Source organism: Methylobacterium sp. A52T, from assembly GCF_053346095.1.
On the sequence record NZ_JBKFBI010000037.1, the window covers coordinates 1 to 43765 of the forward strand.

General features: G+C 72.1%; 45 protein-coding genes, 1 other RNA gene and 1 pseudogene. 21 read left to right on the forward strand and 26 right to left on the reverse strand.

From position 1 onward, the window contains the following. Positions 1-1683 (reverse strand): sigma 54-interacting transcriptional regulator (locus ACLBYE_RS11510; RefSeq protein WP_447694302.1); only part of this gene is annotated, 1683 nt, incomplete at its 3' end. Between the two features lie 310 nt (positions 1684-1993). Between ACLBYE_RS11510 and cynS the strand changes: the two genes are divergently transcribed. Beyond that, complete coding sequence (gene cynS / locus ACLBYE_RS11515; protein ID WP_447694303.1) at positions 1994-2482, forward strand: cyanase; 489 nt, start codon at positions 1994-1996, stop codon at positions 2480-2482. Positions 2483-2578: 96 nt separating this feature from the next. Here the strand turns inward: cynS and ACLBYE_RS11520 are convergent, their stop codons facing one another. The 5 genes from ACLBYE_RS11520 to ACLBYE_RS11540 all read right to left on the reverse strand — a co-directional run bounded on the left by ACLBYE_RS11520 (position 2579) and on the right by ACLBYE_RS11540 (position 9348). After that, entirely contained in the window at positions 2579-5875 is a 3297-nt protein-coding gene (locus ACLBYE_RS11520) for an efflux RND transporter permease subunit (protein WP_447694304.1), read from the reverse strand. A gap of 277 nt (positions 5876-6152) precedes the next feature. Next, the gene (locus ACLBYE_RS11525; protein WP_020091280.1) at positions 6153-6587 is read right to left on the reverse strand and encodes a tellurite resistance TerB family protein; all 435 of its coding nucleotides are present in this window, start codon (positions 6585-6587) and stop codon (positions 6153-6155) included. Positions 6588-6693: 106 nt separating this feature from the next. Next, on the reverse strand, positions 6694-6894 hold the full coding sequence (locus ACLBYE_RS11530; protein WP_020091281.1) for a DUF3606 domain-containing protein: 201 nt from the start codon (positions 6892-6894) through the stop codon (positions 6694-6696). A gap of 163 nt (positions 6895-7057) precedes the next feature. After that, complete coding sequence (locus tag ACLBYE_RS11535; protein WP_020091282.1) at positions 7058-7279, reverse strand: YbdD/YjiX family protein; 222 nt, start codon at positions 7277-7279, stop codon at positions 7058-7060. Between the two features lie 8 nt (positions 7280-7287). Beyond that, positions 7288-9348: a carbon starvation CstA family protein gene (locus tag ACLBYE_RS11540; protein WP_447694305.1), complete on the reverse strand. Its 2061-nt coding sequence runs from the start codon at positions 9346-9348 to the stop codon at positions 7288-7290. A 290-nt stretch (positions 9349-9638) separates the two neighbouring features. Between ACLBYE_RS11540 and ACLBYE_RS11545 the strand changes: the two genes are divergently transcribed. After that, on the forward strand, positions 9639-10508 hold the full coding sequence (locus ACLBYE_RS11545; protein ID WP_447694306.1) for an NAD(P)-dependent oxidoreductase: 870 nt from the start codon (positions 9639-9641) through the stop codon (positions 10506-10508). 127 nt (positions 10509-10635) lie between these two features. On the opposite strand, the gene miaA is transcribed toward ACLBYE_RS11545, so the two are convergent. Beyond that, a complete protein-coding gene (miaA, locus tag ACLBYE_RS11550) occupies positions 10636-11562 on the reverse strand; it encodes a tRNA (adenosine(37)-N6)-dimethylallyltransferase MiaA (protein ID WP_447694307.1) in 927 nt (308 codons plus the stop codon). A 14-nt stretch (positions 11563-11576) separates the two neighbouring features. Here miaA and serB point away from each other — a divergent pair, with 14 nt between their 5' ends. Continuing rightward, the gene (serB, locus tag ACLBYE_RS11555) at positions 11577-12470 is read left to right on the forward strand and encodes a phosphoserine phosphatase SerB (protein WP_447694308.1); all 894 of its coding nucleotides are present in this window, start codon (positions 11577-11579) and stop codon (positions 12468-12470) included. Positions 12471-12473: 3 nt separating this feature from the next. On the opposite strand, the gene ACLBYE_RS11560 is transcribed toward serB, so the two are convergent. The 7 genes from ACLBYE_RS11560 to ACLBYE_RS11590 all read right to left on the reverse strand — a co-directional run bounded on the left by ACLBYE_RS11560 (position 12474) and on the right by ACLBYE_RS11590 (position 19522). Then, positions 12474-12980 (reverse strand): DUF1640 domain-containing protein, encoded by a 507-nt coding sequence (locus ACLBYE_RS11560; protein ID WP_447694309.1) that lies wholly within the window; start codon positions 12978-12980, stop codon positions 12474-12476. 140 nt (positions 12981-13120) lie between these two features. Then, the gene (locus tag ACLBYE_RS11565; protein WP_447694310.1) at positions 13121-14674 is read right to left on the reverse strand and encodes a DegQ family serine endoprotease; all 1554 of its coding nucleotides are present in this window, start codon (positions 14672-14674) and stop codon (positions 13121-13123) included. 113 nt (positions 14675-14787) lie between these two features. Next, positions 14788-15765: a protease modulator HflC gene (gene hflC, locus ACLBYE_RS11570; RefSeq protein WP_020091289.1), complete on the reverse strand. Its 978-nt coding sequence runs from the start codon at positions 15763-15765 to the stop codon at positions 14788-14790. Next, a complete protein-coding gene (hflK, locus tag ACLBYE_RS11575) occupies positions 15762-16955 on the reverse strand; it encodes an FtsH protease activity modulator HflK (RefSeq protein WP_447694311.1) in 1194 nt (397 codons plus the stop codon). The genes hflC and hflK overlap by 4 nt, the downstream gene beginning before the upstream one ends. A gap of 282 nt (positions 16956-17237) precedes the next feature. After that, entirely contained in the window at positions 17238-17726 is a 489-nt protein-coding gene (locus tag ACLBYE_RS11580) for a dihydrofolate reductase (protein ID WP_447694312.1), read from the reverse strand. After that, positions 17723-18517, reverse strand: coding sequence for a thymidylate synthase (locus ACLBYE_RS11585; RefSeq protein WP_447694313.1), 795 nt, complete (start codon positions 18515-18517; stop codon positions 17723-17725). Before ACLBYE_RS11585 ends, ACLBYE_RS11580 begins: the two co-directional genes overlap by 4 nt. A gap of 147 nt (positions 18518-18664) precedes the next feature. Further along, the gene (locus tag ACLBYE_RS11590) at positions 18665-19522 is read right to left on the reverse strand and encodes a CPBP family intramembrane glutamic endopeptidase (protein WP_447694314.1); all 858 of its coding nucleotides are present in this window, start codon (positions 19520-19522) and stop codon (positions 18665-18667) included. Here ACLBYE_RS11590 and ssrA point away from each other — a divergent pair. The 4 genes from ssrA (at position 19514) to ACLBYE_RS11610 (ending at position 21026) form a co-directional block, all read left to right on the forward strand. Continuing rightward, positions 19514-19895: a transfer-messenger RNA gene (gene ssrA / locus ACLBYE_RS11595) on the forward strand. The two genes, ACLBYE_RS11590 and ssrA, sit on opposite strands and share 9 nt — an antisense overlap. A gap of 64 nt (positions 19896-19959) precedes the next feature. Continuing rightward, positions 19960-20586 (forward strand): SspB family protein, encoded by a 627-nt coding sequence (locus ACLBYE_RS11600; protein ID WP_447694315.1) that lies wholly within the window; start codon positions 19960-19962, stop codon positions 20584-20586. A gap of 40 nt (positions 20587-20626) precedes the next feature. Then, positions 20627-20887, forward strand: a complete 261-nt coding sequence (locus ACLBYE_RS11605; RefSeq protein WP_331315581.1) for a hypothetical protein — start codon at positions 20627-20629, stop codon at positions 20885-20887. Positions 20888-20891: 4 nt separating this feature from the next. Beyond that, complete coding sequence (locus ACLBYE_RS11610) at positions 20892-21026, forward strand: hypothetical protein (protein WP_447694316.1); 135 nt, start codon at positions 20892-20894, stop codon at positions 21024-21026. On the opposite strand, the gene ACLBYE_RS11615 is transcribed toward ACLBYE_RS11610, so the two are convergent. Then, positions 21023-22417 (reverse strand): cytochrome P450, encoded by a 1395-nt coding sequence (locus ACLBYE_RS11615; RefSeq protein ID WP_447694317.1) that lies wholly within the window; start codon positions 22415-22417, stop codon positions 21023-21025. The genes ACLBYE_RS11610 and ACLBYE_RS11615 overlap by 4 nt on opposite strands. 122 nt (positions 22418-22539) lie before the next feature. Here ACLBYE_RS11615 and fumC point away from each other — a divergent pair, with 122 nt between their 5' ends. The 4 genes from fumC to ACLBYE_RS11635 all read left to right on the forward strand — a co-directional run bounded on the left by fumC (position 22540) and on the right by ACLBYE_RS11635 (position 25276). Next, positions 22540-23949, forward strand: coding sequence for a class II fumarate hydratase (gene fumC / locus ACLBYE_RS11620; protein WP_447694318.1), 1410 nt, complete (start codon positions 22540-22542; stop codon positions 23947-23949). A 59-nt stretch (positions 23950-24008) separates the two neighbouring features. Continuing rightward, on the forward strand, positions 24009-24206 hold the full coding sequence (locus tag ACLBYE_RS11625) for a DUF4169 family protein (protein WP_056524383.1): 198 nt from the start codon (positions 24009-24011) through the stop codon (positions 24204-24206). A 137-nt stretch (positions 24207-24343) separates the two neighbouring features. After that, the gene (locus ACLBYE_RS11630) at positions 24344-24568 is read left to right on the forward strand and encodes a ribbon-helix-helix domain-containing protein (protein ID WP_020091300.1); all 225 of its coding nucleotides are present in this window, start codon (positions 24344-24346) and stop codon (positions 24566-24568) included. Between the two features lie 81 nt (positions 24569-24649). Then, positions 24650-25276 carry a ParB-like protein gene (locus ACLBYE_RS11635; RefSeq protein WP_447694319.1) on the forward strand — a complete coding sequence of 209 codons (627 nt, stop codon included), beginning with the start codon at positions 24650-24652 and terminating at the stop codon, positions 25274-25276. Between the two features lie 67 nt (positions 25277-25343). Here the strand turns inward: ACLBYE_RS11635 and ACLBYE_RS11640 are convergent, their stop codons facing one another. Next, positions 25344-25760, reverse strand: coding sequence for a PRC-barrel domain-containing protein (locus ACLBYE_RS11640; RefSeq protein ID WP_020091302.1), 417 nt, complete (start codon positions 25758-25760; stop codon positions 25344-25346). A 120-nt stretch (positions 25761-25880) separates the two neighbouring features. On the opposite strand from ACLBYE_RS11640, the gene mepA reads away from it, so the two are divergent. After that, positions 25881-26801: a penicillin-insensitive murein endopeptidase gene (gene mepA, locus ACLBYE_RS11645; protein ID WP_020091303.1), complete on the forward strand. Its 921-nt coding sequence runs from the start codon at positions 25881-25883 to the stop codon at positions 26799-26801. A gap of 24 nt (positions 26802-26825) precedes the next feature. On the opposite strand, the gene ACLBYE_RS11650 is transcribed toward mepA, so the two are convergent. Continuing rightward, a complete protein-coding gene (locus tag ACLBYE_RS11650) occupies positions 26826-27479 on the reverse strand; it encodes a TetR/AcrR family transcriptional regulator (protein ID WP_447694320.1) in 654 nt (217 codons plus the stop codon). A 55-nt stretch (positions 27480-27534) separates the two neighbouring features. Here ACLBYE_RS11650 and ACLBYE_RS11655 point away from each other — a divergent pair, with 55 nt between their 5' ends. The 3 genes from ACLBYE_RS11655 (at position 27535) to ACLBYE_RS11665 (ending at position 30055) form a co-directional block, all read left to right on the forward strand. Continuing rightward, a complete protein-coding gene (locus ACLBYE_RS11655) occupies positions 27535-29061 on the forward strand; it encodes an FAD-dependent monooxygenase (protein WP_447694321.1) in 1527 nt (508 codons plus the stop codon). Between the two features lie 9 nt (positions 29062-29070). Continuing rightward, entirely contained in the window at positions 29071-29238 is a 168-nt protein-coding gene (locus ACLBYE_RS11660; protein WP_447694322.1) for a hypothetical protein, read from the forward strand. A 322-nt stretch (positions 29239-29560) separates the two neighbouring features. Further along, positions 29561-30055, forward strand: coding sequence for a PAS domain-containing protein (locus ACLBYE_RS11665; protein ID WP_012321430.1), 495 nt, complete (start codon positions 29561-29563; stop codon positions 30053-30055). A 13-nt stretch (positions 30056-30068) separates the two neighbouring features. Here ACLBYE_RS11665 and ACLBYE_RS11670 read toward each other — a convergent pair whose 3' ends face one another. Continuing rightward, a complete protein-coding gene (locus tag ACLBYE_RS11670; protein WP_012321429.1) occupies positions 30069-30389 on the reverse strand; it encodes a hypothetical protein in 321 nt (106 codons plus the stop codon). Positions 30390-30576: 187 nt separating this feature from the next. On the opposite strand from ACLBYE_RS11670, the gene ACLBYE_RS11675 reads away from it, so the two are divergent. Continuing rightward, positions 30577-31254, forward strand: a complete 678-nt coding sequence (locus tag ACLBYE_RS11675) for an HAD family hydrolase (RefSeq protein WP_447694323.1) — start codon at positions 30577-30579, stop codon at positions 31252-31254. Between the two features lie 407 nt (positions 31255-31661). Then, a complete protein-coding gene (locus tag ACLBYE_RS11680) occupies positions 31662-31943 on the forward strand; it encodes a hypothetical protein (RefSeq protein ID WP_042673333.1) in 282 nt (93 codons plus the stop codon). 8 nt (positions 31944-31951) lie between these two features. Here ACLBYE_RS11680 and ACLBYE_RS11685 read toward each other — a convergent pair whose 3' ends face one another. From ACLBYE_RS11685 to argH, 4 genes are all read right to left on the reverse strand, one after another. Further along, positions 31952-32680 (reverse strand): hypothetical protein, encoded by a 729-nt coding sequence (locus ACLBYE_RS11685; RefSeq protein ID WP_056524404.1) that lies wholly within the window; start codon positions 32678-32680, stop codon positions 31952-31954. Between the two features lie 108 nt (positions 32681-32788). Next, positions 32789-33070: a hypothetical protein gene (locus ACLBYE_RS11690; RefSeq protein ID WP_042673334.1), complete on the reverse strand. Its 282-nt coding sequence runs from the start codon at positions 33068-33070 to the stop codon at positions 32789-32791. Between the two features lie 148 nt (positions 33071-33218). Then, a complete protein-coding gene (locus ACLBYE_RS11695) occupies positions 33219-33710 on the reverse strand; it encodes an AAA family ATPase (protein ID WP_447694324.1) in 492 nt (163 codons plus the stop codon). A gap of 203 nt (positions 33711-33913) precedes the next feature. After that, positions 33914-35293, reverse strand: coding sequence for an argininosuccinate lyase (gene argH / locus ACLBYE_RS11700; RefSeq protein WP_447694325.1), 1380 nt, complete (start codon positions 35291-35293; stop codon positions 33914-33916). A gap of 42 nt (positions 35294-35335) precedes the next feature. On the opposite strand from argH, the gene tlpA reads away from it, so the two are divergent. The 3 genes from tlpA to ACLBYE_RS11715 all read left to right on the forward strand — a co-directional run bounded on the left by tlpA (position 35336) and on the right by ACLBYE_RS11715 (position 39168). Next, positions 35336-35977 carry a thiol:disulfide interchange protein TlpA gene (gene tlpA / locus ACLBYE_RS11705; RefSeq protein ID WP_447694326.1) on the forward strand — a complete coding sequence of 214 codons (642 nt, stop codon included), beginning with the start codon at positions 35336-35338 and terminating at the stop codon, positions 35975-35977. Positions 35978-36031: 54 nt separating this feature from the next. Continuing rightward, complete coding sequence (nhaA, locus tag ACLBYE_RS11710; protein WP_447694327.1) at positions 36032-37234, forward strand: Na+/H+ antiporter NhaA; 1203 nt, start codon at positions 36032-36034, stop codon at positions 37232-37234. A 176-nt stretch (positions 37235-37410) separates the two neighbouring features. Beyond that, positions 37411-39168 carry a carbamoyltransferase family protein gene (locus ACLBYE_RS11715; RefSeq protein ID WP_447694331.1) on the forward strand — a complete coding sequence of 586 codons (1758 nt, stop codon included), beginning with the start codon at positions 37411-37413 and terminating at the stop codon, positions 39166-39168. Positions 39169-39223: 55 nt separating this feature from the next. Here the strand turns inward: ACLBYE_RS11715 and ACLBYE_RS11720 are convergent, their stop codons facing one another. From ACLBYE_RS11720 to ACLBYE_RS11735, 4 genes are all read right to left on the reverse strand, one after another. Beyond that, positions 39224-39577, reverse strand: a complete 354-nt coding sequence (locus ACLBYE_RS11720) for a hypothetical protein (RefSeq protein WP_447694328.1) — start codon at positions 39575-39577, stop codon at positions 39224-39226. Positions 39578-39860: 283 nt separating this feature from the next. Next, positions 39861-40538, reverse strand: a complete 678-nt coding sequence (locus tag ACLBYE_RS11725) for a haloacid dehalogenase type II (RefSeq protein ID WP_447694329.1) — start codon at positions 40536-40538, stop codon at positions 39861-39863. Positions 40539-40609: 71 nt separating this feature from the next. Further along, entirely contained in the window at positions 40610-42136 is a 1527-nt protein-coding gene (gene murJ, locus ACLBYE_RS11730; RefSeq protein ID WP_447694330.1) for a murein biosynthesis integral membrane protein MurJ, read from the reverse strand. A 453-nt stretch (positions 42137-42589) separates the two neighbouring features. Continuing rightward, positions 42590-43189 carry a superoxide dismutase gene (locus ACLBYE_RS11735; RefSeq protein WP_020091320.1) on the reverse strand — a complete coding sequence of 200 codons (600 nt, stop codon included), beginning with the start codon at positions 43187-43189 and terminating at the stop codon, positions 42590-42592. 299 nt (positions 43190-43488) lie between these two features. Here ACLBYE_RS11735 and ACLBYE_RS11740 point away from each other — a divergent pair. Then, a pseudogene (locus ACLBYE_RS11740) lies at positions 43489-43765 on the forward strand (hypothetical protein); the annotation flags it as partial.

Consider the following 43765-nt stretch of genomic DNA (forward strand, 5'->3'; position numbering starts at 1 on the left):
GCCGGCCGCCTCGCCGTCGGGCAGGTCGAGGCGGAGGCGCCCCCGGGCGGAGAGGATCACCGCCCGCTCGATCACGTTCTCCAGTTCCCGGACATTGCCGGGCCAGGAATAGCGGCAGAGGCGGCGGACATCGCCCTCCGTGAGGCGCGGCTCCGGGACGGTGAGGCGGCGCGCGGCGACCCGGAGCAGGTGCTGGGCGATCGGCGGGATGTCCTCGGGCCGCTCGCGCAGGGGCCGCGCCTGGATCGGGAAGACGTTGAGGCGGAAGTAGAGATCCTCCCGGAAGCGGCCCGCCCGGATCTCGGCGCGCAGGTCCCGGTTGGTGGCCGCGACCACGCGCACGTCCACCGCCCGGGTGCGCGCCTCACCGACCCGCTCGAACGAGCGCTCCTGCAGGACGCGCAGCAGCTTGCCCTGAAGGTCGACGGGGATCTCACCGACCTCGTCGAGGAACAGCGTGCCGCCGTCGGCGAGTTCGAACCGGCCGATCCGGTCGCGCAGCGCCCCCGTGAAGCTGCCCTTGGCGTGGCCGAAGAACTCGCTCTCGAACAGCTCGCGGGGGATCGCCGCGCAGTTGACGCGGATCATCGGGCGGGCGCTGCGGCGGCTGGCCTCGTGGATCGCCCGGGCGATCAGCTCCTTGCCGGTGCCGGATTCGCCCGTGATCAGCACCGTGGCGTCGGTGGCGGCGACGCGATCGACCTGCCGGAGCGTCGCCGCGATGGCGGGCGAGCGGCCGATGATGCCCTGGTGCTGGCGCTCGGCCCGGATCTCCTCCTTCAGGTACGCGTTCTCCAGCTCCAGGCGCTCCCGCAGGGAATCGACCTCGGCGAGCGCGCTCGTCAGGCGGGCCTCGGCCTCCCGGCGCTGGCTGATGTCGCGGAACACGATGACGGCGCCGAGCAGGCGCCCCCGGTCGCGGATCGGCGTCGAGGTGTACTCGACCGGGAAGGCGGTGCCGTCGGCGCGCCAGAAGACCTCGTGATCGACCTGGTGCACGGTCCCGTCCCGGAACGCCGCGTAGATCGGGCAGTCGCGGTGGGGATAGTGGCTGCCGTCCGGGCGGGTGTGGTGCACGGCGGCGTGCATGTCCCGGCCGACGAGGTCGGCGGCCTCGCAGCCGAGCATGCGCGCGGCGGCCGGGTTGACGAAGGTGGTCACGCCCTCCGCGTTGACGCCGTAGATCCCCTCCCCGGCCGCGCGCAGGATCAGCTGGTTGCCCCGCTCGATGTCGCGGAAGATGCGCTCCACGCGCTGCCACTCCGAGAGGCCGGCGCGCATGTGGGCCTCGGCCTCGCCGTCGACCTGGCGGCGGTGGAGCGTGTCCGGGTCCGCCAGGGTCACGAGGAGGCGCATCGCGTCGCCCGGGAGCGGGAAGGCCGCGGTCTCGACCCGCAGGTCGCGTCCGGCCGCGTCGCGCGGCGCCAATGTGCGCGTCCACCAGTGCCCCCTGGCCAGCGCGGCCTCGGTGAAGACCGTGAGCGCCGGGAGCTGGCCCGGGAACAGGGCGCTCGCCCGCGCGCCCCGCAGCGCCGCGCGGCCGTAGCCGAGGAGGCGCGCCGCCGCCGGGTTGGCGTCCGCGACCCGATCCTCCTCCGGCGCGAGGACCAGCATGGGGTCGGGGCTCGCCTCGAAGACCGGCCCGAAGGTTCCGGCGGCACCGGACTCACGAGATATCGTCATCGGTTCACGATATCTCGTTTCCGACGAGATGTCGTGAGCGACGTCCGTCCCACCAAGCCACTGACAGGAATGACGATTTCTCCGGGCCTCCTCCTGGCACACCCTTTGCCGAGTGAGGCTGTCCGCCCGTCGGCCGGCACCGCTCCCGAAGGCGCGCCGCGACGACGCCCGGTGGATGTCCGCGTCCGGACGCGACCGTCCCCCCTCACCGGTCGCGATCCGGACGCGCACCCGCACGCACCGGGTGGGTGGGGCCGCGGAGCGCGCGGCCTCACCGGACCCATCGCAGATCGAGATCCGGGAGCCGACGATGAAGCGCGAAGACCTCACCGAGAAGCTTCTCGACATCAAGCGCGAGAAGGGGTGGAGCTGGAAGCACATCCACGCGGAGATCGGCGGCCTGTCGCCGTTCCTGATCACCGCGGCCTGCATGGGCCAGATGAAGCTCCCGAAGGCGCAGGCCAGGCGGGCGGCGGAGCTCTTCGGCCTCACCGCCGCCGAGGAGCGGATGCTCAACGAGCCGCCCTATCGCGGCTCGATCCCGTCCATGCCGCCCACCGACCCGCTGATCTACCGGTTCTACGAGCTGGTGATGGTCTACGGAACGACCTTCAAGGAGCTGATCCAGGAGGAGTTCGGCGACGGCATCATGTCGGCGATCGACTTCAACATGGACATGGCCCGCGAGGCCAACAACAAGGGCGACCGCGTGAAGCTCACCATGTCGGGCAAGTTCCTGCCTTACAAGTACTACGGCAACGACGACGACACGCCGGAATACGGCTTCAAGGAGGGGTGAGCGACCCGCGAGGGCGCCCCCCGATCGGGATCCGACGGTCAGGCATCCGGATCGGGCCAGCGACAGGGGCCGCGGCGCGCGACGCGCCGCCGTCCCTCACGCCGCCGCCGGGCGGCCCTCCGACTCCAGGTAATCCTGCACCGGCCGCGCCGGGCCGCCGCGCATCAGCACGTAGAGGAAGGGCACCAGCAGCAGGGTCGCGGGCGTCGCGAAGGCGATGCCGCCCATCACGGCGCGGGCGAGCGCGGCGTTCTGCTCGCCGCCCTCGCCGGTCCCGAGCGCCATCGGGATCAGCCCCAGGAACATCGCCGAGGCGGTCATCAGCACCGGCCGCAGCCGCGTCTCGCCCGCCGTGATCGCCGCCTCCAGGGCGCTGCACCCGGTCTCCTCCCGGTGCTCCTTGGCGAAGGTGACGAGCAGGATCGAGTTCGCCGAGGCGATGCCCACCGACATGATCGCCCCGAAGATCGACGGGATCGAGAACGGCGTGCCGGTCACGAACAGCGCGAAGGTGATGCCGCAGAAGGCCATCGGCAGGGCGGCGATCACCACGAACGGGTCGCCCCAGCTCTGGTAGTTCACCGCCATCAGCAGGTAGACGGCGATCAGCGCGATGCCGAGGCCGATCTCCAGGCGGAAGAAGGCCGAGCGCATGTTCTCGATCTGGCCGCGGACGACGATCTTGTCCGGCGCCTCGAGGTTCTTCTGCTCGTCCTCGACGATCCTGTCGATCTCGCGCGCGACCGAGCCGAGGTCCCGGTCCTGCACCGAGGCGAAGATGTCGAAGGTCGGCTGGATGTTGACGTGGCTGATCATGGTCTGCGTCGGCGTCCGGCGGATGTCCGCGAGGCTCGACAGCAGGGTCAGCACCCCGGGGCCGGAGCCGGAGGTCGCGGCGGCGCGCACGAACATCGGCGTGTTGCGCAGGTCGGTGAGCGAGCTGTTGCGGTACTCGGGCGTCTGCACCCAGAGCTGGTAGGGGATGCCGGTCTTCGGGTCCGGCCAGAAGTTCGGCGTGACCTGGTAGCTGCCGGACAGCGAGATGTTCATGTTCTGCGCCACCTGCTGCTCGGTCAGCCCGAGTTCGGAGGCGAGGCGCCGGTCGACGTCGACGTAGAATTGCGGCTCGTTGACGATCTGCTGCAGGTGGACGTCGACGAGACCCTTCGTGTGCTTCAGCCGCTGCACGATGCGCTGGGCGACCTCTAGGTCCTTCTCCTTGTGGCGGCCGGAGACCTGCACGTCGATCGGCGTGAGGACGCCGAAGTTCAGGATCTGGGTGATCATGTCGGCGGGCTGGAAGTAGACGACCACGTCGGGGAAGCGCTTCATCAGCACCTCGCGCAGGCGCTTCATGTAGCCCGCCACCGGGCCGTGCCCCTCCTTCAGGCTGATCAGCATCTGCCCGTCATTGTAGGAGACGAACGAGCCGTCCGAGAACGCGAAGTTGTAGTTGTTCGACGGCAGGCCGATGTTCTGGAGGATCTGGTCGACCTCACCGGCCGGGATCACCTCGCGGACGGTGTCCTCGACCTCGGCGAAGACCTGCCGGGCGGTCTCGATGCGCATGCCGACGCGGGTGCGCAGATGCATGGTCATCTGGCTCGCCTCGATCTGCGGGAAGTAGTCCTGGCCGACGAAGACGAACAGCACGCCGGTCATGCCGAGCACGCCGCCGACGGCGCCCAGGGTGACGATGCGGTGGCGCAGCACCGCGTGGAGCAGCCCGACATAGCCGCGGTGGAACCGCGCGAAGCCGCGCTCGAACGCGCCGTGGATCCGGCCGGCGAGCCGCAGCGCGGGGGCGCCCACGAGGCCGACGGCCCGGGCGATCCGGCCCCGCCGGGGCGCCGCGTGCTGCGCCGGGTGCGCGTCCCGGTGCGCGTCCCGGTCCTTGGCGTGCTTCTGCCGGTATTCCGGCGCCACGATCACGTCGATCAGGAGCGGCACCAGGGTCCGCGACAGCAGGTAGGAGGTCAGCATCGCGAATACGACCGCGAGCGCCTGCGGGGTGAACAGGTATTTCGGCGTGTCGGTGAGCGCGAACACGGCCGTGAAGGCCGCGCAGATCGCGAGCGTCGAGATCAGCGCCGGCTTGGCGATGCCGGCGGCGCCGTGGACCACGCTCTCGCGGAACTCCTCGCCCTCCTCGAACAGCCGGTAGGTGTTCTCGATCGCCACCGTGGCGTCGTCCACCAGGATGCCGACCGCGAGCGCCAGCCCGCCCAGCGTCATCACGTTGATGGTCTCGCCGAGCGCCGCCAGCACGGCGAGCGAGGTCATGACGCAGAGCGGGATCGAGATCAGCACGATGATCGTCGAGCGCCAGGAGCCGAGGAACAGCAGGATGGCGAGGCCGGTCAGGGCCGCCGCGGTCAGCGCCTCGTGGAGCACCCCCTCGATGGCGTTCGAGACGTAGACCGACTGGTCGAAGAGCGGCTTGATCGCCAGCCCCTCGGGCGCGGCGGCGCGGATCGTCGGCATCGCCGCCTTGACGTTGTTGACCACGCTCAGGGTCGAGGCGTTGCCGTTCTTGATGATCTGCATCAGCACCGCCTGCTGGCCGTCGGCGCTGACCACGTTGACCTGCGGCGGGCCGCCGTCGCGGACATAGGCGACGTCGCGCACCAGCACGGGCTGGCCGGCCACCACCTTGATCGGCGCGAGGTTCAGGGTCTCGATCGACGGCGGGGTGCCGTTGAGCTGGACCGGGTACTGCTGCTCGCCGATCTTGGCGAGGCCGGACGGCACGGTCAGGTTCTGGGCCGTCATGGCGTTGGTGACGTCGAGCGGCGTCAGGCCGAGGGCCTGGAGGGCGTTGAGGTCGAGGTCGACCATGATCTGCCGGGGCGCGCCGCCGAAGGGCGACGGCAGGGTCGAGCCCGGGACCTGCGCCAGGGTCTGGCGGATCCGGTACTGGGCGTAGTCGTAGACCTGGTTGAGGCTCTCCCTGGCCGAGGTCAGGGCGAGCTGGATCACCGGCACCGAGGAGGCGGAGTAGCGCACGATCACCGGCGGCTGCGTGCCGGGGGGCATCACGGCGCGGATCGAGTTGGTCGAGGACACCACCTGGGCGATGGCGAGATTGAGGCTGACGGTGGGCTCGAAGTAGATCCGCTGCACCGCCGTGCCCTGGAGCGTCGTCGACTCCATGCGGCGGATGTTGTTGACGTTGTTGGAGATGCCGTACTCGGCGTAGGTCGTGATGCGCTGTTCCATCTCCGGCGCCGAGAGGCCGGTATAGGTCCAGACCACCACGACGACCGGGATGTCGACGACCGGCAGCACGTCCTTCGGCGCGACGACGATCGCCCCGACGCCGCCGAGCATCATCAGGACCGCGAGCACGTAGGTCGTGATCCGGAACTTGAGCGCGTAGAGGACGAGGCCCATGCGGTCTCCGCCGTCCGGCCCCGGGCCGGCAACTCCGCGTTGTAAACCGACTCACCGGCTAAACCCGGACTGTTTCGCTATCACGTCCGGTCAGGCAAGGGACGGGCCGCGTCGCCGCAGGTTCGGGGTGTCGGCCGCATCGCGGCCCGCATCGCGCCCGCGTCCGCGAGGGGCCGGCACGGCGGGCCGCGCCCCGTCACCTCGGGATGCGGGCGCCGGATGGGGAGAGCGTTCTCGGCGCGCCGTCTCGGGGCTGCCGGGCGACGGGCCGGCCGGATCAGCGCAGCAGGGCGGACTTGTCGACCTGCAGCGCCCCGGCGATCTCGTCGAGCGCCTTGTGCTCGACCTCGCTGATGCCGTCGATATCGGCGACGTCCGCGCCGATCAGGAACACGTCCTGGCGCTGCTCGATCGGCCGATCCGCGATGGCGCCGACATGGCGCAGGTTCTCCAGCCGCCCGGCCCGGGTCTTGGCTCGGGTGATCGCCTCGTAGAGCTCCTGCTCCACGCGCAGCGTGTCGTAGGATTTCTCGAGGATCGGGTTGGCGCGGATGCCGGTGATCGCCGACTCGATCTCCTCCTCGCCCACGTCGCCATCGGCCACGATGACGTTGGCGGCGGACGAGACCGCGGCCTGCAGGAAGACCGCGTCGCCCGCGTACGACATGATCGTGCGGCCGAACCGAAGGATGGCGTCCTGGAAAATGCTCATGCCGACCTCCCGTCGGGCCTGAGATGGCGGATATTGTGGCGGCGGAGTCAAGATGCGGCCGAGCTTAAGCCCGGGATCGCGGAGGACTAGTCCTGGCGCGGCGGACTCAGGTGGCGGGCTCGTGGCCCGGCCAGTCCCGTCCGAGATGGGCGGCCACGCGGGCCGGATCGTCGCCGACCGCCGCCACGGCGGCCTCGACCTGCTCCACCGGGACCATGAACCGGCGCGCCCAGTAGGCCCGCTCCCAGGCATGGGCGATGTTGACGGCCCGGGGCTCGATCGGGTCCTGCACGCTCTGGTCGGTCATCGGCCTTCCGCATCTGGCGAGAGCCTGGCGGCCCTCCGGCGGGGAGAACGCCGGCCGAAGGGAAACGGGTCCGCGCCGCAGTGGGGCTCGGTTCGCGGCGAAGACACGCCGCCGTCATCGCGAGCGCAGCGAAGCAAGGACGAACGGGCTCACCGGCCGCCTGTCAGCAGCAGCGGAAACCCGCGGTGTTGCCGACCCCGAAGCGGGCGTTCTCCCGGTTGCGGAAGAACTCCACCTCGCTCATCGGCGCCTGGTCGGGATGGGTGCGGCGGACATGCTCGGCATAGGCCGCGTAGTCCCCCTGCCCGACCATCAGGCGGGCGCCGTCGCAGACGCATTTGGACAGCGTCCGGATCCGGTCCCGCAGGTTCGACGACGGCAGCATGGGACCTCCTACTCCGCCGCGACCATGTGCGGCTCGGTCTCCAGCGCGGTCCAGCGGTCCGCGCGCCACGCCTTCACGCAGGCGGCGATGCCGAAGCCCGCGATGGCGACGACGAGGCCGATGAACAGGGCCGCCAGCACCGCGTCGATCCGGTCGTTGAGGATGATCTGGCTCATCTGGTCGGCGTTCTTGGCCGGCGCCAGGATCTTGCCCTCGGCCGCCGCCGCCGCGTAGCGCTCGGCGTGGGCCAGGAAGCCGATCTTCGGGTCGGCCGAGAAGATCTTCTGCCAGCCGGCCGTGAGGGTGCAGATGCACAGCCACGCGGTCGGGATGATGGTCACGAACGCGTAGCGCTCGCGCTTCATCTTGAAGATCACCACCGTGCAGAGCGTCAGCGCCACCGCGGCCAGCATCTGGTTCGAGATGCCGAAGAGCGGCCACAGGGTGTTGATGCCGCCCAGCGGGTCGGTCACGCCCTGGTAGAGGAAGTAGCCCCAGGCTCCCACCGAGATGGCGGTCGCCGCGATGCTCGGCCCCCACGACGTGGTGTTCTTGAACGACGGGATCGCCAAGGCGACGAGATCCTGCACCATGAACCGGCAGGCGCGGGTGCCCGCGTCCACGGCCGTGAGGATGAACAGCGCCTCGAACAGGATCGCGAAGTGGTACCAGAAGGCCATCATGGCCTTGCCGCCGATGGCCGACGAGATGATGTGGGCCATGCCGACCGCGAGGGTCGGCGCGCCGCCGGCCCGCGAGATGATCGTGTGCTCGCCGACGTCCGCGGCGGTCTGGGTGATCACCTCCGGCGTCGTGGCGAAGCCGAGCTTGGTCACCGCGGCGGCGGCGGTCTCGGGCGTCGTGCCGATGAGGGCCGCGGGCGAGTTCATGGTGAAGTAGACGCCCGGGTCGATCACGCAGGCCGAGACCAGCGCCATGATCGCCACGAAGGATTCCATCAGCATGCCGCCGTAGCCGATGAAGCGGGCGTCGGACTCGCTGGCGATCAGCTTCGGGGTGGTGCCCGACGAGATCAGGGCGTGGAAGCCCGAGACCGCGCCGCAGGCGATGGTGATGAACAGGAACGGGAACAGGCTGCCCGCCCAGACCGGGCCGGTGCCGTCGACGAACTTGGTGACCGCCGGCATCTGCATGTGCGGCGCCACGAAGGCGATGCCCAGCGCCAGCCCGACGATGGTGCCGATCTTGAGGAAGGTCGACAGGTAGTCGCGCGGGGCGAGGAGCAGCCAGACCGGCAGGATCGACGCCACGAAGCCGTAGCCGATCAGCATCCAGCAGAGCTGCGGGCCCGTGAAGGTGAAGGCCGGCCCCCAGACCGGGCTCGCCGCCACCGAGCCGCCGGCGACGATGGCGAGCATCAGCAGGACGAAGCCGAGGATCGAGACCTCGCCGATCTTGCCCGGGCGGATGTAGCGGGAATAGACGCCCATCAGCATGGCGATCGGGATCGTCGACATCACCGTGAAGGTGCCCCAGGGGCTCTCGGCGAGCGCCTTGACGACGATCAGCGCCAGCACGGCGAGCAGGATCACCATGATCAGGAAGGTGCCAAACAGGGCGATGATGCCCGGTACGGTGCCGAGCTCGGCCCGGATCAGCTCGCCGAGCGAGCGGCCGTCCCGGCGCATCGACACGAACAGGACCATGAAGTCCTGCACGGCGCCCGCGAGGACCACGCCGGCCAGGATCCACAGCATGCCGGGCAGGTAGCCCATCTGGGCGGCGAGCACCGGGCCGACCAGCGGGCCCGCGCCCGCGATCGCCGCGAAGTGGTGTCCGAACAGGACGCCGCGGTTGGTGGGCACGTAGTCGAGCCCGTCGTTGTGGCGCACCGCGGGGGTCGCGCGCTTCGGGTCGAGCCGCATCACCTTGTCGGCGATGAACTGGGAATAGTAGCGGTAGGCGATGAGGTAGACGCAGACCGCCGCGACCACGATCCAGAGGGCGTTGATCGTCTCGCCGCGCTGGCTCGCCACGATCGCCAGCGCCGCGGCGCCGAGCGCCCCCACGAGGGCCCAGGGCCCGTGCCTGCCGATCGCCGAACCCATGTCCCACTCCCTGACCGAACGCCTCGCGCGCGGGGCCACGCGCGGGGGGCTCCGGCTGGGACTTCGTGGTCCCGGGCTACACGGGCGGGTTATCCTATTGGTCCGCCGTTGACGCAAGCGATCCGAGCTGTGATGCAGCGTCGGCGGCGGCACGACGCCCAATCTGTCACATCGGGTCCCCCGGCACGGCCCCGACCCCCTTCACGGCCCGGCTGCCGAGCTCCGTCGCCGCCCGCCGTCGGAGATGGAAGGGCGCCGGCGCGGTCCGGGCCCGCGAGGAGCGCACGACAATGGCGAAGGTCGCATTCCTGGGTCTCGGCGTGATGGGCGGCCCGATGGCCGGACACCTCGCCAAGAAGGGTGGCCACGACGTCACCGTCTACAACCGTACCACCCCGAAGGCCGAGGCCTGGGTGAAGACCTACGGCGGCGCCTCCGCGCCCACGCCCCGGCAGGCCGCCGAGGGCGCCGAGATCGTGTTCGCCTGCGTGGGCAACGACGACGACCTGCGCAGCGTCGTGCTGGGCGACGACGGGGCGCTGGCCGGCATGAAGCCCGGCGCGGTGTTCGTGGACCACACCACGGCCTCCGCCGAGGTCGCCCGGGAGCTCGCCGCGGCGGCCGAGGCCAAGGGACTCGGCTTCATCGACGCGCCGGTCTCCGGCGGCCAGGCGGGCGCCGAGAACGGCGTGCTCACCGTGATGTGCGGCGGCGACGCGGCGACCTACGCCAAGGTCGAGGGCGCGATCGGGTCCTTCGCGCGCGCCTGCCGGCTGATGGGTCCGGCCGGCGCCGGCCAACTCACCAAGATGGTCAACCAGATCTGCATCGCCGGCCTCGTCCAGGGCCTGTCGGAGGGCGTCCACTTCGCCAAGCGCGCCGGCCTCGACGTCGAGGCGGTGCTCGACGTGATCTCCAAGGGCGCCGCCGGCTCCTGGCAGATGGAGAACCGCGGCAAGACCATGAACGCGGGCAAGTTCGACTTCGGCTTCGCGGTCGACTGGATGCGCAAGGATCTCGGCATCCTGCTGGACGAGGCCCGCCGCAACGGCGCCAAGCTCCCGGTCTCGGCCCTCGTCGACCAGTTCTACGCCGAGGTGCAGGCCATGGGCGGCAACCGCTGGGACACGTCGAGCCTCGTGGCGCGGCTGGAGCGCTGACGCCTCCGGCCTTCGCCCGGAGCCGAGGACCGGGCAAGACGCGGCAGGTCCCCTCTCCCGCGAGAGGGGGCCGCCTGGATCGCGGCACCGCGCGCGCCGGTCTCCCCCGGCAGGTCGGACGCTCCCCTCAGAACAGCTCATCGACTTCCGCGGATTCCGGATCCACCCAGCGCCACGCCTCCCCCATCTGGTGGCGGAACCACGTGAACTGGCGCTTGGCGTAGGCGCGCGTATCCGCCTGCCCCCGGACGATCGCCGCTTCGAGGCTCATCGCCCCGTCGAGGTGGGCGATCAGGCCCGGCACCCCGTGGGCGCGCATCACCGGCAGCATCGGGTCGAGATTGCGCGCGCGCAGGCGGGCGACCTCGTCCAGCGCCCCCTCGGCGATCATGGTCCGGAAGCGGGCGTCGATCCGGGCCCGGAGCACCGCCCGGTCGGGTGCCAGGAAGATTCTTTGGAGGTTCCGTCCGGCGAGCGGGCCGGGAACGGGATCGCCGTAGAAGCTGGCGATCGGTCGGCCCGTCGCGAGAAAGATCTCCAGGGCGCGCATCACCCGCATCCGGTCGCTCGGCCGCAGGCGGGCGGCCCCCTCGGGATCGTGCCGGCCGAGCTCGGCGTGCAGCGCCTCGGTCGGGCGCCCCTCCGCCGCGTCCCGCACCCGCGCCCGCACCGCCTCGGGCACGGGCGGCAGCTCCGAGAAGCCCTGCTCCAGCGCCCGGAAGTACAGGCCGGTGCCGCCGACGAAGACCGGCAGGCGCCCGCCGAGCGTCGCCAGCAGCGCCGCCGCGTCCCGCGAGAAGTGCCCCGCGGAGTAGTTCACGGCGCCGTCGACGTGGCCGTAGAGCCGGTGGGGGACCCGCGCCTCCTCGTCCGGGTCGGGCCGCGCGGTCAGGCGGCGCAGGTCCGCGTAGACCTGCATGGAATCGGTGTTGATCACCACGCCGCCGTGACGCTCCGCCAGCCGGGCGGCCAGCGCCGACTTGCCCGACGCGGTGGGCCCTGCGATGAGGACCGCGGCCGGGCGCCCCCCGGCTTCCCCCCGGTCTGGCGGCAAGGCGAAACTCCACGATGCTGGTCGCGGTCCTGATAGCAAACCCGGATCGGCCGTCCATCACCGACGCGGTGCTGGCCGAGACGCGCGCCGTGCTGGGGACGGAGCACCAGCCCCGGATCCTGCACGGCGAGGTGGCGGCCGAGCTGCTGGTGCCGGGCGAGCCCGCGGCCGCCGCGTCCCTCACCGACCGGCTGCGCACGGCGCTGGCCGGCGAGCCGATCGACCTCGCGGTGCTGCCCGCCGACGCGCACAGGCGCAAGCGCCTGTTCCTGGCCGACATGGATTCCACCATGATCGAGCAGGAATGCATCGACGAGCTCGCCGGGACGCTCGGCCTCAAGGACCACGTGGCGGCGATCACCGAGCGGGCGATGCGGGGCGAGATCGCCTTCGAGCCGGCCCTGCGCGAGCGCGTCGCGCTCCTTAAGGACATCCCGGTCGGCGCAGTCGACGGGCTGATCGCCGAGCACCTGACCCTGACCCCGGGCGGCGGCACGCTGGTGCGGACGATGCGGGCGCACGGCGCCCATACCTGCCTGGTCTCCGGGGGCTTCACGCTGTTCACCGGCCCGATCGCCGCGATGATCGGCTTCGACGAGCACCGGTCCAACGTGCTGGGCGTGGCGGACGGGCGGCTCACCGGCCTGGTGGAGGACCCGATCGTCGGGAAGGCCGAGAAGCGCGCGACGCTGATCGCGCTGCGCGGGCAGCTGGGCCTCGGCGCCGCCGAGACCCTCGCGGTCGGCGACGGCGCCAACGACCTCGACATGCTGGGCGAGGCCGGCCTCGGGGTGGCGTTCCGGGCGAAGCCCGCGGTCGCGGCCGCGGCGCGGGTCCGGGTCGAGCACGGCGACCTCACCGCGCTCCTGTACCTGCAGGGCTACGCGGCGGCGGAGTTCGTGGGGTGAGGCTCAGTGGAGGGTGCGGGTCAGGGCGATGACCGCGCCGAGCACGGCGAGCGTCTGAAAGCCGATCGCGCCGACGAGCCAGCGCACCGTCTCGACCTTCGCGGAGGCGATCGCGCCCTTCACGGCCTCGATACCGGCCTTCGTTTCGAGGCGCAGACCGTCCAAGCCTGCTTTGATCTCCATACGTAGGCGTTCAAGGCTAGCCGTCGTGGAGAGCCGAAGATTGTCGCTGTCGGCCTCGGTCGTCACGCGAAGGCTTTCGATATCCCCCTGGGTGGCGAGCCGAAGCGCTTCGATGTCGGCACGGCTCTGGATTTTCAGGGCCTCGATGTCACCACGGACCATCTGAATATCGGCTCGCAGCTCGTGGATATCGGCCTTCGTCGCCAGATTCCCGTCGAAGACGTCGACCAGCGCGTCGGCCAGACCCTCCGCCTGCTCGGGCGACAGCTTCGCCTTCTCCCGCAGGGCGCGGGCGAACTTCAGGGTGTCGAACGCTACGGCCGTCATGGGTCCGAACTCGCCCGAGCCGCACCGACTCGCCGGCCCAGTGTGCCGTGCCGCGGCGCAGCGTCAATGTGGGGCCCCTGAACGCGCGAGGGCCGCCGCTCCCCGCGGAGCGACGGCCCTCGGCGACGCGACGAGGCCGCTCAGTCGAGGCCGACGGCCACGAAGCGCACGTCGCCGGTGGCGCCCGCCACAAGCAGCAGGACCGACTTGCGCCCGTCCTTCTTGAGGGCGTCGATCCGCTTGGTCACCTCCGCGGGAGTGCTGACCGATTCCTGGCCGACCTCGACGATCACCTCACCGGGCTGGATCCGCTTGTCGGCGGCGGTGGAGTTCGGGTCGACCCGGGTGACGACCACGCCCTTCACGGTGTCCTTGATGGAGTACTTCTTGCGCAGCTCGTCGGTCATGCCGGAGAGGTTGAGGCCCAGCGCCTGCCGGGTCGCGCTCTCGGGCTCCGGCTGGCGCAGGTTGGCGAGCTGCGGCTTGTCGCCGTCCTCCAGGCGGCCGAGGGTGACGGGCTTCGTCACCTCCTCGCCCTTGCGCATGACGACCACGTCGACCTTCTGGCCGACCGGGGTCGAGGCGACGATGCGCGGCAGGTCGCCCGAGGCCTTCACCGGCGCGCCGTTGAACTTCAGGATCACGTCGCCGACCTCGATCCCGGCGGTCTTGGCCGGTCCCTTCTCGTCGACGCCGGCCACCAGGGCGCCCCGCGCGCCGCCCTTGAGGTTGAGCGCCTCGGCGGTGGTGTCGTCGACGTTCTGGATGCGCACGCCAAGCCAGCCGCGGCGGACCTCGCCGAAGTCGCGGAGCTGGTCGATCACGGGCTTGGCCGTGCCCGACGGGACCGCGAAGCCGATGCCCACCGAGCCGCCGGTCGGCGACAGGATCGCCGTGTTGATGCCGATCACCTCGCCGTCCATGTTGAACAGCGGGCCGCCGGAATTGCCCTTGTTGATGGCCGCGTCGGTCTGGATGTAGTTGTCGTAGGGTCCGGACTCGATGTTCCGGCCCCGCGCCGAGACGATGCCGGCCGAGACCGAGCCGCCGAGCCCGAACGGGTTGCCGATGGCGATGACCCAGTCGCCGGGCCGCATCTTGTCGGAATCGCCGAACGGCACGGCCTTCAGCGTGCGGTCGGCCGGGGGCTTCACCCGCAGGACCGCGAGGTCGATCTTCGAATCCTTGCCGACGATCTCGGCCTTCAGCTTCGTGCCGTCGTGCAGGATGACCTGGATGTCGTTGGCGTCGCCGATGACGTGGTTGTTCGTCACCACGAGGCCGGCGGAATCGATGATGAAGCCGGAGCCGAGGGAGTTCGACTTGCGCTGCTGACGCGGCCCGTCGCTGTCACCGCCGCCCCCGCCGCCGCGGCCGCCGCGCCGGTTGAAGAACTCCTCGAACAGGTCCTCGAACGGGGTGCCCGGGGGCACCTGCGGCCCGGCACGGCCGGCGCGGGCCTCGACGGTGGTGGAGGCGGAGATGTTCACCACCGCGTCGGTGACCTGCTCGGCGAGATCGGCGAGGGAGGCGGGTCCCTTGGCGAAGGCCGGCACCGGCAGGGCGGCCGCGGCCACGGAGACGGTGACCGAGGCGCCGATCAGGATCGAGGCCATCACCGCGCGGGCGCGGGAGCGGGGCCGCGCCGGGGCGCGGTCGAACGGCGCCTCGGGGGCGCTCGCGACGGGGTGCATGGTCGACCTCTTCAAGAACGCGTTTCCGGTCCCGCGGGCCTCGACCGATGGCCGATCGCCCGCGGGTTGTCCTGCAAGGTAATCCGCGGGCACCGGGGCGCCAACGGGCCCCCTCAGCGCGCCGTCCCCGCCGTGGAGCCGGTCGTCGAGCCCGTGGTGGCGCTCGGATCGGCCGGCCCGCGCGGCCCGCGGGCGGCCGGGGCGGGTGCCCGGCCCTGCGGATCGCTGAAGAAGCGGAAGAAGTCCGTGTTCGGGCTGATCACCAGGCGGGTATCGGATCCCTTCAGCCCGCTCTCGTAGGCCTGCATCGAGCGGTAGAAGCTGAAGAAGTCCGCGTCCTTCCCGAACGCGTCCGCGAGGATGCGGTTCTTGTCCGCGTCACCCTGTCCACGCAGCTGCTCGGATTTCTGCGTCGCCTCGGCGAGGATCACCGTGACCTCGCGGTCGGCTTTGGCGCGGATCGTGGCGGCGATCTGGTCGCCGTTGGCGCGGATGTCGGCGGCCTCGCGCTCGCGCTCGGTCTTCATCCGCCGGTAGACGGCGGCCGAGTTCTGCGCGGGCAGGTCGACGCGGGTCATGCGCAGGTCGACGATCTCGATGCCGAGCGCCTTGGCCTGCCGGTTCACGTCCTCCTGGATCTGGTGCATCAGCTGCCCGCGATCGGTCTTCACGATCGCGTCGCGGGTCGAGCGGGCGAGCACGTTGCGCAGGCCGGAATTGGTGAAGCTCGCGAGCCGCTGGTTGGCCAGCCCGATATTGCCCACCGCCTGGTAGAAGCGCAGCGGATCGACGATCCGGTAGCGGGCGAAGGCGTCCACCTCCAGGTTCTGCCGGTCGGCGGTGAGCACCGTCTGGACCGGCAGGTCGAGGTCGAGCACGCGCTTGTCGAAGACGACCACGTTCTCCATGAACGGGATCTTGAAGTACAGGCCGGGCTTGTCCTCGCCGGTGGCGTTGAGGACGGCCCGGACGCGGCCGAACTGCAGGACGAGCGCCTGCTGCATCTGGCCGACGGTGAAGATCGAGGCGTAGAGGCCGATCGCGACGATCGCCGCGACCACGATCAGGCCGGTGCGGAGAGCCTGTTTCATCGGGCAGCTCCCGTCTGGGCCTGGGCGCGGGCGCCGAACTCGGAGAGCGGCAGCACCGGCAGCACGCCGGCCGCGGTGGCACCGCCGGGCTGCGCCCCGTTCTGGTCGATGATCACCTTGTTCACGGAGCCCAGGACCTTCTCCATCGTCTCCAGGAAGATCCGCTCGCGGCTGATCGCCGGGGCGGCCTTGTAGGAGGCGTAGACCTCGCTGAAGCGCGCGGCCTGGCCGGTGGCGTCGGCGGTCGCCTTCGTCCGGTAGGCCTCGGCCTGCTGGACGATCTGGGACGCCTTACCGCGGGCCTGCGGCACCTCGCGGCTGGCGTAGGTCTTGGCCTCGTTCTGCGCCGTGTCGGCGTCCTGCTGGGCCGCGTTCACGTCGATGAAGGCGGGGCGCACTTCCGGCGGCGGGTTGACCGAGACGAGCTGCACCACCTCGATGCGCACGCCGGCGCCGTACTCGTCGAGCGCCTTCTGGACCATCTCCTTGACCTCCTGGGCGATGCTCGACTGCTCGTTGGTGAGGATCGCCTGGATGTTGCGGCGGCCGATCACCTCGCGCATCGCGCTCTCGGAGATCGCCTTGATGGTGCCCTCCGGATTCTGGAGGTTGAACACGAAGTCGGAGGCCTTCAGCGGGTTGACCCGCCACTGCACCTCGAAGTCGAGATCGACGATGTTCTCGTCGCCGGTGAGCATCAGGCTCTCGTCCGGCACGTCGCGGTTGCGGCCCTGCCCGTTCGGGCCGGCGCGGAAGCCGATCTGGATCGAGTTCTGGGAGCCGACATCCGGCTTCACCACCCCGCCGATCGGATAGGGGAAGTTGTAGCGCAGGCCCTCGCCCTTAGTGCCGACGTAGCGGCCGAAGATGGTCTCGATGCCGACCTGACGGGGGTAGACGGTGTAGAAGCCGGTCGCGAGCCAGATGGCGACGGCCAGGACGGCGATCACCGCCGCGCTGCGGCCGCCGCCGACGCCGGTCGAGCCGCCGCCGCCGTAACCGCCGCCCGAACCGCCACCGCCGCCCGGGATCAGACCGCGCAGGCGGTCCTGCCCGCGCCGGAGCAGGTCCTCGAGGTTCGGCGGCGTCTTGCCACCGCCGCCGCCGCTGCCGCCACCCCAGGGACCACCGCCGTTACCGCCGGGCCGGCCCCAGGGCCCCCCGCCGCCGCTCTGATTGCTCCAAGGCATCCTAGCCGTCGTCTCCTGCCTGTCCGCGCCCGGCCCACGTCCCGACCGGCGCCCCCTGCCTGAACGGCCACGCTCGCCCGCCTAGTCCCGACCATCCGGACCGATCGCACCGCGACCGCTCCCGGCTGGAGGCCTCGAGGGCCCGCACGCGCATCTTCCCGCAGGATGTGCAGGCCCGGCGTGAGCGCGCGCACCCGACAGGCACCTGCGGGCGCACGCCCCGTGCTGTCAAGGCTGGCAGGTGGGCATGCGCGGCGCGGAACGCAAATGCGGCGGCGCGCCTCAGCGTGCGCGCTCCCAGTCGACGAAGGCGAAGGCGTGCTCGTCCCGCGGGCCCGCCGGGTGCGCCTCGCGGAACGTCTCCCGGAAGCGGGCGCGGTCGAAGGCGGGGAACCGCACGTCGCCGGCGGGCTCGGCCTCGACCTCGGTGAGGTGGAGCCGGTCGGCGTGCGGGAGCGCGAGCGCGTAGATCTCGGCGCCGCCGACCACCATCAGCTCCGCCCCGGCGCCGGCCAGCGCGGAGGCCCAGTCGTGGACGGTCTCGACCCCCTCGGCGCGGAAGCCCGTGTCCCGGGTCAGCACCAGGGTGCGGCGCCCCGGCAGGGGCCGGCCGATCGAGTCCCAGGTGCGCCGGCCCATCAGCATCGGCTTGCCCATGGTCAGGGCCTTGAAGCGCTTGAGATCGCTGGAGAGATGCCAGGCGAGCCCGTTGTCGCGGCCGATCACGCCGTTGCGGGCGACGGCGGCGACCAGGGAAACGATCGGGCTCATACCGCCACCGGGGCCGCGATGGCGGGATGCGGGTCGTAGTTCTCGATGGCGATGTCCTCGAACCGGAAGGCGAAGAGGTCGCGCACCTCCGGGTTGAGCCGCAGGTGCGGCAGCGGGCGCGGCTCCCGGGCCAGGAGGGTGCGGGTCTGCTCCAGGTGGTTCCGGTAGAGATGCGCGTCGCCGAAGGTGTGGACGAAGTCGCCGACCCCGAGGCCGGCCACCTGGGCGATCATGTGGGTCAGGAGCGCGTAGCTCGCGATGTTGAACGGCACGCCGAGGAAGGCATCCGCCGAGCGCTGGTAGAGCTGGCAGGAGAGCCGCCCCTCGCTGACGTAGAACTGGAACAGGCAGTGGCAGGGGGCGAGGGCCATCCGGTCGAGGTCGGCCGGGTTCCAGGCCGACACGATCAGGCGGCGGGAATCGGGGTTGCGCCGGATCTCGTCGAGCACCCAGGCGATCTGGTCGACCGTGCCGCCGCCGGGCCTCTCCCAGGAGCGCCACTGCTTGCCGTAGACCGGGCCGAGATCGCCGTGCGCGTCCGCCCACTCGTCCCAGATCGTCACGCCGTTCGCCTTCAGCGCCGCCACGTTGGTGTCGCCCGCCAGGAACCAGAGCAGTTCGTGGATGATCGAGCGCAGGTGCAGCCGCTTCGTGGTGACGAGCGGGAAGCCCGCCGACAGGTCGAAGCGCATCTGGTGGCCGAACACCGAGAGCGTGCCGGTGCCGGTGCGGTCGTCCTTGGCGACGCCCGCGTCGAGGATCCGCCGGAGCAGGTCGTGATAAGCGTCCATCGCCCATTCCTGCGCGCCGGCGCGCCGGCCGGCAAGCGCGCCGCCGCCATATGTCCACCGCCGTCGCGCGGGAGCCGATCCGGCACGGGACTGCGCGACGGCGCCCTGTCGGCCAGACCGGCCCCAGATCAACCCTGAGACCGGCCCTCAGACCGGCCAGAGCAGGTAGGTCACCAGGGCGAGGTTGGACCAGCCGTGCAGGGCCATGCCGGGCCAGAGCCGGCCGGTGCGCCAGCGCAGCCAGCCCAGCGCCAGGGCGAGGGGCAGCAGCGAGACCGGCCGGGCGAGCCCCCAGGACGAGATGTGGGCGGCGGCGAAGATGAGCGCGGTGACCAGGATCGCCCCCGCGGGACCGACGGCCGCCCGGGCGCGGGCGAAGGCCTCGCCGCGCAGCAGCAGCTCCTCGGCCACCGGCGCCAGGATCGCCAGATAGGCGAGCCAGGCCGCGACCGCCGCCTGGCTCATGAACGGCGACAGCCGCACGTGCTGGCCGAAGCTCGCGCCGAACAGCTCCGCCGTGCCGGTGACCCAGGCGATGTGCAGCACCGGCCAGACCAGCAGGAGGCCCAGCAGCGCGACCGGCCGCATGCCGTTCGGCCGCTCGCGGTCGAGGGCGAGGCGCCGCCGCCAGCCGGCCCGGTCGTGCCACCACGCGCCGCCGAGCACCAGGGCGGCCAGGTAGACCTGGCGCAGGGCGTCGATCGCGAAGGCTCGGTGGGCGAGTTCCACCGCGCCCAGGAACGGGCGCCGCTCGGGGGGCAGGAACGGGTCGATCCCGCTCCAGAGGTCGAAGCCGACGCGCACCGTGGCAAGGGATAGGAGGCTCGCCGCGCCGAGATAGACGACCACGAGGGCGACCAGGGCGCCGAGCCGCCACGTCGCGGCCCAGGCGCGCTCGAGCGGGCCCCGCGCCTCGGGGACGGCGGCGCGCGACTGCGCACTTCCGGCAACAGCCTCCCCCGGAGGCTCCAAATGAGGCGGCGGCGCGACACGATCGGGCTTCAAAACCGGACCGATCCCCTCTATATCTCGGGAGCCGGTCGCGAGGCCGGCTATGGCGATAAACGTTCTTCGCAATAAACCTATCGGACCCGGGGGCGGTACCCGGCGCCTCCACCCGAGCCCAGGACATGCTGCCGCAAGGGGCGTGATCGGAACCGGGGCTTCGGCGGGGGCGAAATAGGATCGACGAGGGCGTAAAGGTTGAGCTTTCGCTCGGCATGGTTCCGCCGTTATCGGGCCTTTGCAATAGTTGCCAACGACAACTTTGCTCCGGTGGCGGTGGCCGCGTAAGCGGTCCCCAATATCGACCTAAAGTCCTAGCGGGTAGCTCCGCATAGGCGGGGTTCGGAGGCGCCTGGCAACAGAAGCCTCCACTTCAGTCCTCGGTCCGGCCATCCGCGGCGGGGCGCCGGGCAAACCGGGCGAGAGCGCGACCGCAGATGGCAGACGACCTGATCCGCTACGACCTCCTGGTACAGGACGCCCTGCGCGGCGTGGTGCGCAAGGTCCTGACCGACGCGGCCCGCGAGGGGCTGATGGGCGAGCACCATTTCTACGTCTCGTTCCGGACGGAGGCCCCCGGCGTGCGGATGTCGCAGGCCCTGCGCGAGAAGTACCCGCAGGACATGACGATCGTCCTGCAGCACCAGTTCTGGGACCTCAACGTCACCGAGCACGCCTTCGAGGTCGGCCTGTCCTTCTCGGGCGTGCCGGAGCGCCTGCTGGTGCCGTTCGACGCCCTGTCGGGCTTCTTCGACCCCTCCGTGCAGTTCGGCCTGAAGTTCGACCTCAGCGAGGCCGGCGAGACCCCCGAGGAGGCCAACGCCGCCCCGGCCAAGCCCGGTCCCCGCGGCGCCGGCTCGGAACCCGGCGAGGTGCGGCCCAAGAGCGCCGGTCTCGCGACGATCGGCGCGGGCGCGCCGAAGGGGCTGCCCGCGCCCGCCGCCCCGGTCGAGAAGGACGCCGGCAAGACCGACGACAAGGCCCCCCGCCCCGCCGCCAAGAAGGAGGGCGAGGAGGGCAGCGCCGAGGTCGTGAGCCTGGACGCCTTCCGCAAGAAGAGCTGAGATCGCCCCGGGCCGACTCGACGGCCGGGGGGTTCAAGCGGTGGACGACACGGTCGCGCAGCCGATTCTGTCGGCGAGTGAGCGGAAGCATCGCGCCAAGCGCTTCAACGAGGGTCTCAAGCTAGCCGCGACCCTGCTGAACTCGTCGGCCATCGCGACGATCGGCATCGCGGTCATCAATCCCCTCGCCCAGCGGCATCTCGATCTGGTCGCCGATGGCGGCTGGACTTTGCTGATCGCGGCGGTCGTCCTACATCTCATGGGTCAGATCATGATCAGATTCCTGCGCCCGGAGGATTGATCGCATGACCCAAGCTTATGCCAACCAGATCCTCGCGCTGGCCCTCGCCATGTCGGCGACGATCTTCGTCGGTGTCTGGATCGCGAGCCGGATCTACGACCGCAACACGCGCAGGCTCGAGACGCGGCGGGGCGACTAGCGCCGCGCCGCCGCCTCCATCCGCAAGCCGTGCTCCGGCCGGAGCGTCACCCGGTGGAGCGGCGTGACCGCGGGGTGATCCGCCGGCAGCCGGAAGCGCACCGCCCGGACCACGTGGGCCAGCACGATCACCGCCTCCTGGATCGAGAAGCTCTGGCCGATGCAGACCCGCGGCCCCGCCCCGAACGGCAGGTAGGCGAAGCGCGGGATCGCGTCCCGGTTCTCGGGCAGGAACCGCTCCGGCACGAAGGCCTCCGGGTCGTCCCAGAGCAGCTGGTGGCGGTGGAGCACCCAGGGCGCCACCATCACCAGCGAGCCCCGCGGCACCTTGATCCGGCCGAGCCGGTCGTCGCGGACCGCCTGCCGGCTGAGGAACGGCACCGGCGGGAACAGCCGCATCGCCTCCTCGATCACCGCCCGGGTGAAGGGCAGGCGCTCGACGGCGAAATCCCCCGGCCCGGCCGCGTCGACCTCGGCCTCGACCCGCGCCTGCGCGGCGGGATCCTGCGACAGGCAGTAGAGCGCCCAGGTCAGGGAATTGGCCGTGGTCTCGTGGCCGGCGGCGATGAAGGTGACGATGTTGGCCTTCACGGCGAGGTCCGAGAGCCCGTTGCCGGTCTCGGGATCCTGCGCGGCGAGCAGCAGGGTCAGCAGGTCCCGGGGCGCCTCGCCCCCCGCCATCAGCGCCTTCCGCCGGGCGATCAGTTCGTCGACCACCTCGGCGAAGAAGCGCCCCGCCGGGCGCGCCCGCAGGCGGCCGATCCGCGGCACGAAATCGGGCACGCCGAACACGTCGAGGGGGTCGATCGGCCCGACGGCCTCAAGGAAGCGCGTGATCGCGCGGCCCAGCGCGTCGGGATCGCTCGGCAAACCTTGTGTGAAGATCGTCCGCTCCAGCACGTCGAGGGTGACGCGGGTCATCTCCAGGGCGACGTCGACCCGCTTGCCGTCGCGGCGGACGAGGCGGCGGCCGAGCCGCGCCCCGGCGGCGTTCATCGCGTCGGAGAAGCCCTGGACCGTCCGGGCGTTGAAGATCGGCGCCAGCGTCCGGCGCTGGAGCCGCCACTCGTCGCCCTCGGCGCTGAGCAGGCCGTTGCCGAGCCCCGGGGCCAGCACGCGGCGCTGGAGGTCGTCCTTGCGGTAACCGTCGGGGTTCTCGATGAGCAGGTAGCGGATCAGCGCCGGGTCGCTCACCAGGGTGATCCGGCCCATCGCGCCCTCGGCCGCCACGACCGGCAGCTTGAAATGCGCGTCCATCCAGGTGGTGATCGGGTTCTTGCGCGCCGCCCGCAGGAACTCGAACAAGCCGAGCGGCTCCTTCAGCGGCGGCGGCACGACGGGGCGGAACCGGGTGCCGGCCATCGGTTCGGAGAGATCGATCGTGGCGCTCATCGGCTCCTTGTCCGGCGGGAACAGAGCCCCGCCCTTGTCGGCGCACCGGGGAAAACCGGCATCGCGATTCACCCGCGCCTCATTTAAGTAGGCACCGCACTGCACCAGACGTAGAGGCCACGATGTCGCCCACCGAGACCGCCACCCGCACCGAGTCCGACACCTTCGGTCCGATCGAGGTCCCGGCGCATCGCTACTGGGGCGCGCAGACGCAGCGCTCGATCCAGAACTTCAAGATCGGCACCGACCGGATGCCGGCGCCGCTCGTCCACGCCCTCGGGGTGGTGAAGCAGGCCGCCGCCCTGGTGAACAAGGATCTCGGCGCCCTCGACCCGAAGCTCGCCGACGCCATCGCGGCCTCGGCCGCCGAGGTCGTGGAGGGCCGCTACGACGACGAGTTCCCGCTCGTCATCTACCAGACCGGCTCGGGCACCCAGTCGAACATGAACGCCAACGAGGTGATCGCCAGCCTCGCCAACGAGCGCCTGGGCGGCCAGCGCGGCGGCAAGTCGCCGGTCCACCCGAACGACCATTGCAACCGCGGCCAGTCCTCCAACGACACCTTCCCCACGGCCATGCACATCGCGGTGGCCCGCGAGATCCAGGGCCGCCTGCTGCCGGCGCTCTCCCACCTCCACGCCGCCCTCGACGCCAAGGCCAAGGCCTTCGACGCGATCGTCAAGATCGGGCGCACCCACCTGCAGGACGCGACCCCGGTCTCGCTCGGCCAGGAATTCTCCGGCTACGTCGCGCAGGTCGCCCTCGGCGGCTCGCGGGTCGCCGCGACCCTGCCGGGGGTGCTGGCGCTCGCCCAGGGCGGCACCGCGGTCGGCACCGGCCTCAACGCCCATCCGGAATTCGCCGAGCGCTTCGCCGCCAAGGTCGCCGAGCTGACCGGCCTGCCCTTCACCTCGGCCGAGAACAAGTTCGAGGCGCTCGCGACCCACGACGCCCTGGTGTTCACGCAGGGCGCCCTCTCGGCGCTCGCCGCCGGCCTGTTCAAGATCGCCCAGGACATCCGCTTCCTCGGCTCGGGCCCGCGCTCCGGCCTCGGCGAGCTGTCGCTCCCCGAGAACGAGCCCGGCTCCTCGATCATGCCCGGCAAGGTCAACCCGACCCAGTGCGAGGCCCTGACGATGGTCTGCGCCCAGGTGATCGGCAACGGCACCACGGTGAGCTTCGCCGGCTCTCAGGGCAATTTCGAGCTCAACGTGTTCAAGCCGGTGATCGCCAACGCGGTGCTGCAGTCGGTGCGGCTGCTCGCCGACGCGGCAGTGAGCTTCACCGACAACTGCGTCGTCGGCATCAAGGCCAACGAGGACAAGATCGCCGACCTGATGAGCCGGTCGCTCATGCTGGTGACCGCGCTCGCTCCCTCGATCGGCTACGACAAGGCCGCCGAGATCGCCAAGACCGCGCACAAGAACGGCACGACCCTCAAGGAGGAGGCCCTGCGCCTCGGCTACGTGACCGAAGAGGAGTTCGAGCGCGTGGTCCGGCCGGAGACCATGCTGGCCCCCAGCGCCGACTAAGTTTGCGACTTGGCCGGCGCGGATGTCCTGCGCCGGCCGCCATTGCCGGGAGACGATCCATGGCCGAGATCATCAACCTGCGTCAGGTCCGCAAGGCGAAGGCCCGCGCCGAGGCCGACACGAAGGCCGAGTCCAACCGCATCGCCTTCGGGCAGCCGAAGAAGGCCAGGACGCTCCAGCAGCGCCGCAAGGCCCTGGAGACCGAGCGGCACGAGGGCCACCGCCTGGAGCGGGGCGAGCCCGACCCGGCGGACTGAGAGCAAATCCGGATGCAGCAGCCCCACCGCCCTCGCGAGCGGAGCGAAGCGATCCAGTCGCGCCACGCCGACCAGGGCCGCGCTGCCCCGGATCGCTTCGCTCCGCTCGCGAGGACGGGACGCGCAGCCGCCTCGCCATGAGCCCGGGCATCACCAAGCGCTCCGTGATGATCGCCGGCCACCGGACCAGCGTGTCCCTGGAGGACCCGTTCTGGGCGGCCCTGCGGGCGATCGCGGAGGCGCGGGGCCAGTCGGTCCAGGCCCTCATCGGGCACATCGACGCCGGCCGCGACGGCCAGAACCTGTCCTCGGCGATCCGCGTGTTCGTGCTGGAGGCCGTCCGCGCGATGCCGGAAACGTGAGCGCCGCGCGCCCTGGCCGCTCTCCCGATCCTGAATAGGTTCTGACGATCGCGTGACAAATCCACGCACGAAGGAGACCCCATGGCCAGTAGAGAGCCGCTGCTCAAGACCATCCCGATCGCGGAGCTGCGCCCGACGCAGATGACCGTGGGCTACCGGGAAGTGGCGGAGAAGCGGCGGCGCTGGCGGGAATACGACGGCGAGAAGAAGAAGGAATTCCTCGGCGCCCACATGATCCCGACGCTGCTCGGGCCGAAGAAGCGCCACTACATCATCGATCACCACCACCTCTCCCGCGCCCTGCACGAGGAGGGCGTCGAGAACGTTCTCGTCACCGTGGTGGCCGACCTGCACTACCTCGACAAGGACGCGTTCTGGACGGTCTGCGACCACAAGTCCTGGACCCACCCCTACGACGCCGACGGCGTCCGCCAGCACTTCGACGACATCCCGAAGTCGGTCGACGCCCTGGTGGACGACCCCTATCGCAGCCTCGCCGGCGAGCTGCGCCGGGCCGGCGGCTTCGCGAAGGACACGACGCCGTTCAGCGAGTTCCTCTGGGCCGACTTCCTGCGGCGGAACATCAAGGAGAAGCGGATCGAGAACGACTTCTCCTCGGCCCTGGAGCGGGCGATGTCGCTGGCCAAGTCCAAGGACGCCGACTACCTGCCCGGCTGGTGCGGGCCGGTGACCCGCCACATCCGCTGAGATCCGCTGGGATCCGCTGGGATCCATGTTGGGATCCGCGTCGGGATCGGCCGACGCGCGGCGCCGCCTAGATGCCCCAGTAGGGCGCCGCGTCGTAGTAGCGGTGGATCTGCTCCTCCCAGGCGCCGTCCGCGGCCGGATCGGTGCCCTCGGGGGTGCGGGCCGGGGCGGCGCGCAGCTGCGCCTCGGTGATGTCGACCACGTAGGCGTCCTGCTGCGGCTCGAACCGCAGCACCGACCAGGGCAGCGTGTAGAAGTCCTCGCCGAGGCCCAGGAACCCGCCGAAGCTCATCACCGCGTAGGCGACCCGGCCCGAGACCTTGTCGAGCATCAGCCGCTCGATCCGTCCGACCCGGGTCCCGTCGGGCCGGCGGACATCCGTCCCGATGACCCGATCGCTGGCGATCAGGCGGCGGGGCTCCCGGCCGGCCGGGTTCGCCGTGCCGGGCTGACCGGTGTCCGTTCCCGTTCCCGTGGCCGTCATCGCCGCCTCCCGACCGTTTCCGCGCGACGCGCGCCGTCTGCCCGAAAAACGCCCCGCCCCTGGGCCACGTTCCGGCGGGCGCCCGCGCCCGCCCTCTCCAGCCGGACGAACAGCCCCCGCATGCCGATGCCGCGTTTCGCCCAGAGCCTCGCGCTCGCCGCCCTGCTCCTGCCCGCCGCCGCGCAGGCCCAGGATCGCGGCAGCGTCAATCCGAAGCCGCTGCCGCCCCTGGAGCATCCGGACGCGCCCTCGACGCCCGCCAAGGCGCTGTTCGGGCGGGTCACCAAGGCGTCCTCCGGTCCGGCCCACATCTACGGCTTCTACGCCAAGGGCTGCTTCGCCGGCGGCGAGGCGCTGCCGCTCGACGGGCCGAACTGGCAGGTCATGCGCCCGTCCCGCAACCGGATGTGGGGCACGCCCTATCTCGTCGACTTCATCGAGCGGCTGTCGCAGAAGGCCGCCCGGGTCGGCTGGCCCGGCCTCCTCGTGGGCGACATGGCCCAGCCCCGCGGCGGCCCGATGATCACCGGCCACGCCTCGCACCAGATCGGCATCGACGCCGACGTCTGGCTGACGCCGATGCCCGACCACCGCATGAGCCGGGCGGAGCGCGAGGAGACCTCGGCCACCGACATGGTCCGCCGCGACCGCCTCGACATCGATCCCCAGGTCTGGACGCCCACGCACCTGCAGCTGATCAAGATCACCGCCGAGCAGCCGGAGGTGGAGCGCATCTTCGTCAACGCGGCAATCAAGAAGGCCCTCTGCCGCGACGCCGCGGGCAGCCGCTGGATGTCCAAGGTCCGCCCGATGTACGGGCACAATTACCACTACCATATCCGGCTTTCCTGCCCGGCCGGCCAGGAGGATTGCCAGCCCCAGGGCGCGCCGCCGCCGGGCGACGGCTGCGACGACCTCAGCTACTGGTTCTCGGACGCGGTGCTCCACCCGAAGCCCCCGAAGACGCCGCCGAAGGCCAAGCCCGCCATGACCATGGCGGCGCTGCCCGCCGCCTGCCGGGCGGTGCTGAAGGCGCCGTAGGCGGGGGCCCCGGGCGATTGCCGCTCAGGGCGCTGGGGCCTCCGCGTAGGGCGTGCCGGCCAGCGCCGCCGCGAGGCCGGCCGTCCCCCGGTCGACGACCGCTAGGAAGGCGGCATTCGCCGCCTCCGTCCGCCCCGTCGCCCGGAAGGTCCGGTGCGCCCGGAGGAAGGCCACGCTCCAAGTCGCCAGCAGCAGGCCGGCCGCTAGGTCGGCGTCGGGATCCTCGGGCCCGCGCCCGACGGATTCGGCGAGCGCGACCCGCACCACGCCCGCGAGTTCGTCCCGGATCGCCCGGGCCCGGGCCTTGAGCGTCTCGCTCCCGGCCGCCGTCGCGACGAAGGCGCCGCTGCGCGCCGAGAATTCCACGACCGGGTTCCGGCCCGTCACCAGCCGGTGCGCCAGCCGGCGGAGCGTCTCGACCGGCGCGACCCGGGGATCGCGCTGCCGCAGGGTCTCGCGCAGGAGTGCGCGCCCCTCCTCGTCCCGGTCGTAGAACATGTCCTCCTTGCGGGGGAAATGGTTGAACACGGTCATCCGGCCGACATCCGCCGCCGCCGCGATCTCATCGACCGTCACGGCGTCGAAGCCGTGCTCCAAGAACAGCCGCGTGGCGGCGTCGGAGATGGCCTGCCGGGTGGCGAGGCGCTTGCGGGACCGGCGGTCGGGAGGCGTTGACATGCGCCGCCTCATACCACATCCATTTATGGACTGAGTATAGGAATGGATTAAGTCCATGGATAAGCCTGTCGACGTCGTCGTGGTTGGAGCCGGGCCGGTCGGGCTCCTCACCGCCATCGAGCTGACCCTCGGGGGCGCGCGCGTCCGGGTGCTGGAGCGGCTCACCGAGCCGAGCACCACCATCAAGGCGCTGGGGCTCGGCCCCCTGGGCGTCGAGGCGCTGCAGCGGCGGGGGATGGGCGCGGCGATCGAGGCCGCCGAGGCGCGGAGCCTCGCGGCGATGGACCGCCTGCCGGGTCAGGTCGGCGGCGGCCCGCGCGGGGCGCAGTTCAGCGGCCATTTCGGCTTCCTGTTCATCCGCCGCGGCCCGCAGGCGGAGCCGGACCGGCGCATGCGCGCGGTCGATCAGCAGAGCCTCGAAGCCATGCTGCTCGACCGCGCCGCGGCGCTCGGGATCGACCTGCGCCGCGGCTGCACGCTCACGGGCTTCACGGAGTCGGCCGACGGGGTCGAGGTGGCCTGGACCGCGCCGACGGGCGACGCGCGCGTCCGCTGCGCCTATCTCGTCGGCTGCGACGGCGGCCGCAGCGCGGTCCGCAAGATGGCCGGCTTCGCCTTCCCCGGCACGCCGCCGACGCTCACCATGTACCAGGCGATCGCCGATCTCGACGATCCCGCCGGCGCGCTGCCGGTCGGCTGGCACTGCGGGCCGGGGGGCGTCTACGGCCACGGGCCGTTCCCGCGCCGCCTGTTCATGCTGGATTTCAGCGGCCCGCCGGCCGACCGGCAGGCGCCGGTCACGCGCGACGAGATCGAGACCGCCCTGCGCCGGATCAGCGGCACGGACGTCCGCGTCGCCCGGATCGCGGTCGCGAACCGGTGGGCCGACAACACGCGCCTCGTCGACACCTACCGCCGGGGCCGCGTGCTGCTCGCCGGCGACGCGGCGCATGTCCACGCGCCCTTCGGCGGCCAGGGCCTGAGCCTCGGCCTGGGCGACGCCGCCAATCTCGGCTGGAAGCTCGCCGCCGTGCTGCGCGGGGAGATGCCCGAGACCCTGCTCGACACCTACACGGCCGAGCGGCGCCCGGTGGCCGAGGCCGTCACGGCGAACACCCGCGCCCAGGCGGCGATCCTGCGGCCTGATCCGCAATCGGGCGCGCTGCGCGACCTGGTGGCGCGGCTCCTGGAGAGCGACGAGGTCAGCCGGATCCTCGGCGGCCTGATGCGCGGCCTGAGCGCCCGGTACGATCTCGGCTCGGCCGAGGACGCGGTCGGCCGGATGGCCGGCGACGGGCCGCTCGGCGCCGGCGGCGCGACGCTCTACGGCGCGATGCAGGACGGCCGGGGCCTCCTCGTCGACGGCAGCGCCGACGGCGCGGCCTCCCGGATGGTCGCCGCGGCGACGGGCCAGGTGACCTGCGTGGCGGTCCCGGACGGGCCCTCGACGCTGGTCCGCCCCGACGGCTGCGTCGCCTGGACGGGCGCGGCAACCGCGCTCGACGGCCTGCGGGAGGCGGTGGGCCGCTGGTTCGGCCCGTCACCGGCCGGGCCGCTCGGCGCGCCGGCTCCGATGTGCTAACCGCCCCGGATGCCCCGCTGGCTCTTCATCCTCCTCGCGACCGCCCTCGCCCTCTCGGTCCTCGGCAGCGTCCTGATCGTGCTGCGCAGCCCGAACAGCACGCCGCCCCTGCGGGGCGCCGCCGCCGGCGCCCCGGTGCCGGGCCCGCAGGCGCGGCCCGACAGCCGGAGCCCGTGAGGCTCGGGCGGCGCCGCCGGTTCCCACCGGGCCGCAGCAGCCGGCCGGGTTCCTGGCCGGCTTCTTGGCCAGATTCTTGGCCGGGTTCCTGGCCGGGGACTGCCGGTGGCAGGCCTCCGCGAAGCAGTGCGCCGGCGGCTCGCCTCCCGGTCTCGGGCGTCCGCCCGGTACGGGAAGGTGGGGACCGCCGGACGATGTTCGGCGCCCGCCCTCCGCGAACCGCGCCGCGAGAGACTGGACCGCGCGGGCAAATTCCGGCTTGGTGCCCCGACGAAGCGGGTCGGATGGCCGCCCTGCGCGGCGCTGTGAGGGGCTGATCCGGATGGAGACGGGCGGGACCGCCACGAGCCACGTGCCGGACGAGCTGAAGGCGGAGTCGCACCGGGGCGACCCCTTCGCGGCCGCCGTGCGGGCGACCCGGATGCCGATGATCATCACCGATCCGGCCCAGCACGACAATCCGATCGTCTTCGTGAACGACGCGTTCCTGAAGCTGACCGGCTACACCCGAATGGAGGTGGTCGGCCGCAACTGCCGCTTCCTGCAGGGGCCCGACACCGAGGCGGCGGCCGTGGACCGCCTCCGCGCGGCCATCCGGCGGGAGGAGGATATCCGGGTCGACCTCCTCAACTACCGCAAGGACGGCTCGACCTTCCAGAACGCCCTCTACGTCGGGCCGGTGCGGGACGAGGCGGGCCGGGTGGTCTACTTTTTCGCCTCGCAGCTCGACGTCAGCGAGCACTACGCGCTGACCGCCGAGATCGAGCGGCTGAAGGCCGCCCTGGCCGAGGCCGAGGCCAAGCTCGCGGCCCGCTAGGCCGCCCGGAGGATCAGGGCTTCGTCAGGAACCCGATCGGCTCGCGGCCCGGCTGGCCGAGCCAGAGCAGGACCGCGCCGAGCCCGAGGCCGATCAGGGAGGCCGGCGCCAGGGTGAGCGGCAGGCCCAGGATGTGCCAGAGCCAGGGCGCCGCCCCCTCCACGCTGCCCTGCAGGGCGCTGGCCTTGTCCTTGAACAGGATGGCGATCACGTCGGAGAGCGGCGTCACCCGCAGCCCGTTGTTGGCGATGGAGCGGGCGCCGTCGTAGACCAGCGCGACGAAGCCGCCGGCCATCAGCAGGAAGCCCAGGACGCGGGCCAGGAAGCGGAACATCGCGGGGCCTTCTGAGCCTTGCCTTACGGGCCGTGGGGGCCGGAGCGGCGCGCCCGCCCCGGGAGTATGGGGCCGCGCCGCAAGGTGCAAGCGCCCGGGGCGAGCGTCGATCCGCGCGGTTGCCGGGCCCTCGGGCCCGTGCCACAGGGTCGCCCGGCGGCGGCGGGCCGTGCGGGAACGGTCGACCTTGGACGCGCGCGCGACGAATCTCGGCCTCGTGATCTTCGATTGCGACGGCGTCCTGGTGGACAGCGAGCCCCTGAGCCTCGCCTGCCTGACGGCCGGGCTCAACCGGATCGGCGCGGACATCGACTTCGCCACCGTGCGGGCGCGCTTCACCGGCACCGCGATGCCCTCGATCATGGCGCACGTCGCCCGCGATTACGGCGTCACCGCCCCCGACGGCTTCGTCGAGGCGGTGAAGGCCGAGACCCTGGCGCTGTTCGACGCGGAGCTGCGGGCGATGCGCGGCGTCGCCGAGGCGGTCGCCGCCGTGGGCCTGCCGGTCTGCGTCGCGTCGAGCAGCGACCCGGTTCGGCTGCGCCACTCCCTGACGCTGACCGGGCTCCTGCCCCTGTTCGGCGACCACGTCTTCTCCTCGGCGCAGGTGGCGCGGGGCAAGCCCTTCCCAGACCTGTTCCTGTTCGCCGCCGAGCGGATGGGCGTCGCCCCGGCGGCCTGCCTCGTGATCGAGGACAGCGTCCCCGGGGTCACGGCGGCCCGGAGTGCCGGCATGCGGGTCGCGGGCTTCACGGGCGGCGGCCACTGGGGTCACGACCCGGCGGGCGCCGGGCTCGCGGAGGCCGGTGCGGCCCGGATCTTCTCGGACTTCTCCGACCTCGCCGCGGTGATCGCCGCCGCCTGAACGATCCGCCTCCCGGACGCGCGCCCGGGACCGGCTTCCTGCCAGGCCGGCCCTCGAAATCGGAAGTCCGTTCCGTTGACGGTGCGCCGTGCCGCGCCCATCTTCAGGAGTGCCGGCCCGGCCGCGCCCGCCGGGTGCTCGACAGGGCCGGCCGCGGTCCTTTGAGAAGCGTAGCTTGCGCCGCGTGATCAAACGCTAAAGCACTGCGCCGGCCCCGCGCCGCGCGGTCCTTCAGTCTGGAGGACGTCCGATGGTCACTCGCACATCGTCCCTTCGATACCCGCTCCCGATCGCCCCCTGCTGCCCCGCCGCCCGCCGGCGCTGTCGACGCTGAGCCCCGTCGATCCTCCGCAGCAGCCAACGCGATCCGGCACGGCGACCGGCCGGCCCAGGGAGTTCCCGATCCGATGCACAGCCTCGCAGAGTACAAGCCCGAAGACCGTCCCGACCTCGCGGACCCGGCGCTCGGCCCGAGCGAACCCGCCCGGGTGATCGAGATCGGTGAGGTCACCGCCGGGATCGCCGTCCCCGAGGGGCGCGGCGTCCGGTTCTTCTCGTCCGCGCGCGATTTCGACGGGCTCGACGGCGCCGTGTTCCGCACGGCCGAGCAGGCCGCCCGCGCGGCCCGCGCGCGCATGAGCGCCCGGTCCCCCGACCGGTCGCACCGGCCCGCGCTGCGGCGGGCCTGATCCGCCCGCTACTTGCTGCACTCGTCCCGGGTGCGCTTCATGGCCTCCGCGAATCCGCCGAGCGCGTACTCGTCGCTCGTCGGGTTCCCGCGCATCGACGTGGCCTTGATGATGATCTTCGGGTTGCGGGCGCTCATCTCGGAGACGACCCGCGCCTCCTCGGCGGGGTTCTGCAGCCAGGCATTGCCGTCCTTGACCACGAGGCCGTAGCGGCTGGCGCCGAGGTTGAGGCTCGGGTCGGTCGGCGCGGCCGCGGAGCCGGGCTTGACCTGGGAGGCCGCGGGCTTCGACGGGAAGCCCAGCATCACCGCCACCTCGTTCTGGATGTTCTCGCCCTTGCGCACGCTCACGAACAGGTAGGCGGTGTCGCGCTTCAGGGTCTTGGGCGAGCGCGTCTGCGGCTGCGCGATCGCGTAGCAGAGCTTGTTGCGGCCGTCGCCGTTCACGAACACGTTCCAGTCGCCGAAGATCGCCACCGGGGTGGCCTGCTGCATCCCCGGCGGGGTCGCGGTCTTCTTCTCGGCGCGCTTGCTCCGCTCGCGGCCGTGCCGCCGACCGCGCCGCGACGGGGCCGCGTCGCCACCGCCGGCGTCCGGGGCCGCCGCCGCGTCCTGGGCGTGGGCCGCCGTCGCGACCAGGCAGGTCCCGCCGAGCACACCTCCGACGAGGCCGGTAACCAGCCCGGAGGCGAGCAGGGCGAGAGCTCCGACCGGGAGCGAGCGGGGGACGCGGACCATCTTCACTTCCTGACGACGGGCGGCTCCGTCAGGAGCCGGACCGGGGTTCGGGATTAGTGAAGCTTGCGTAAAACGTCGGCAAGATGGCGAGGCGGGATCCGTCGACAATCAGACGGCGCGGGCTTCCGTCGCCCGGGCCGCGATGACGCCGGCCGGGACCGGCAGCGCCTCGACCGCCGGGCCGGCGGGCACCGCGATCGCGTTCGGCCGGACCGGCGGAGCGGCCTTGCGGGGCGGATCGTTGTAGGGGGTGTTGTAGCCCTTGCGCACGGCGGCCCAGTAGGACTCGCGCGTCAGGCCCGAACCGGTCAGGGCGGCGTCGATCATCGCCGTGGCGTGCGCCGCGAAATCCGGCACCTCCTCCGTGTTCAGCCAACTCTCGACAGGCATCCTGCGAACTCCGATCCAGACGGCGAAGCTTGTAGCTGAGCGGACTTAGCCAGACGGTGAACGCGCGGGCGGGCCGAGGGTTGCAATGCACAATTTTGAACGGTCCTGTGGATGAGCGGGCGCCGTCCTGCGGGCGGGGCAGTCCGCGTCACGCCCGGTGAACGACGAGGGTGAAGCCTTCCTCCGGCGTCGGCGGCACGAAGTAGCGGCTGAACAGGTCGAACTCCGTGTCCGTCACCGTGAAGGGATGGGCACCCCCGGCGTTCCGCAGGCGGAGGCGGGCCTTGCAGACCGCGTCGGGCACGTCGAGGACGTGGAGCCGGTGGGCGACGCCGGCCGCCTCGAACAGGGTCCGCATCCAGGCCCGGCTGGCGACGGTGTTGGCCGGGAAGTCCAGCACGACCGACAGGCCGAGGCGCAGCAGCGCCACGAGGTGCGGCGCCATCGCGTCGCGCAGGCGCGCCGCGTTGCGCGCGTAGTCGGCCAGGGAGGTCTGCTGACCGGGATAGAGCCGCGCGAGCCACGGATCCTCCGCGACCACGATGGTGCCGGGGCTCTGCCCCAGGCGGTCGGTCAGCGTCGATTTGCCGGCGGCGATCTTGCCGCACACGAGGTGCAGCGTCGGGACGTGGGAGGACATGGGGAGTCTCGGACGCGGACCTCGGGCGCGGCGGGGGCCGCGGGACGTTCACAGGCGGATCGGCCCGGCCTGACGGATCAGGCCGGGTTCCGAATTCGGCCGCGCATCGCGGCCCCCGCGCTGTGAATCGGCAAGGTCATGGTCCCACTCTGCCATCCGTCGGGCGCCGCCGCCAAGGGGCGGCGGCCGGCGAGCGCGGCGGCTCAGCCCAGCCGCTCGATCCAGGCCTGCGCCTGGCGCCGGACGTTGTCGGGCGCGGTGCCGCCGTAGCTGGTGCGGCTCGCCACCGAGTTCTCGACGCCCAGCACCGCGTAGACCGCCTCGGTGATCCGCGGCTCCGCCTCCTGCATCTCGGGCAGCGACAGCGCCTCGAGGCCGACGCCCTTGGCGGAGGCCGCGCCGACGAGGCGGCCGGTGACGTGGTGCGCCTGACGGAACGGCAGCCCGAGCTCGCGCACCAGCCAGTCGGCGAGGTCGGTGGCGGTGGCGTAGCCGGAGCCAGCGGCGCGGCCGAGCACCTCGGCGTTGGGCTCCAGGTCCTTCACCATGCCAGTCATGGCGGCGAGGCACAGAGACAGGGCCTGGAGGGCGTCGAACGTGCCCTCCTTGTCCTCCTGCATGTCCTTCGAGTAGGCGAGCGGCAGGCCCTTCATGACGATGAGCAGGCCGGTCAGCGCGCCGATGATCCGGCCGCTCTTGGCCCGCACCAGTTCGGCGGCGTCGGGGTTGCGCTTCTGCGGCATGATCGACGAGCCGGTCGTGAACCCGTCCGACAGCCGCACGAAGTTGAACTGGGCCGAGGTCCAGACCACCAGCTCCTCGGCGAAGCGCGACAGGTGCACGGCGCAGATCGAGGCCGCCGCCAGGGACTCCAGGGCGAAGTCGCGGTCGGCGACCGAGTCGAGGGAGTTGGCGGTCGGCCGGTCGAAGCCGAGGGCGGCCGCGGTGGCGTGCCGGTCGATCGGGAAGGACGTTCCGGCGAGCGCGGCGGCGCCCAGCGGGCACTCGTTGAGCCGCGCCCGGGCGTCGCGGAACCGGCCCCGGTCGCGGGCCAGCATCTCGACATAGGCGAGGCAGTGATGGCCGAAGGTCACCGGCTGGGCCGACTGGAGATGGGTGAAGCCCGGCATCACGGTGCCGGCGTGCTTCAGCGCCGCCTGGCTGAGGGCGCGCTGCAGGTCGGCGGCCTGCTGGTCGAGGGAATCGAGGGTGTCGCGCACCCACAGCTTCATGTCGGTGGCGACCTGGTCGTTGCGCGAGCGCGCCGTGTGCAGGCGGCCGGCGGCCGGGCCGACGATCTCGGTCAGCCGGCTCTCCACCGACATGTGGATGTCCTCGAGCTCGCGCTTGAACGCGAAGGTGCCGCCCTCGATCTCGTCGCGCACGGACTTGAGCCCGGCCTCGATCGCGGCCACATCCTCCGCCGGCAGGATGCCGGCCTGGCCCAGCATCGCCACATGCGCCAGCGAGCCGCGGATATCCTGGGGCGCGAGGCGCTTGTCGAACCCGATGGAGGCGTTGATCTCCTCCATGATCTCCGCCGGGCCGCTCGCGAAGCGGCCGCCCCACATCCGGTTGCTCATGTCGATCCTTCCGCGCCCTGACCGTCCCGAGGCCCGAGCCTGATGCCCGGCCGCACGCCCATCCTGGCCGGCGCGGGCGTCGCCGCGCTCGCCGTCCTCGGCCTCGCCCTATACGGGAGCGGTCTCCTGCCCGGCAACACGGGCGGCGCCCTTCAGCCCTGCGCCGCCGCCAAGCCGGCGCTCGCCCGGGTCGACGCCGCCGCGAAGGGCGAGGTCGCCGCCATGCAGGCCCCGCCGCAGGCCCGGCCGGCGCCGGACATCCGGTTCAAGGGGCCGGACGGCGCCGAGACTGGCCTCGCCGACCTCAGGGGCCGGCTGCTCCTCGTCAATCTCTGGGCGACGTGGTGCGCGCCCTGCAAGGCCGAGATGCCGGCCCTCGACCGGCTCCAGGCGCAGCTCGGCGGGCCCGACTTCCAGGTCGTCGCGATCAACGTCGACACGCGCAACCTCGAGAAGCCGGCGGAATGGCTGAAGCAGGCGGGCATCCGCGATCTCGCCTTCTACGCCGATCCCGGCGGCCGCGTGCTGCCGATCCTCCAGCGCGACACGCAGTCGCCCGGCCTGCCGACCACGATGCTGGTCGACGCGCAGGGCTGCACGATCGGGGTGATGAAGGGGCCGGCCGCGTGGTCGAGCCCGGACGGGCTGGCGCTGATCCGCGCGGCGCTGGGGCGGACGTCGTAACGGCCGCGGCCGCGCGGTTGCGCGCGTCTCCGATGCGCGGCAAGGCGTGTCGCGATGACCTCGCCCGCCCCTGACCGCGCCCCGCCGAGGCGGAGGCCCCGCCCCCTCTCGATCATCCGCACGCTGCTCGCCGGCGAGGCGGCGGGCGGGCTGATCCTGATGGCGGCGGCGGCCCTGGCGCTGGTCGTCGCCAACGGGCCGCTCGCGGACAACTACGCGCACGCCCTCCACGCGGCCCTCGGACCGATGAGCGTCCAGCACTGGATCAACGACGGCCTGATGGCCGGGTTCTTCCTGCTGGTCGGCCTGGAGATCAAGCGCGAGGCTTTCGACGGACGGCTGCGGACCTGGCCCGACCGGGTCCTGCCGGGCTTCGCGGCGCTCGGGGGCATGGCGGTCCCGGCCGCGTTCTACGCGCTCGCCAATCTCGGCGCCGGCACCCTGCGGGGCTGGGCGATCCCGGCCGCCACCGACATCGCCTTCGCGCTGGGCGTCCTCGCGCTCCTCGGCTCGCGGGTGCCGGTCTCCCTCAAGATCTTCCTCAGCGCGGTCGCCATCGTCGACGACCTCGGCGCCGTGGTGGTGATCGCGCTGTTCTACAGCTCCGGCCTCGACCTCACCATGCTGGGGCTCGCCGCCGCGGTGCTGGCCGCCCTCTACGGCCTCAACCGGGCGGGGATCGGGTGGCTCCCGGCCTACGGGCTCCTCGGCCTCGTGCTGTGGGTCCTCGTGCTGCGCTCCGGGATCCACGCGACGATCGCGGGCGTGCTGCTAGCGCTCACGATCCCGATCCGGGTCAGCCCGGGCCGGCCGGAGGACGCGCACTCGCCCCTGCACCGGCTGGAGCACGCCCTCGCCCCCTGGATCACCTACGGGGTGGTCCCGGTCTTCGGCTTCGCCAATGCCGGCGTGGACCTGTCGGGCCTCACCCCCGAGGCCCTGCTCCAGCCGGTGACGCTCGGCATCGCGGCGGGCCTGTTCCTCGGCAAGCAGGCCGGCGTGTTCGCGAGCCTGCGGCTGGCGGTGGCGCTGGGATGGGCCAAGCGCCCGGCCGGGGCCGGCTGGGGGCAGGTCTACGGGGTCGCGGTCCTGTGCGGCATCGGCTTCACCATGAGCCTGTTCATCGGCGGCCTCGCCTTCCCGGACCCGCAGCACGAGACCGCCGTGAAGCTCGGCGTGCTCGCGGGCTCGGCCCTGTCGGGGCTCGCCGGCGCGGCGATCCTCCTCGTCGCGAAGCGCCGCGTCGCCCCGCACTAGCGGGCGGCTTCTCCGTCATTGCGAGCGCAGCGAAGCAACCCAGGGCAGCGGAACATCGGGAAGCGTGGCGCCGTCTCGATTGCTTCGCTCCCCTCGCAATGACGGCGGCGCAAGGACGGCACCTCTTCCACGTGCCGGGCTCCGTCCGGCGCGAAAATGCGCTACCCCCCGTGGGCATGCGCTTCTATCTCGGCCTCGCCACCACCTTCCACGACCCGGCCCTCGCCCTGGTCGGCCCCGACGGCACCCTGCTCTTCGCCGAGGCGGCGGAGCGCGCCCTGCAGTACAAGCGCGCGCCGAACTGCGAGCCGGACGCCCCGTCCGCGATGGCGGCGCTGCTGAAGGCGCACGTCCCGCCGGGCTCGGAGCTCGTCGTCGCCTCCACCTGGGGCCCGCAATTCAGCGACTTCCTGCGCGGCCAGGCCGGTGCCGGGGCGTTCGACCTGATGGCGCTCGCCGCCCACACCACGGCGCTCAACCGCTCCTACGTGCCCGAGCAGGCCGAGCGGGTGTTCATCGCCGACCTTCACGGCGCCCAGGAGCGGGCCGGCCACGGCACCCTGCTGGCCCTGAACCAGGAGGCGCGGATCACCGGCGCGGCGCCCCGGGCGACGATCGCCGGGCAGCGGCGCTACCCGCACCACCTCTGCCACGCCGCCTACGGCCTCTGGGGCAGCCCGTTCGAGACGGCCACCGCCCTGGTGGTCGACGGCATGGGCGAGACCGGCGCGGCGGCGATCTACCGCCTGGAGGGCGGCCGGATCACGGAGCTGCGCCGCCACCGCGGGCGCGGCTCGCTGGGCTTCCTGTACGGGCTGATCACCGACCTCGCCGGCTTCGACCAGGTGAAGGGCGAGGAGTGGAAGATCATGGGGCTCGCCCCCTACGGCCGGCCCGACCCGGACCTCGCCGCCCTGCTCGGCCGGCTCTGCACGGTCGAGGGCCACCGCCTGCGCTACGCCGACGCGGAGACGATCCGGGCGGTCGCCGCGGAGATCCGCGCGCGCCGCCCGGCCGATGCCCTGGAGAACGGCTGGCCCGACCTCGCCCGCTGCGGCCAGGACCTGTTCGCGACGCTGATGGACGCGCTGGTGGCCGAGGCCGAGGCCCTGGCGCCGTCCGAGAACCTCGTGATCGCGGGCGGCTGCGGGCTGAACTCCTCCTACAACGGCCGGGTGCTCGGCCGGTCCGGCTTCACCCGGCTGCACGTGCCCTCCGCCCCGGCGGACGACGGCAACGCGGTCGGCGCGGCGTGGCTCGCCTACGCGGAGGACCATCCGGACTGGGCCGGGCCGCCGCCGGCGCAGCGCCCGCTCTCGCCCTATCTGGGCTCGCGGGTCCCGACCGGCGCGATGGAGCGGCTCGCCGAGCAGGAGCCCCGCGCCCGGCGCGTCGGCCACGCGGAGGCGACCCGCGCGGCGGCGCGGATCCTTGCCGAGGGCGGCCTCGTCGGCTGGGTGCAGGGCCGGGCGGAGTTCGGGCCCCGGGCGCTCGGCAACCGGTCGATCCTGGCCGATCCGCGGCCGGAGGGCGCCAAGGACGCGCTCAACGCCAAGGTGAAGTACCGGGAGGCGTTCCGGCCGTTCGCGCCGTCGATCCTGGCGGAGGCCGGGCCGGACTGGTTCGAGGATTACGCCGACAGCCCCTACATGGAGCGCACCCTGGTCTGGCGCGAGGCGGTCCGCGCCCGCGTGCCGGCGGTGGTCCACGCGGACGGCACCGGCCGGCTCCAGAGCGTCACGGCGGCGCGCAACCCGGCCTACGCGGCCCTGATCGGCGCCTTCGCGGAGATCACCGGCGTGCCGATCCTGCTCAACACGAGCTTCAACGTGATGGGCAAGCCGATCCTCCACGGCGCGGAGGACGCGATCCTGATGTTCTACACCACCGGCCTCGACGCCCTCGTGGTCGAGGATTGGCTGGTGGTGAAATGAGACGCGCCGCGCCCCCCGGGGGACGCGGCGCCGGTCCGATAACTGCGGACCCGGTCTACTCGCAGACCTCGACGCGGCGGTAGGTGAACTCGCCGTCGCCGAGCCACTCCTTGCGGCGCTCGTAGTGGCAGATCGGGCCGCGTCGCTCGCGCACCACGATGGTCTCGGGCTCCTCGACCACGACGCGGCGCGGGCGGTACTCCGGCGGCGGCGGGGGCGGCTGGTTCGCGCCGTTGACGAGGGCGCTGCCGACCATGCCGCCGACGACGCCGGCCGCGAGGCCGCCGACGATGGCGCCGGTCTGGTCGCGGGCGGTGGCCGGGGCGACCCCGAGCACCAGGGTGACCGCGAGGGCTGCGGCCCCAGCGCGGATCGTCGTGAAGGAACCGTTCAAGGACACGCGAAACATCTCCCGTTCGTGTTGAGGATGATCCAACACCGGGAGGATTAAAAATCCGCGAAGTGGGCCAATTGAATTGTGTGCCGGATAAGGCGGCCCGCGGTCGCTCCGGCCTGAGGGGAGGCGCTGCCGTCCTTGCGAGCGGAGCGAAGCAACCCAGATCGGCGGGACGTCAGCGGGCGCAGCGCTCCTGGATTGCTTCGCTCCGCTCGCAAGGACGGTGCGGCCGCTGTCGTGGCGACGTCCCGACGCCGGCCGTGTCTCGGATCGGGGACGCTCGGCGGACAGCCCGTCAGAGCAGCCCGTCGAGGGACGCGACGACCACGGTGGGCGCCAGATCCGCGTACTCGTCGGGCAGGCCCCTGCGGTTGACCCAGGCGGTCCGGAAGCTGAAGGCCCCCGCCCCCGCCACGTCCCAGCGGTTCGACGAGCAGAACAGCACGTCGCCCTGCCCCACCGCCAGCCGGGTCAGGGCGATCCGGTAGGCGTCGGGATGGGTCTTGAACACCTGCGCGTCGTCTACCGAGAGGACCGCGTCGAGGTGGTCGGCCAGCCCCGCGGAGGCCACCGCCCGGTCGACCATGGCGGCGTTGCCGTTGGTGAGGACGGCGGTGCGGATGCCGCGCTTGCGCAGGGCCGCCAGCACGCCCGGGACCTCCGGGTAGGCCTCGAGGTCGCGGTAGGCGTCGAGGAGCCGCTCGCGCAGGCCGGGATCGACGTTCGGGTGGACCGCCAGGGCGTAGTCCAGCGCCCGCACGGTGAGGTCCCAGAAGGCGGCGTACTGGCCCATCAGCGACAGGGTCCAGCTGTACTCGAGCTGCTTGTTGCGCCAGACCTCGGAGAGGTGGGCGGCGTCCGGGCCCACCGCCTCGGCGTAGCGCTGGACCGCGGCGTTCACGTCGAACAGCGTGCCGTAGGCGTCGAACACCGCGGCCTTCACGCCCGCGAGGGGATTCGGTGCGTCGGTCATGGCGGTCCTCACTGGGTGCTCTCGCCCGATCTGGGGCCGGACCCGCGCGGCGGCGAGCCCGGCCGGGTCACTCAGGCCCGGCGCAGGCGCAGGCCGAACAGGTGCAGCAGGCCCGCCAGCAGGCCGCCGTAGACCAGGGCCCCGACGAGCCCCAGCACCGCCAGGACGACGAGGTCGCGCCCGTGCGGCAGGGCCGGCACCAGCGCCTGGACGAGCCCCTGCCCGTAGACGGCGACCGCCGCCAGCCCGAGGCAGGCCAGCGCCACCCCGGCGACGGTGAGCCCGAGCGTCCGCCCCGGCGCCGTCCAGCCCCGGCGCCTAGCGAGGACGAGCAGCAGCAGCAGGTTCACCCACTGGGCGACGGCCGTGGCCAGCGCGAGGCCGGTGACGCCGTAGGGGCCTGTGAGCCAGAGCTTCAGGACGACGTTGACGCCGATCGCGGTCAGGGAGGCCCAGAGCGGCGTCTTCGTGTCCTGGCGGGCGTAGAAGCTCGCCACGGCGCTGCGCACCAGCACGACGGCCGGCAGCGCGAGGCCGTAGGCCGCCAGCACCGAGGCCGCCCGCGCCGCGTCCTCGGCGCTGAAGGCGCCCCGCTGGAACAGCGCCGCCATGATCAGGCCCGGGATGGTCAGGAACGCCACGGTGAACGGCGCCGAGAGGGCCAGGGAGAAGCCCGCGGCCCGGTTCTGCGCCGCGTGCGCCCCGGCGACGTCGCCGGCCGCGATCCGGCGGCTCATCTCCGGCAGCAGCACGGTGCCGGCCGCGATGGCGATGACGCCGAAGGGCAGCTGGTAGAGCCGGTCGGCGTAGTAGAGCGCCGAGACCGCCCCGGTGGGCAGCCAGCTCGCGATGATCGTGTCGGCGAAGGCCGCGATCTGGAAGCCGGCCGAGCCGATCACCGCGGGCCCGAGCACGACGAAGAAGCGCTTCAGCGCGGGATCGAGGCGCGGCACCGCGAGGTCCGGCATCACGCGGACCCGGCGGCAGCCCCACCACAGTAGCCCGAACTGCAGCACGCCCGAGACCGCGACGCCCCAGGCGGCGGCGTAGGCCGCGTTCGGGAACAGGAAGCTCAACCCCAGGGCCGCCAGCATGGCGAGGTTGAGCAGGACCGGGGCGCCCGCCGCCACGGCGAAGTGCCGGTGGGCGTTCAGGATGCCCGACAGCAGCGTCACCAGCGTCATGAACAGCAGGTACGGGAAGGTGATGCGGGTCAGCGCCACGGCGAGCTGGAAGCGCTCGCCGTCCTCGGCGAAGCCCGGCGCCAGGGCGTGGACCACCCAGGGCATGGCCGGCAGGGCGAGGTTGAGCAGCACGAGCTGCACGATCAGCATCAGGGTGAAGACGCGGTCGGCGAAGCGGTGGGCTTCCCCGGGCGCGCCGGATTCCGCGAGCCCGGCATAGGCCGGCACGAAGGCGGTGTTGAACGCGCCCTCGCCGAAGATCGCGCGGAAATGGTTCGGGAGCCGGAACGCGACCACGAAGGCGTCGGCCACGGGCCCGGCGCCCATCACGGCGGCCATCACCACGTCGCGGGCGAAGCCGGTGACGCGCGAGACCAGGGTCCAGCCGCCGACGGACAGGATGGAGCGGATCATGGGCGGGGCCGTCCGAACGGCCGCCATCCCCTCTCTGCAACGCCATTTACTTGGGTTCGGGACACGGCGCCGGCGACGGTGCGCGACCTGCCCTCTCTCCCGAGCGGGAGAGGGTTGGGGTGAGGGAGGAGAATGGGCAGGACGAAGCACGACTTCGGTCGGCGTCCAAGCCGCGCCTCATCCGGATCGTTCGCGTCCTTCACCCTGTCCCTCTCCCGCTCGGGAGAGGGGACCCGCGCCCCGTCCGGCAACGGGATGAGGCGGCCGCGACCAGAAACCTGTGTCCCTCGCTGCCGGCAGCGGGGAGAAGGCGTGATGGGGCAAGCGTCGCGCAACAAAGGAATGGCCGGACCCTTCCACCGGGTCATCCGGCGTCGGGCGCATCAAGAGCCGGTTTCGTGCGCCACCTCAAGGGTGCCGCGGACACAGGATCCGCGGCACCGGCGATACGCCTCAGCGGGTCGCCTCGGCGTACATCTTCTCCACGTGCTCCCAGTTCACGAGGTTCTCGATGAACGCCTTCAGGTAGTCGGGCCGGCGGTTGCGGTAGTCGATGTAGTAGGAGTGCTCCCACACGTCGACGCCGAGGATCGGCTTGGCGCCGTGGACCAGCGGGTTCTCGCCGTTCGGGGTCTTCATGATCGCGAGCTTGCCGTCCTTGACGGCGAGCCACGCCCAGCCCGAGCCGAACTGGCCGACGCCCGCCTGGATGAAGTCCGCCTTGAACTTCTCGGCGCCGCCGAGATCCTCGTCGATCTTCTTGGCGAGGGCGCCGGGGATCGCGCCGCCGCCGTTCGGCTTCATCCACTGCCAGAAGTGGATGTGGTTGTAGTGCTGGCCGGCGTTGTTGAAGAGCGGCTGATTCGTGTTGTAGGCGGCCTTGACGATCTCCTCGACGCTCTTGCCCTGGAGATCCGTGCCCTCAAGCAGCTTGTTGCCCGTGTCGACGTAGGCCTTGTGGTGCTTGTCGTGGTGGAACTCGAGGGTCTCCTTCGACATGTACGGCCCCAGCGCGTCGTAGGCGTAGGGCAGTTCCGGCAGGGTGAAGGTCATCGCGTCTATCTCCGCTAAGCAGGGGGCGGCCTCGTCCCCGGCGGGGGCTCCCGAGTCGAGAGCCCGCTAGGTAAGTCGGTGGCCGCGGGACGGCAACGCCGTTCCGCCGCGGCGGCGCGGGAAGTTCCGCAGATCGCCGGCACGCGGCGGCTCGGCCGGCCCGGAGATAGCCGGCGCAGATCCGGACTATTCCGGTTTCCCCGGCATCTCGGTCCCGAGTTTTGCAATATGACCGCTAGGCCTTACTGTGCGGCACGCCTTGAGCGCCGGCCGCCAGCCGGCCCGTGTCAGAGAGTAACATGATCGCTGCGCTGTTCGCGCTCGCCGCCGCCATGATCATCGGGGGCTGCGCCGCCGTGATCCAGGGCTTCCCGTACGTGCGTCTGGAGAGCGGGCTCGCGATGGTGATCGCGGGGTCGGTCGCGGCCTCGTCGGGCGCGGTGCTCCTCGGCCTCGGCGTCGTGGCGCTCGGGTTCCGGCGGGTGGAGCGCGCGCTCGGGCGCGCGCCGGTCACCGGCGCGCGGCCGGCCCCCGCCGCGGCACCGGCACCGGCACCGGCCCCCGTCGACGAGGCCC

What these genes read in the sequence shown, in the direction of transcription:
- ACLBYE_RS11720 (WP_447694328.1), bottom strand. Translation starts at nt 39,577, where the DNA reads ATGTTTCGCGTGTCCTTGAACGGTTCCTTCACGACGATCCGCGCTGGG.
- ACLBYE_RS11695 (WP_447694324.1), bottom strand. Translation starts at nt 33,710, where the DNA reads ATGTCCTCCCACGTCCCGACGCTGCACCTCGTGTGCGGCAAGATCGCC.
- ACLBYE_RS11635 (WP_447694319.1), top strand. Translation starts at nt 24,650, where the DNA reads ATGGCCAGTAGAGAGCCGCTGCTCAAGACCATCCCGATCGCGGAGCTG.
- ACLBYE_RS11530 (WP_020091281.1), bottom strand. Translation starts at nt 6,894, where the DNA reads ATGACCGACCAGAGCGTGCAGGACCCGATCGAGCCCCGGGCCGTCAAC.
- ACLBYE_RS11735 (WP_020091320.1), bottom strand. Translation starts at nt 43,189, where the DNA reads ATGACCTTCACCCTGCCGGAACTGCCCTACGCCTACGACGCGCTGGGG.
- cynS (WP_447694303.1), top strand. Translation starts at nt 1,994, where the DNA reads ATGAAGCGCGAAGACCTCACCGAGAAGCTTCTCGACATCAAGCGCGAG.
- hflK (WP_447694311.1), bottom strand. Translation starts at nt 16,955, where the DNA reads ATGCCTTGGAGCAATCAGAGCGGCGGCGGGGGGCCCTGGGGCCGGCCC.
- ACLBYE_RS11685 (WP_056524404.1), bottom strand. Translation starts at nt 32,680, where the DNA reads ATGGTCCGCGTCCCCCGCTCGCTCCCGGTCGGAGCTCTCGCCCTGCTC.
- ACLBYE_RS11655 (WP_447694321.1), top strand. Translation starts at nt 27,535, where the DNA reads ATGGATAAGCCTGTCGACGTCGTCGTGGTTGGAGCCGGGCCGGTCGGG.
- ACLBYE_RS11630 (WP_020091300.1), top strand. Translation starts at nt 24,344, where the DNA reads ATGAGCCCGGGCATCACCAAGCGCTCCGTGATGATCGCCGGCCACCGG.
- ACLBYE_RS11680 (WP_042673333.1), top strand. Translation starts at nt 31,662, where the DNA reads ATGCACAGCCTCGCAGAGTACAAGCCCGAAGACCGTCCCGACCTCGCG.
- ACLBYE_RS11690 (WP_042673334.1), bottom strand. Translation starts at nt 33,070, where the DNA reads ATGCCTGTCGAGAGTTGGCTGAACACGGAGGAGGTGCCGGATTTCGCG.
- ACLBYE_RS11525 (WP_020091280.1), bottom strand. Translation starts at nt 6,587, where the DNA reads ATGAGCATTTTCCAGGACGCCATCCTTCGGTTCGGCCGCACGATCATG.
- ACLBYE_RS11665 (WP_012321430.1), top strand. Translation starts at nt 29,561, where the DNA reads ATGGAGACGGGCGGGACCGCCACGAGCCACGTGCCGGACGAGCTGAAG.
- ACLBYE_RS11600 (WP_447694315.1), top strand. Translation starts at nt 19,960, where the DNA reads ATGGCAGACGACCTGATCCGCTACGACCTCCTGGTACAGGACGCCCTG.
- ACLBYE_RS11540 (WP_447694305.1), bottom strand. Translation starts at nt 9,348, where the DNA reads ATGGGTTCGGCGATCGGCAGGCACGGGCCCTGGGCCCTCGTGGGGGCG.
- ACLBYE_RS11625 (WP_056524383.1), top strand. Translation starts at nt 24,009, where the DNA reads ATGGCCGAGATCATCAACCTGCGTCAGGTCCGCAAGGCGAAGGCCCGC.
- mepA (WP_020091303.1), top strand. Translation starts at nt 25,881, where the DNA reads ATGCCGATGCCGCGTTTCGCCCAGAGCCTCGCGCTCGCCGCCCTGCTC.
- tlpA (WP_447694326.1), top strand. Translation starts at nt 35,336, where the DNA reads ATGCCCGGCCGCACGCCCATCCTGGCCGGCGCGGGCGTCGCCGCGCTC.
- argH (WP_447694325.1), bottom strand. Translation starts at nt 35,293, where the DNA reads ATGAGCAACCGGATGTGGGGCGGCCGCTTCGCGAGCGGCCCGGCGGAG.
- serB (WP_447694308.1), top strand. Translation starts at nt 11,577, where the DNA reads ATGCTGGTCGCGGTCCTGATAGCAAACCCGGATCGGCCGTCCATCACC.
- ACLBYE_RS11640 (WP_020091302.1), bottom strand. Translation starts at nt 25,760, where the DNA reads ATGACGGCCACGGGAACGGGAACGGACACCGGTCAGCCCGGCACGGCG.
- ACLBYE_RS11650 (WP_447694320.1), bottom strand. Translation starts at nt 27,479, where the DNA reads ATGTCAACGCCTCCCGACCGCCGGTCCCGCAAGCGCCTCGCCACCCGG.
- ACLBYE_RS11615 (WP_447694317.1), bottom strand. Translation starts at nt 22,417, where the DNA reads ATGAGCGCCACGATCGATCTCTCCGAACCGATGGCCGGCACCCGGTTC.
- ACLBYE_RS11520 (WP_447694304.1), bottom strand. Translation starts at nt 5,875, where the DNA reads ATGGGCCTCGTCCTCTACGCGCTCAAGTTCCGGATCACGACCTACGTG.
- murJ (WP_447694330.1), bottom strand. Translation starts at nt 42,136, where the DNA reads ATGATCCGCTCCATCCTGTCCGTCGGCGGCTGGACCCTGGTCTCGCGC.
- fumC (WP_447694318.1), top strand. Translation starts at nt 22,540, where the DNA reads ATGTCGCCCACCGAGACCGCCACCCGCACCGAGTCCGACACCTTCGGT.
- ACLBYE_RS11560 (WP_447694309.1), bottom strand. Translation starts at nt 12,980, where the DNA reads ATGACGGCCGTAGCGTTCGACACCCTGAAGTTCGCCCGCGCCCTGCGG.
- ACLBYE_RS11670 (WP_012321429.1), bottom strand. Translation starts at nt 30,389, where the DNA reads ATGTTCCGCTTCCTGGCCCGCGTCCTGGGCTTCCTGCTGATGGCCGGC.
- ACLBYE_RS11585 (WP_447694313.1), bottom strand. Translation starts at nt 18,517, where the DNA reads ATGGACGCTTATCACGACCTGCTCCGGCGGATCCTCGACGCGGGCGTC.
- ACLBYE_RS11725 (WP_447694329.1), bottom strand. Translation starts at nt 40,538, where the DNA reads ATGACCGACGCACCGAATCCCCTCGCGGGCGTGAAGGCCGCGGTGTTC.
- ACLBYE_RS11715 (WP_447694331.1), top strand. Translation starts at nt 37,411, where the DNA reads ATGCGCTTCTATCTCGGCCTCGCCACCACCTTCCACGACCCGGCCCTC.
- ACLBYE_RS11565 (WP_447694310.1), bottom strand. Translation starts at nt 14,674, where the DNA reads ATGCACCCCGTCGCGAGCGCCCCCGAGGCGCCGTTCGACCGCGCCCCG.
- nhaA (WP_447694327.1), top strand. Translation starts at nt 36,032, where the DNA reads ATGACCTCGCCCGCCCCTGACCGCGCCCCGCCGAGGCGGAGGCCCCGC.
- ACLBYE_RS11610 (WP_447694316.1), top strand. Translation starts at nt 20,892, where the DNA reads ATGACCCAAGCTTATGCCAACCAGATCCTCGCGCTGGCCCTCGCCATG.
- hflC (WP_020091289.1), bottom strand. Translation starts at nt 15,765, where the DNA reads ATGAAACAGGCTCTCCGCACCGGCCTGATCGTGGTCGCGGCGATCGTC.
- ACLBYE_RS11535 (WP_020091282.1), bottom strand. Translation starts at nt 7,279, where the DNA reads ATGCTGCCGTCGTCGAACCTGCGGGACCGGATCCGGACGCTGTCCAAA.
- ACLBYE_RS11660 (WP_447694322.1), top strand. Translation starts at nt 29,071, where the DNA reads ATGCCCCGCTGGCTCTTCATCCTCCTCGCGACCGCCCTCGCCCTCTCG.
- ACLBYE_RS11545 (WP_447694306.1), top strand. Translation starts at nt 9,639, where the DNA reads ATGGCGAAGGTCGCATTCCTGGGTCTCGGCGTGATGGGCGGCCCGATG.
- ACLBYE_RS11580 (WP_447694312.1), bottom strand. Translation starts at nt 17,726, where the DNA reads ATGAGCCCGATCGTTTCCCTGGTCGCCGCCGTCGCCCGCAACGGCGTG.